General features: G+C 71.1%; 51 protein-coding genes and 5 pseudogenes (2 of these 56 only partly in view). 23 read left to right on the top strand and 33 right to left on the bottom strand.

The features are described from left to right. Nucleotides 1-392, bottom strand: the 5' portion of a protein-coding gene (locus ABR738_RS32890; RefSeq protein WP_350234846.1) for a beta-ketoacyl-ACP synthase III. It extends 547 nt beyond the left edge of the window; only the first 392 of its 939 coding nucleotides appear in the window; the start codon lies at nucleotides 390-392; the stop codon falls past the left edge of the window. Between the two features lie 482 nt (nucleotides 393-874). Between ABR738_RS32890 and fdhD the strand changes: the two genes are divergently transcribed. Next, the gene (gene fdhD / locus ABR738_RS32885) at nucleotides 875-1,714 is read left to right on the top strand and encodes a formate dehydrogenase accessory sulfurtransferase FdhD (RefSeq protein ID WP_350233572.1); all 840 of its coding nucleotides are present in this window, start codon (nucleotides 875-877) and stop codon (nucleotides 1,712-1,714) included. Nucleotides 1,715-1,856: 142 nt separating this feature from the next. Here the strand turns inward: fdhD and ABR738_RS32880 are convergent, their stop codons facing one another. The 3 genes from ABR738_RS32880 to ABR738_RS32870 form a co-directional block, all read right to left on the bottom strand. Then, on the bottom strand, nucleotides 1,857-2,261 hold the full coding sequence (locus ABR738_RS32880) for a (2Fe-2S) ferredoxin domain-containing protein (RefSeq protein ID WP_350233571.1): 405 nt from the start codon (nucleotides 2,259-2,261) through the stop codon (nucleotides 1,857-1,859). A gap of 4 nt (nucleotides 2,262-2,265) precedes the next feature. Then, entirely contained in the window at nucleotides 2,266-2,799 is a 534-nt protein-coding gene (locus tag ABR738_RS32875) for an isochorismatase family protein (RefSeq protein WP_350233570.1), read from the bottom strand. A 181-nt stretch (nucleotides 2,800-2,980) separates the two neighbouring features. Next, nucleotides 2,981-4,102 (bottom strand): bile acid:sodium symporter family protein, encoded by a 1,122-nt coding sequence (locus tag ABR738_RS32870; protein WP_350233569.1) that lies wholly within the window; start codon nucleotides 4,100-4,102, stop codon nucleotides 2,981-2,983. A gap of 190 nt (nucleotides 4,103-4,292) precedes the next feature. Here ABR738_RS32870 and ABR738_RS32865 point away from each other — a divergent pair, with 190 nt between their 5' ends. The 4 genes from ABR738_RS32865 to ABR738_RS32850 all read left to right on the top strand — a co-directional run bounded on the left by ABR738_RS32865 (nucleotide 4,293) and on the right by ABR738_RS32850 (nucleotide 10,064). Then, complete coding sequence (locus ABR738_RS32865; RefSeq protein ID WP_350233568.1) at nucleotides 4,293-5,177, top strand: LysR substrate-binding domain-containing protein; 885 nt, start codon at nucleotides 4,293-4,295, stop codon at nucleotides 5,175-5,177. A 376-nt stretch (nucleotides 5,178-5,553) separates the two neighbouring features. Beyond that, nucleotides 5,554-7,353: an AMP-dependent synthetase/ligase gene (locus ABR738_RS32860; RefSeq protein WP_350233567.1), complete on the top strand. Its 1,800-nt coding sequence runs from the start codon at nucleotides 5,554-5,556 to the stop codon at nucleotides 7,351-7,353. Between the two features lie 231 nt (nucleotides 7,354-7,584). Beyond that, nucleotides 7,585-8,421 (top strand): aldo/keto reductase, encoded by an 837-nt coding sequence (locus ABR738_RS32855; RefSeq protein ID WP_350233566.1) that lies wholly within the window; start codon nucleotides 7,585-7,587, stop codon nucleotides 8,419-8,421. Nucleotides 8,422-8,678: 257 nt separating this feature from the next. Next, the gene (locus tag ABR738_RS32850; protein WP_350233565.1) at nucleotides 8,679-10,064 is read left to right on the top strand and encodes a S53 family peptidase; all 1,386 of its coding nucleotides are present in this window, start codon (nucleotides 8,679-8,681) and stop codon (nucleotides 10,062-10,064) included. Nucleotides 10,065-10,257: 193 nt separating this feature from the next. On the opposite strand, the gene ABR738_RS32845 is transcribed toward ABR738_RS32850, so the two are convergent. Beyond that, a complete protein-coding gene (locus ABR738_RS32845) occupies nucleotides 10,258-10,569 on the bottom strand; it encodes a 4a-hydroxytetrahydrobiopterin dehydratase (RefSeq protein WP_350233564.1) in 312 nt (103 codons plus the stop codon). A gap of 80 nt (nucleotides 10,570-10,649) precedes the next feature. Here ABR738_RS32845 and ABR738_RS32840 point away from each other — a divergent pair, with 80 nt between their 5' ends. Next, entirely contained in the window at nucleotides 10,650-11,648 is a 999-nt protein-coding gene (locus tag ABR738_RS32840; protein WP_350233563.1) for an NAD-dependent epimerase/dehydratase family protein, read from the top strand. Between the two features lie 158 nt (nucleotides 11,649-11,806). Here ABR738_RS32840 and ABR738_RS32835 read toward each other — a convergent pair whose 3' ends face one another. Beyond that, complete coding sequence (locus ABR738_RS32835; protein WP_350233562.1) at nucleotides 11,807-12,919, bottom strand: sensor histidine kinase; 1,113 nt, start codon at nucleotides 12,917-12,919, stop codon at nucleotides 11,807-11,809. 745 nt (nucleotides 12,920-13,664) lie between these two features. Beyond that, a pseudogene (locus ABR738_RS32830) lies at nucleotides 13,665-14,381 on the bottom strand (response regulator transcription factor); the annotation flags it as partial. Nucleotides 14,382-14,526: 145 nt separating this feature from the next. Here ABR738_RS32830 and ABR738_RS32825 point away from each other — a divergent pair. From ABR738_RS32825 to ABR738_RS32815, 3 genes and pseudogenes are all read left to right on the top strand, one after another. Then, nucleotides 14,527-15,255, top strand: coding sequence for a glycosyltransferase family 2 protein (locus ABR738_RS32825; protein WP_350233561.1), 729 nt, complete (start codon nucleotides 14,527-14,529; stop codon nucleotides 15,253-15,255). Nucleotides 15,256-15,290: 35 nt separating this feature from the next. Next, nucleotides 15,291-15,878 (top strand): annotated as a pseudogene (locus ABR738_RS32820) (TIGR04282 family arsenosugar biosynthesis glycosyltransferase); the annotation flags it as partial. 509 nt (nucleotides 15,879-16,387) lie between these two features. Further along, on the top strand, nucleotides 16,388-17,050 hold the full coding sequence (locus ABR738_RS32815; RefSeq protein WP_350233560.1) for a methyltransferase domain-containing protein: 663 nt from the start codon (nucleotides 16,388-16,390) through the stop codon (nucleotides 17,048-17,050). An 82-nt stretch (nucleotides 17,051-17,132) separates the two neighbouring features. Here the strand turns inward: ABR738_RS32815 and ABR738_RS32810 are convergent, their stop codons facing one another. Further along, a complete protein-coding gene (locus ABR738_RS32810) occupies nucleotides 17,133-19,148 on the bottom strand; it encodes a putative Ig domain-containing protein (protein WP_502964179.1) in 2,016 nt (671 codons plus the stop codon). 732 nt (nucleotides 19,149-19,880) lie between these two features. Between ABR738_RS32810 and ABR738_RS32805 the strand changes: the two genes are divergently transcribed. Continuing rightward, on the top strand, nucleotides 19,881-20,705 hold the full coding sequence (locus ABR738_RS32805) for a TrmB family transcriptional regulator (protein WP_350233559.1): 825 nt from the start codon (nucleotides 19,881-19,883) through the stop codon (nucleotides 20,703-20,705). 138 nt (nucleotides 20,706-20,843) lie between these two features. On the opposite strand, the gene ABR738_RS32800 is transcribed toward ABR738_RS32805, so the two are convergent. Continuing rightward, nucleotides 20,844-21,254 (bottom strand): hypothetical protein, encoded by a 411-nt coding sequence (locus ABR738_RS32800; RefSeq protein WP_350233558.1) that lies wholly within the window; start codon nucleotides 21,252-21,254, stop codon nucleotides 20,844-20,846. Then, nucleotides 21,254-22,396, bottom strand: a complete 1,143-nt coding sequence (locus tag ABR738_RS32795) for a molybdopterin-dependent oxidoreductase (RefSeq protein WP_350233557.1) — start codon at nucleotides 22,394-22,396, stop codon at nucleotides 21,254-21,256. The genes ABR738_RS32800 and ABR738_RS32795 overlap by 1 nt, the downstream gene beginning before the upstream one ends. A gap of 214 nt (nucleotides 22,397-22,610) precedes the next feature. Between ABR738_RS32795 and ABR738_RS32790 the strand changes: the two genes are divergently transcribed. From ABR738_RS32790 to ABR738_RS32780, 3 genes are all read left to right on the top strand, one after another. Then, nucleotides 22,611-23,000, top strand: a complete 390-nt coding sequence (locus ABR738_RS32790) for a VOC family protein (protein WP_350233556.1) — start codon at nucleotides 22,611-22,613, stop codon at nucleotides 22,998-23,000. 110 nt (nucleotides 23,001-23,110) lie between these two features. Further along, complete coding sequence (locus ABR738_RS32785; protein ID WP_350233555.1) at nucleotides 23,111-24,571, top strand: glycosyltransferase family 87 protein; 1,461 nt, start codon at nucleotides 23,111-23,113, stop codon at nucleotides 24,569-24,571. A 3-nt stretch (nucleotides 24,572-24,574) separates the two neighbouring features. After that, nucleotides 24,575-25,381 carry a helix-turn-helix domain-containing protein gene (locus tag ABR738_RS32780; RefSeq protein ID WP_350233554.1) on the top strand — a complete coding sequence of 269 codons (807 nt, stop codon included), beginning with the start codon at nucleotides 24,575-24,577 and terminating at the stop codon, nucleotides 25,379-25,381. A 16-nt stretch (nucleotides 25,382-25,397) separates the two neighbouring features. Here ABR738_RS32780 and ABR738_RS32775 read toward each other — a convergent pair whose 3' ends face one another. Beyond that, nucleotides 25,398-25,775: a nuclear transport factor 2 family protein gene (locus ABR738_RS32775; protein ID WP_350233553.1), complete on the bottom strand. Its 378-nt coding sequence runs from the start codon at nucleotides 25,773-25,775 to the stop codon at nucleotides 25,398-25,400. 358 nt (nucleotides 25,776-26,133) lie between these two features. Between ABR738_RS32775 and ABR738_RS32770 the strand changes: the two genes are divergently transcribed. Both ABR738_RS32770 and ABR738_RS32765 read left to right on the top strand, forming a co-directional pair. Continuing rightward, the gene (locus tag ABR738_RS32770; RefSeq protein WP_350233552.1) at nucleotides 26,134-26,694 is read left to right on the top strand and encodes a GNAT family N-acetyltransferase; all 561 of its coding nucleotides are present in this window, start codon (nucleotides 26,134-26,136) and stop codon (nucleotides 26,692-26,694) included. Between the two features lie 416 nt (nucleotides 26,695-27,110). Next, nucleotides 27,111-28,160: a glycoside hydrolase family 6 protein gene (locus ABR738_RS32765; RefSeq protein WP_350233551.1), complete on the top strand. Its 1,050-nt coding sequence runs from the start codon at nucleotides 27,111-27,113 to the stop codon at nucleotides 28,158-28,160. A gap of 197 nt (nucleotides 28,161-28,357) precedes the next feature. On the opposite strand, the gene ABR738_RS32760 is transcribed toward ABR738_RS32765, so the two are convergent. From ABR738_RS32760 to ABR738_RS32730, 7 genes are all read right to left on the bottom strand, one after another. Continuing rightward, entirely contained in the window at nucleotides 28,358-28,513 is a 156-nt protein-coding gene (locus ABR738_RS32760) for a hypothetical protein (RefSeq protein WP_350233550.1), read from the bottom strand. Nucleotides 28,514-28,573: 60 nt separating this feature from the next. Next, a complete protein-coding gene (locus ABR738_RS32755) occupies nucleotides 28,574-28,918 on the bottom strand; it encodes a hypothetical protein (protein ID WP_350233549.1) in 345 nt (114 codons plus the stop codon). Between the two features lie 421 nt (nucleotides 28,919-29,339). Further along, a complete protein-coding gene (locus tag ABR738_RS32750) occupies nucleotides 29,340-29,534 on the bottom strand; it encodes an antitoxin (protein ID WP_350233548.1) in 195 nt (64 codons plus the stop codon). 128 nt (nucleotides 29,535-29,662) lie between these two features. After that, nucleotides 29,663-31,036, bottom strand: a complete 1,374-nt coding sequence (locus ABR738_RS32745) for an LmeA family phospholipid-binding protein (protein WP_350233547.1) — start codon at nucleotides 31,034-31,036, stop codon at nucleotides 29,663-29,665. A gap of 118 nt (nucleotides 31,037-31,154) precedes the next feature. Continuing rightward, nucleotides 31,155-32,501 (bottom strand): amino acid permease, encoded by a 1,347-nt coding sequence (locus ABR738_RS32740; RefSeq protein WP_350233546.1) that lies wholly within the window; start codon nucleotides 32,499-32,501, stop codon nucleotides 31,155-31,157. Nucleotides 32,502-32,570: 69 nt separating this feature from the next. Next, nucleotides 32,571-34,718 carry an alkaline phosphatase family protein gene (locus tag ABR738_RS32735; RefSeq protein WP_502964257.1) on the bottom strand — a complete coding sequence of 716 codons (2,148 nt, stop codon included), beginning with the start codon at nucleotides 34,716-34,718 and terminating at the stop codon, nucleotides 32,571-32,573. Between the two features lie 337 nt (nucleotides 34,719-35,055). Next, the gene (locus ABR738_RS32730) at nucleotides 35,056-35,460 is read right to left on the bottom strand and encodes a hypothetical protein (protein ID WP_350233544.1); all 405 of its coding nucleotides are present in this window, start codon (nucleotides 35,458-35,460) and stop codon (nucleotides 35,056-35,058) included. Nucleotides 35,461-35,709: 249 nt separating this feature from the next. Between ABR738_RS32730 and ABR738_RS32725 the strand changes: the two genes are divergently transcribed. After that, entirely contained in the window at nucleotides 35,710-36,489 is a 780-nt protein-coding gene (locus tag ABR738_RS32725) for an MBL fold metallo-hydrolase (protein WP_350233543.1), read from the top strand. Further along, nucleotides 36,486-37,130 carry a DedA family protein gene (locus ABR738_RS32720; RefSeq protein ID WP_350233542.1) on the top strand — a complete coding sequence of 215 codons (645 nt, stop codon included), beginning with the start codon at nucleotides 36,486-36,488 and terminating at the stop codon, nucleotides 37,128-37,130. The genes ABR738_RS32725 and ABR738_RS32720 overlap by 4 nt, the downstream gene beginning before the upstream one ends. 394 nt (nucleotides 37,131-37,524) lie before the next feature. Here the strand turns inward: ABR738_RS32720 and ABR738_RS32715 are convergent, their stop codons facing one another. Together ABR738_RS32715 and ABR738_RS32710 are read right to left on the bottom strand one after the other, a co-directional pair. Further along, complete coding sequence (locus tag ABR738_RS32715) at nucleotides 37,525-38,742, bottom strand: aminotransferase class I/II-fold pyridoxal phosphate-dependent enzyme (protein WP_350233541.1); 1,218 nt, start codon at nucleotides 38,740-38,742, stop codon at nucleotides 37,525-37,527. Between the two features lie 325 nt (nucleotides 38,743-39,067). After that, nucleotides 39,068-39,778, bottom strand: coding sequence for an ANTAR domain-containing response regulator (locus ABR738_RS32710; RefSeq protein ID WP_350233540.1), 711 nt, complete (start codon nucleotides 39,776-39,778; stop codon nucleotides 39,068-39,070). A gap of 91 nt (nucleotides 39,779-39,869) precedes the next feature. On the opposite strand from ABR738_RS32710, the pseudogene ABR738_RS32705 reads away from it, so the two are divergent. After that, nucleotides 39,870-40,394 (top strand): annotated as a pseudogene (locus tag ABR738_RS32705) (PAS domain-containing protein); the annotation flags it as partial. Nucleotides 40,395-41,358: 964 nt separating this feature from the next. Here ABR738_RS32705 and ABR738_RS32700 read toward each other — a convergent pair. Both ABR738_RS32700 and ABR738_RS32695 read right to left on the bottom strand, forming a co-directional pair. Beyond that, nucleotides 41,359-41,457: pseudogene (locus tag ABR738_RS32700) on the bottom strand (sigma factor-like helix-turn-helix DNA-binding protein); the annotation flags it as partial. Between the two features lie 350 nt (nucleotides 41,458-41,807). Further along, complete coding sequence (locus tag ABR738_RS32695; RefSeq protein WP_350233539.1) at nucleotides 41,808-45,092, bottom strand: GDSL-type esterase/lipase family protein; 3,285 nt, start codon at nucleotides 45,090-45,092, stop codon at nucleotides 41,808-41,810. 30 nt (nucleotides 45,093-45,122) lie between these two features. Between ABR738_RS32695 and ABR738_RS32690 the strand changes: the two genes are divergently transcribed. Next, nucleotides 45,123-45,356, top strand: coding sequence for a hypothetical protein (locus ABR738_RS32690; protein WP_350233538.1), 234 nt, complete (start codon nucleotides 45,123-45,125; stop codon nucleotides 45,354-45,356). 702 nt (nucleotides 45,357-46,058) lie between these two features. Beyond that, a pseudogene (locus tag ABR738_RS32680) lies at nucleotides 46,059-47,207 on the top strand (bifunctional phosphatase PAP2/diacylglycerol kinase family protein); the annotation flags it as partial. 158 nt (nucleotides 47,208-47,365) lie between these two features. Here ABR738_RS32680 and ABR738_RS32675 read toward each other — a convergent pair. The 9 genes from ABR738_RS32675 to ABR738_RS32635 form a co-directional block, all read right to left on the bottom strand. Continuing rightward, nucleotides 47,366-47,674, bottom strand: coding sequence for a gas vesicle protein K (locus ABR738_RS32675; RefSeq protein WP_350234843.1), 309 nt, complete (start codon nucleotides 47,672-47,674; stop codon nucleotides 47,366-47,368). 224 nt (nucleotides 47,675-47,898) lie between these two features. Next, on the bottom strand, nucleotides 47,899-48,111 hold the full coding sequence (locus ABR738_RS32670; protein ID WP_350233537.1) for a gas vesicle protein: 213 nt from the start codon (nucleotides 48,109-48,111) through the stop codon (nucleotides 47,899-47,901). Further along, nucleotides 48,108-48,887, bottom strand: a complete 780-nt coding sequence (locus ABR738_RS32665; RefSeq protein ID WP_350233536.1) for a GvpL/GvpF family gas vesicle protein — start codon at nucleotides 48,885-48,887, stop codon at nucleotides 48,108-48,110. The genes ABR738_RS32670 and ABR738_RS32665 overlap by 4 nt, the downstream gene beginning before the upstream one ends. Further along, on the bottom strand, nucleotides 48,880-49,245 hold the full coding sequence (locus ABR738_RS32660; protein WP_350233535.1) for a gas vesicle protein: 366 nt from the start codon (nucleotides 49,243-49,245) through the stop codon (nucleotides 48,880-48,882). Before ABR738_RS32660 ends, ABR738_RS32665 begins: the two co-directional genes overlap by 8 nt. Further along, nucleotides 49,245-49,499, bottom strand: a complete 255-nt coding sequence (locus ABR738_RS32655) for a gas vesicle protein GvpG (RefSeq protein WP_350233534.1) — start codon at nucleotides 49,497-49,499, stop codon at nucleotides 49,245-49,247. The genes ABR738_RS32660 and ABR738_RS32655 overlap by 1 nt, the downstream gene beginning before the upstream one ends. 4 nt (nucleotides 49,500-49,503) lie before the next feature. Further along, nucleotides 49,504-50,220 carry a GvpL/GvpF family gas vesicle protein gene (locus ABR738_RS32650; protein WP_350233533.1) on the bottom strand — a complete coding sequence of 239 codons (717 nt, stop codon included), beginning with the start codon at nucleotides 50,218-50,220 and terminating at the stop codon, nucleotides 49,504-49,506. After that, entirely contained in the window at nucleotides 50,217-50,636 is a 420-nt protein-coding gene (locus ABR738_RS32645) for a gas vesicle structural protein GvpA (RefSeq protein WP_350233532.1), read from the bottom strand. The genes ABR738_RS32650 and ABR738_RS32645 overlap by 4 nt, the downstream gene beginning before the upstream one ends. A gap of 369 nt (nucleotides 50,637-51,005) precedes the next feature. Beyond that, nucleotides 51,006-51,350, bottom strand: a complete 345-nt coding sequence (locus ABR738_RS32640) for a gas vesicle protein GvpO (protein WP_350233531.1) — start codon at nucleotides 51,348-51,350, stop codon at nucleotides 51,006-51,008. 45 nt (nucleotides 51,351-51,395) lie between these two features. Next, nucleotides 51,396-51,824, bottom strand: a complete 429-nt coding sequence (locus tag ABR738_RS32635; protein ID WP_350233530.1) for a phage holin family protein — start codon at nucleotides 51,822-51,824, stop codon at nucleotides 51,396-51,398. 185 nt (nucleotides 51,825-52,009) lie between these two features. Here ABR738_RS32635 and ABR738_RS32630 point away from each other — a divergent pair, with 185 nt between their 5' ends. Both ABR738_RS32630 and ABR738_RS32625 read left to right on the top strand, forming a co-directional pair. After that, entirely contained in the window at nucleotides 52,010-52,843 is an 834-nt protein-coding gene (locus ABR738_RS32630; protein ID WP_350233529.1) for a class I SAM-dependent methyltransferase, read from the top strand. Nucleotides 52,844-52,998: 155 nt separating this feature from the next. Beyond that, nucleotides 52,999-53,352 carry a VOC family protein gene (locus ABR738_RS32625; RefSeq protein WP_350233528.1) on the top strand — a complete coding sequence of 118 codons (354 nt, stop codon included), beginning with the start codon at nucleotides 52,999-53,001 and terminating at the stop codon, nucleotides 53,350-53,352. A gap of 257 nt (nucleotides 53,353-53,609) precedes the next feature. On the opposite strand, the gene ABR738_RS32620 is transcribed toward ABR738_RS32625, so the two are convergent. Continuing rightward, nucleotides 53,610-53,996, bottom strand: coding sequence for a nuclear transport factor 2 family protein (locus ABR738_RS32620; RefSeq protein WP_350233527.1), 387 nt, complete (start codon nucleotides 53,994-53,996; stop codon nucleotides 53,610-53,612). Nucleotides 53,997-54,103: 107 nt separating this feature from the next. Between ABR738_RS32620 and ABR738_RS32615 the strand changes: the two genes are divergently transcribed. Continuing rightward, nucleotides 54,104-54,682 (top strand): TetR/AcrR family transcriptional regulator, encoded by a 579-nt coding sequence (locus ABR738_RS32615; protein WP_350233526.1) that lies wholly within the window; start codon nucleotides 54,104-54,106, stop codon nucleotides 54,680-54,682. A 47-nt stretch (nucleotides 54,683-54,729) separates the two neighbouring features. On the opposite strand, the gene ABR738_RS32610 is transcribed toward ABR738_RS32615, so the two are convergent. Then, nucleotides 54,730-55,090 carry the 3' portion of a VOC family protein gene (locus ABR738_RS32610; RefSeq protein WP_350233525.1) on the bottom strand. 95 nt of this gene lie beyond the right edge of the window, so only the last 361 of its 456 coding nucleotides appear in the window; its start codon lies beyond the right edge, outside the window — the gene reads right to left on this strand; its stop codon occupies nucleotides 54,730-54,732.

Genomic DNA, 55,090 nt, shown 5'->3' with positions numbered 1-55,090 from the left:
GTACCGGTGCGCACCAGGCTGTCGGCGGTGGCGAGCGCGTGGGTGAAGCCGGCGCACACGACGTTGAGGTCCATCACGGCGGGTGAGCCCATGCCGAGCCGGGCGGCCACTCGGGCCGCCGTGTTCGGCGAGCGGTCGAGCGCCGTGGAGGTCGCGACCAGGACCAGGTCGATGTCGGCGGGGGTCAGGCCGGCGCCGGCCAGCGCCTTCGCGGCCGCGTGCGCGGCCAGCTCGTCCACGGGCTCGTCGGGACCCGCGACGTGGCGGGTACGGATGCCGACCCGGCTGCTGATCCATTCGTCGCTGGTGTCGACCAGTTCGGCGAGGTCGTCATTGGTGAGCACCTTGGCGGGCTGATAGTGCCCGACCGCGACAACGCGCGAGCCTCGCATGCCGGTCATGGCGGATCCCCTCGATACGAGCATTCAGTGCTGAACATCCGGAGCCATCCAGTCTTCGTGGCTACTGATCGGTACAGGGGCGCGAGATCCCACAGGATTCACTGCCGCACCTTTGGAGCCTTGTGTCAGCGTTTCGCCTCCATGGAGTACGCGCGGCCCGCCTCGGCTCGAGGAGTCGCACACTGTAGTCATCTCTGTAGTCACCGCTGCGGCGCGAGTCATCTCTGCGGCGTCATCTCTGCGGCGCGGCGAAGGATCCGGAGCGTGGCTGACGCCATGAGGCCTCGCGCCCTGGGGGGCCCGCGCACGACGGCTCGCGCCTCGGGAGCTCACACCATGGGGCCTGGTGCCCCCTGTGGCCTCGACGACGACCTCGTCCTCCATGTGCAGGACAATGAGCGCGTCACACAAGACCGACCGGGTGACGAGACCGGGCCGGGCCAGAGCGACTGAGCGACTGAGGGACTGAGGGCATGGGACGGGTCACCGAACGCCGCCGCGTCATCCGCATCCGGGACGGGGTGGTCTCAACCCGCGCGGACACCCTGGTAGCCGAGGAGCCCCTGGAGATCCGCCTCAACGGCAAGCCACTCGCGATCACCATGCGTACACCGGGCGACGACTTCGCGCTCGCGGCCGGTTTCCTGGTCAGCGAGGGGGTGCTCGGTGCCGCCTCCGAGCTCCAGTCGATCGTGTACTGCGCGGGCGCGACCGCCGACGGGCACAACACCTACAACGTGGTCGACGTGCGCCTCGCCCCGGGCGTCGCCGTGCCGGACATCACCCTCGAACGCAATGTGTACACCACCTCGTCGTGCGGTCTGTGCGGCAAGGCCAGCCTGGACGCCGTCCGCACGCAGGCCCGCTTCCCCATCGCCGACACTCCCCCCGTGCGGATCGAGCCCGAATTGCTCGCGAAGCTGCCCGACCGGCTGCGCGCGGAGCAGCGCGTCTTCGACCGCACCGGTGGTCTGCACGCGGCGGCGCTGTTCTCCCCGGAGGGGGAACTTCTCGACATACGCGAGGACGTCGGCCGCCACAACGCGGTCGACAAACTGATTGGACGCGCTCTCCAGGACGACCGGCTGCCGCTCTCCCGGTGCGTCCTGTTGGTCTCGGGACGGGCCTCCTTCGAACTCGCCCAGAAGGCGGTCATGGCGGGCATCCCGGTCCTGGCTGCGGTCTCGGCGCCGTCCTCGCTCGCCGTCGACCTGGCCTCTGAGTCCGGGCTGACCCTGGTGGGCTTCCTGCGGGGCAGCTCCATGAACGTGTACGCGGGGGACGAACGCATCGCCCTGCGGTCAGAGGTCTGACCCCGCCCCCGAGCGGACAGCGAACTGGCCGGCCGGTCGGCGGACTGGCCGGCCGGTCAGCGGACTGGTCGGCCGGACTGCGGGCCGGCCAGCCGGGCGGCGGTAGGCCGGTCGGCGGTCGACCGGCGGATTGAGAGCGCTCTCAGCGGGCTCGCCTGCGCGCGTCGGACGGCGCCGGAATCATCTGTAGGGCGAGCGTGGCCGGGGGCTCCGCGACGCCGGGGCCGCCCTGTTCGGCCCAGGCCAGGATGTCGTCGGTGGCGTCGTCGTCGAGTACCCAGCCGATCCACGTCGCACGGGCGCCCCGCTGGCGGGCCCGGCCCGAAGGCTGCACCACGATGACGTTGGCCTGGCCGCAGGGGCCGAGGCAGTCGGTGGTGCGCACGGCGATCCGGCCACCGGATGCAGCGGCCGCGGTACGCAGCCGGTCCAGCTGGCGGGCATGGTCGGTACCGGGGGTCTTACGAGCGTCCCCGCAACAGCAGCCACGGCAGACGACGAGAGTGCAGGGGCGCGAACCGGCCGCGGATATCGTGAACTTGGGCATGTCCTCAGCCGAATCCGAGAGCCGAGGCGGTGACGACCGTGCCCAGGCGGGGGAAGTTGAGAGCGATCGCGGCACGGTGCTCGTCCTCGGTCAGCGCCGCCATGGCGTCCTCGATGAACAGCAGCTTGTAACCGTGGTCGGCGGCCGCGCGGGCCGTCGACTCGACTCCGAGATTGGTGGCGATCCCCCCGAACACGAGGGTGCGGACTCCGCGTTCGGCCAGCATTTCATGCAGGCCGGTCTGGTGAAAGCCGCCGACGGTACGCTTCACGACGACCAGGTCGCCCTCCCCTACGAGGCCCGCGACCAGATCGCTGCCGGGCGGTTGCGTGACCGCGCCCGGGCGTTCGACCCGCACGAGTACGACGATGGCGCCCGCAGCGCGGAACTTTCGCGCCAACTCGCCTGCTGCGGCCACCACTTGGTCGCCCGAGCGGGGCGCAAGCGGCAGCGCCGCGATGCGGTCCATGAGATCGACGAGGACGAGCGCGGTGCGCGCGGGGTCGAGACTGGCGGGCTCGCCTTCGAGTGCGGTCATGGCGGCACCGTACCGGCCCCGATGATCTAGCCCGTCCGGCGGGGACCCGTTCCGGCCACCCAGGACCGAGCTGTCCCGTTCCCGTGACTACCGTCCAAGCCAGCGCCGAGCCTGACGTGCCGGGGGCGGCGGGGATCCGGCGGAGATCCGGCGGTAAAGGGTACGAGCCGGTCTTGAGGAGCTAGGCCAGCTTTGAGGGGCCGGGCCGACGTTGCGGAGCCGGCGGGCCCTGCTGCCGTGGCCGCGCAGGCCAAGGCTGGTCGGGCCGAGCGCGGCCGGGCCCGGGGCGGCCGGGCCCCTCCTGGTCCGGGTCCGTCCCCCGTGCGGGCAGCGGATCGCGGGCGCGGCGCTTGGCAAGCACGGCGCACACCATCAGCTGCATCTGGTGGAAGAGCATCAGTGGCAGCACGGCCAGAGAGGCCTGGGCACCGAACAGCACGCTGGCCATGGGAAGCCCGGCAGCCAGGCTCTTCTTCGACCCGGCGAACTGGATCGCGATGCGGTCGCCCCAGTCGAATCCCAGCCGCTTCGCCCCGTACCAGGTGGCCAGGAGCATCACCGACAGGAGTACGGCCTCGACCGCGAGCAGCGCGGCGAGACGGCCCACGCTGACCTGGTGCCAGATCCCTCGGACCATGCCCTCGCTGAACGCGCTGTACACCACGAGCAGGATCGAGCCACGATCGACGTATCCGAGAACGCGCTTGTGCCGGACGAGGAAATCCCCGACCCAGCGGCGCAGGATCTGCCCCGCCAGGAACGGCACCAGAAGCTGGAGGACGATCCCCAGGAACGAGTCCGTTGAGAGCGCTTCCCGACTGCCGCCGAGCAGTCCCGCCGCGAGGAGCGGGGTGATCACGATCCCGGCGACGCTGGAGAACGAGCCCGCGCAGATCGCCGCCGGCACATTGCCACGGGCGATGGAGGTGAACGCGATCGACGACTGGATCGTCGAGGGCACCAGACAAAGGAAGAGCAGACCGTTGGCGAGATCCGGCGTCAGGACGAGCGGAACGAGCCCCTTCGCCGCCAGACCGAGCAGCGGGAACAACACGAAGGTGCAGACGAGCACGGTGACGTGGAGACGCCAGTGGCGCAGCCCCGCCACCGCCTCACGGGTCGAGAGCCGGGCTCCGTACAGGAAGAACAGGAGCGCGACGGCTCCGGTCGAGGCCCCGTTCGCGACGGGCGCGGCGGATCCCGAGGCAGGCAGCAGCGCGGCGAGCCCCACGGTGCCGAGCAGCGCCAGTATGTAGGGGTCGATCGGCAGCCAGGACGGCAGTCTCGGGGTGCGGCGGCTCATGTGCTCCACTCACGTGCTCGGGCAGGACAGGACAGGGGAGGTACGGGGCCGGGCCTCGTACCGACGTGCGGGGGGCCGGCCGGGGGCGTGGACCTGCCTCATGGTCCCTCCCGGGCGGGTGATCGGGAATCCCGTACACCGCTCTCACTGTCATCACACATCGCGATGGAGCCCGGCTACGGTGGAGGGCATGTACGACGCGAACCAGTTGCGGACGTTCCTCGCCGTCGCCCAGACGTTGAACTTCACCCAGGCCGCGCGGCGCCTCGGGGTGCGGCAGTCGACGGTCAGCCAACATGTGCGGCGTCTGGAGGGCGCGGCGGGGCGGCCGCTGTTCAGCCGGGACACGCACAGCGTGCGTCTGACGGAGGACGGTGAGGCCATGCTCGGTTTCGCGCGGACGATCCTGACCGCGCACGAACGGGCCGCCCACTACTTCACGGGGACACGACTGCGTGGCCGGCTGCGGTTCGGCGCATCCGAGGACTTCGTCCTGACGCGGTTGCCGGAAATCCTCCAGGCCTTCCGCCGCGAGCACCCCGAGGTCGATCTGGAACTCACCGTCGAGCTGTCCGGGACCCTGCACCGGCGGCTCGAAGCGGGCCGGCTCGATCTGGTGCTCGCCAAGCGGCGGCCGGGCGACAGCCATGGCGAACTGGTGTGGACGGACGAGCTGTGCTGGATCGGGGCGCCGGGGCTGCGGCTCGACGCGGGGCGGCCCGTTCCGCTGATCCTCTTCCCGCCGCCCGGCATCACCCGGGCCCGCGCGCTCGAAGTCCTCGAGGATCACGGGCGTTCCTGGCGCATCGCCTGTACGAGCGGCAGCCTCAGCGGCCTGATGGCGGCGGCTCGCGCGGGGCTCGGCGTGATGGCACACACCCGGGGACTGATCCCGCCCGGCCTGGAAGCGCTCTCAGCCCGCTGCGGCCTGCCGGAACTCGGCGCGGTCGACTTCGTCCTGCTCCACAATCGGCGCGGCTCGGCAGCGCAGGACGCGGCGGGCGCTCTGGCTTCGGCGATCCTCGCGGGCGGCGACCGGCTGCACCGGGGGCACCCGGGCCACGCCACTGGCTGAAGATCGTCCTGCCCGCGTGCGGTCGCATGAGACGCCCTCGGCGTCGCTCGGCCGCTCGGGACGCCCGGGCCTGCGACGACGGAGTGCGGTCCGTACCAACAGGGGACGCAGCGTGGGGCGGGGGTGACCGGAGCGTACAGATTCCGTGGAGATTGCTTTCCGCAGAGCCTTCCTTTGAGTCAGCTGAGTGTCCGAGGGGTCCCCATGTGGGCCTGTTTCAGCCGCTGACCTGTGAAGACGTCGTATGTCTCGACGCGTAGAAGACCCCTGTCACCGAAACTGCGCGTGGGGTACGGTCACCGCGCTGTGCGGAGCGCCACCGGGAGTGGCCACCCCGGAGGGAGGCAGGTCATTGCGCGAGTTCACGGTCCCACCCATGGCGACACCGCCTCAGGTGGGCGGCCTTGCGGACGCCGTCTTCGACCACGCCCTCGACGATCCGCACCGCGTCGCACTGTGCCGCAAGGACGAATCCGGCCAGTGGCGGGATGTGACGGCTGCCGTGTTCAGGGACGAGGTGTTCGCGCTCGCCAAGGGACTGATCGCGGACGGCGTCCGGTTCGGGGACCGGGTCGCCATCATGGCGCGTACCCGGTACGAGTGGACGCTCTTCGACTTCGCGCTCTGGAGCATCGGCGCGCAGCCCGTGCCGATCTACCCCACGTCGTCGGCCGAGCAGGTCTTCTGGATGCTGCACGACTCCGAGGCGACCGCGTGCGTCGTGGAGCATGAGGACCACTCGATGACGATCGGCTCCGTCGTCGACCGCCTCCCACATCTCAAACGCCTGTGGCAGCTGGACACGGGAGCGCTCTCAGCCCTCCTCAGAGCGGGTGAGGCCATCGACGACGAGGTCGTCCACCGGCACCGGCGGGCCGTCACACCCGAGTCGGTGGCGACCGTGATCTATACGTCGGGGACCACGGGCCGGCCCAAAGGGTGCGTCATCACACACGCCAACTTCATGTTCGAGACGGACATGCTGATCTCCCGCTGGGAGCCGGTGTTCCACTCCCGGCCCGGCGACGAGGCGTCCACCCTGCTGTTCCTGCCGCTGGCCCACGTCTTCGGGCGGATGGTGGAGATCGCGGCGGTCCGGGGCCGCGTCAAACTCGGCCACCAGCCGGCCCTGTCGGCCTCCGCTCTGCTGCCCGATCTCCAGTCGTTCCGGCCGACCTTCATCCTGGCCGTCCCCTACATCTTCGAGAAGGTTTTCAACGCGGCCCGTCGCAGAGCCGAGGCCGACGGGAAGACGGGGCCCTTCGACAAATCCGTGGACATCGCCGTCAAGTACGCGGAGGCCGTCGAGCAGAAGGCGTTCGGCCTGGGCCCCGGGCCGTCGGCGGCACTGCGGATGCAGCACCAGTTCTTCGAGAAGACGGTGTACGCCAAGGTCCGCGAGGCGATGGGCGGACGGGTGCGGCACGCCATGTCCGGCGGCTCCAGCATGGGCCGCCGGCTCGGCCTGTTCTTCGAGGGCGCGGGCGTCACGGTGTATGAGGGGTACGGCCTGACCGAGTCGACCGCGGCCGCGACCGCCAATCCCCCCGAGCGGACGCGTTACGGCACGGTGGGGCAGCCCATTCCCGGCACGACGGTGCACATCGCCGACGACGGGGAGGTGTGGATCCACGGCGGCCAGGTGTTCTCCTGCTATCTCAACGAACCCAAGGCCACCGAGGCGGTTCTGAGGGAGGGCTGGCTGGCGACCGGTGACATCGGGGCCCTCGACGAGGACGGCTACCTCACCATCACCGGGCGCAAGAAGGAGATCCTGGTGACCTCCGGCGGCAAAAGCGTCTCTCCTGTCGCCCTGGAGGAACGCGTGCGGGCGCATCCCCTGGTCGCGCAGTGCATCGTGGTCGGCAACGACCGCCCCTACATCGCGGCGCTCGTCACCCTCGACCAGGAGGGCGTGGACCACTGGCTTGCCGTGCGGGGCAAGCCCTCACTCACCGCGTCCGAGCTGGTGCGCGACCCGGATCTGGAGACCGAGGTGCGCCGGGCCGTGGTCGCCGCCAACACCTTGGTCTCCCAGGCGGAGTCGATCCGGACCTTCCGCATCCTGGCCCATCAGTTCACGGAGGAACACGGCCTCCTCACCCCGTCCCTGAAGCTCAAACGCCGGGCGATCGAGGACGCGTACGGGGCCGAAGTGGACGCGTTGTACCGATGAGTGCGGGTTGACGGACTTGATCGCGCTCTCATCGGAGCCACCGGTCAGGGACAACCAGGGGCAGGAGTGGGCACGCCCCCCTGGAGGACGCGTCGGGAAAGCCCCAAGAACGCGTCACGAGCCATGGAGCCGCAGGTCAGATGCGATCCGGTGGGTGTACCGGGAATGCGCGGTTCCGCCCGTTCGTTGACGATGTGAGTACCAACCGACGACGCAAAGGATCGACCGCTCGTGAGCAAGGTCCCCTCCATCACCCTCAACAACGGCGTCGAAATGCCGCAGCTCGGTTTCGGCGTCTGGCAGGTGCCGGACGACGAGGCCGCCAAGGCGGTCGCGACGGCGATCGAGTCCGGGTACCGGAGCATCGACACCGCCGCGATCTACGAGAACGAACGGGGTACCGGCAAGGCCGTCGCCGCGTCGGGGGTCGCCCGCGAAGACCTCTTCGTCACGACGAAGCTGTGGAACAGCGAGCAGGGTTACGACTCGACCCTGCGCGCCTTCGACGCCTCGCTCGACAAGCTGGGCCTGGACTACGTCGACCTGTACCTCATCCACTGGCCGGTGCCGGCCAAGGACGCGTACGTCGACACGTACAAGGCGTTCGAGAAGATCCTGGCGGACGGCCGCGCCAAGGCGATCGGTGTCTCCAACTTCCAGCCCGCGCACCTGGAGCGGCTGCTCGGCGAGACCTCCGTGGTCCCGGCCGTCAACCAGATCGAGCTGCACCCGCAGCTCGCCCAGGCCGAGTCGCGTGCCCTGCACGCCAAGCACTCCATCGCGACCGAGGCGTGGTCGCCGCTCGGCCAGGGCCGCGGGCTGCTCGAAGTGCCGACCGTGGTCGCGATCGCGCGGAAGCACGGCCGTACCGCGGCGCAGGTGGTGCTCCGCTGGCACCTTCAGATCGGCAATGTCGTCATCCCGAAGTCCGTGACGCCCTCGCGGATCAAGGAGAACATCGACGTCTTCGGCTTCGAGCTGGACGCCGACGACCTCGCCGCGCTGGCCGCCCTCGACGAGGGCAAGCGGCTGGGTCCGAACCCGTCCGAGTTCAACCTGGGCGCCTGATCGGACACGTATTGATCGTGGCGATCTCCTGATCGCCACGTGACAGAAGGGGTGCCGCCGACCTCCGTCGAGCGTCACCCCTTTTGTCGTTTTTCCCACTTGGTTGGTCAGCTACCAACCAAGAATGTTCATTTAAGTGCCCCAGCCAGGCAAAGCGTTCGACATCAAGCGACAAACACTCTTGTCCTGCGCATGACCTTCCCGATGGGATCGCGAAGACCGCCCCGCGCGGCTCGACCCCCACTCAGGGAGTATTCATGCGCATAGCCCGCCCCCGGACTCGTACCGCAGCAGCGACAGTTGGGGCCACCGCCCTCGCCGCGGCCGCGATGATAGCGACCCCGCTGTCCGGGTCCGCCACCGCCGCACCTGCCGCCCCGCAGGTGAAGCCCGTCCCGGCGATCGCCGGGCACCAGCTCGCCCACTCGACCAGCGGCCCGCTCAGCAGCGAAGAGTGCCAGGCGAAGTGGAAGATCGCGTGCTACGGCCCGTTGCAGTACCGCCAGGCGTACAACCTGAACCCGCTCTACAAGGCCGGCATCACGGGCAAGGGCCGCACGATCGTGATCGTGGACTCGTTCGGCTCGCCGACCATCCAGCACGACCTGGACGTGTACAGCAAGCAGTACGGCATTCCCAGCAGCAAGGTCGACGTCGTCAAGTGGGGCAACGTTCCCAAGTGGGACCCGAAGAACAAGGACATGACCGGCTGGGCCGGTGAGTCCACGCTCGACGTCGAGATGGCGCACGCGGTCGCCCCCGACGCGAAGATCGTCCTGGTGGAGACCGCGGTCGCGGAGACCGAGGGTGTCACCGGCCTGCCCGAGATGATGGACGCCGAGAAGCACCTCATCGACCACGGCATCGGTGACGTCATCACGCAGAGCTTCGGCGCCACGGAGAACACGTTCCCGGGCTTCGACAAGGGCGACTTCTCCAGCATCCAGAAGCTGCGGTACGCGTTCAAGGACGCGCAGGCGCACGGCGTGACCGTACTGGCCTCCTCCGGTGACGGCGGCGCGACCGACAACACCGCGGACGGCTCCGGGTACTACAAGGAGCGCGTCAACTCCTGGCCCTCCTCGGACCCGCTGGTCACCTCGATCGGTGGCACCCAGCTGCACCTCGACGACAAGGGCAACCGCACCAGCCCTGAGAGCGTTTACAACGACAACGGCGCGGGCGGCGGCGGGCAGTCGCACGTCTTCCAGCGCCCGTCCTTCCAGAACGGTGTGCGCGGCGCCGTCGGCAACCGCCGCGGTACCCCCGACATCTCGATGTCGGCCGCGGTCAACGGCGGTGCCTGGGTGTACTCCAGCTACGACCCGACCTCCGTCGGCTGGGACGTCTCCGGTGGTACGAGCGAGGCGAGCCCCCTGTTCTCGGGCATCGTCGCCCTCGCCGACCAGGCCGCCGGGCACCGCCTCGGCAACATCAACGACGCCCTGTACTCCCTCTACAAGCACGAGGGGTACAAGCCGGGCTCCGGCCTCGTGGACGTCAAGGACGGCACGAACAACAGCTACGCCGGTGTCACCGGGTACACCGCGGTCAAGGGTTACGACATGGCGACCGGCGTCGGCACCATCGACGCCGCCCACTTCGTGACCGCGCTGGCCCGCGAGAGCCGCCACAACCACTGACGGCACCGCATCACAGCATGAGACGCCGCCGCCCGCGCTGTACGGGTGGCGGCGTCCGCGCGGGGGCGGGGTATGCGGGCCGGGTGGGTACGGGTGTGCGGGCCAGGTGCGTCGGCCGCGCGCGCGAACCGTGTGCGTCGACCTCAGGCCTTGACCTCACGCGTTGACCTCATCCCGGCGAGCAACGCGGTCGTTACTCCGCTCCGTGGTTGAGAGCGATTTCCTCGACGCGGTGGGCGAGCCGGAAGTCCAGCTCGGTGAGGGCGCCCCCGGCGTCGTGGGTGTTCACCGACAGGGCGACCGTGTTGTAGCCGAGGGTCAGGTCGCTGTGGTGGTTCAGCTCTTCCTGGATCTGGGCGATGTGGACGACCATGGCGGTCGCGGCGAAGTGTCCGGCGAGGCGGTAGCTTCGGGAGATCCGGTCGTGGTCCTGCGACAGCGACCAGCCGGGCAGCTCCCGCAGCCGGTCCTCGACATCCTTCTGCGACAGCGGCTCAAGGGACATGACCGGATACTCCTTACGGGGTGGTGACATGGCGGAGTGGAGCAGTGACGCGGAGGCTCCCTGTCCGTAGCGTCTCCCCTATGCGTGTACTTGTCACGGGAGGCGCGGGCTTCATCGGCTCGCACATTGTCACAGCGCTCGCCGCGCACGGCCATGAGCCGTTCGTCCTGGACCGGGCGGTCCGACCACAGGACGACGTTCGCGACCCGGAGATCGTCGCGGCGGCCCTGCGCGGAATGGACGCGGTGTGCCATCAGGCCGCGATGGTCGGGCTCGGCACCGGTTTCGGTGACGCCCCTGAATACGTCAGCTGCAACGATCTCGGCACCGCCGTGCTGCTCACCGCGATGGCCGCGGCCGGGGTGCGTGAACTGGTACTCGCCGGCTCCATGGTCGTCTACGGCGAAGGGCGCTACGAGTGCGCCGAGCACGGTGTCGTGCGTCCCGGGCCGCGCCCGGTCGAATGGCTCGACGCCGGACGCTTCGAGCCCCAATGCCCGTACTGCGAAGCCGAGTTGAGCCCTGGTCTGGTCGCGGAGGACGCGCCGGTCGATCCGCGCAACGTGTACGCCACGACCAAGCTGGCGCAGGAGCACCTGGCCGCCGCGTGGGCGCGGGCGACCGGCGGCAGGGCGCTGTCCCTGCGCTACCACAATGTGTACGGCCCCGGCATGCCGCGTGACACGCCCTATGCCGGAGTCGCCTCGTTCTTCCGCTCGGCGCTGGCCCGCGGTGAGGCGCCGCGCGTCTTCGAGGACGGCCGCCAGCGCCGTGACTTCGTGCACGTACGCGACGTGGCGGGCGCCAACGTGGTGGCGCTGGAAGCGCTCTCAGGCCGGGAGCCGGGCGCGCTCACCGCATACAACACGGGCAGCGGGACCCCGCACACCGTGGGCGAGATGGCGAACGCGCTCGCCTCGGCTCATGGCGGCCCCGAGCCGGTGGTGACGGGTGAGTACCGCCTCGGCGACGTACGGCACATCACCGCGGACTCGGCGCGACTGCGCGGTGAGCTGGGCTGGAAGCCGGCTGTGGGCTTCGAGGAGGGGATGGCGGAGTTCGCCGCGGCGCAGCGGTAGCGAGGTGGTTGGCACGTCGCGGTGGGGACGTCGCGGTGGGGGCGGGTCTGCGGGCGCGGCGTGCGAGATGCGGTGTGCGGTGTGCGGTGTGCGGGAGATGCCCATGTATGCGAGGGGGGGTCGGGGACGTGCCGTGCGGGTGTCCGTGCGGGCTCGGGTCAGGCCGTCGCCGTCGGCAGCGTCAGTTCGAAACGGCAGCCGCCCGCCACGTTGCGGACTTCGGCACGCCCCGAGTGGGCTTCGACTATGCCGCGCACGATCGCGAGGCCGAGGCCCGCGCCGCCCGGTGGGGTGCGCGCCTCGGTACCGCGCCAGCCGGTGTCGAAGACGCGATGCAGGTCGTCGTCGGGAATGCCGCCGCAGCCGTCGGTGACCGAGAGCGTGACCACGCCGTCCCGGTCCTCCGCGCCGACCGCGACGGTGCCGTCCGCCGGGGTGTGCCGGATGGCGTTGACCAGGAGGTTGGCGAGTACGCGGGTCATCTCCTTGCCGTCGACCTCGACCGGTACCGCGTCGACGCGCGCTCCGACCAGGCGGACGCCGTGTTCGCGGGCCAGCGGATCCACGCCGGCCAGCGCGTCACCGATCAGGTCGTGGACGGACATGCGGGCGGGGTGCAAAGAGAGCGCTCCCGCGTGGATCCGGGAGAGTTCGAAGAGGTCGCCGACCATGCTGTTGAGGCGTTCGACCTCGGTTCTGATCTGCCGGAAGTAGCGGTCCGGGTCCTTGGCCATCCCGTCTTCCAGCGCCTCGGCCATCGCGCGCAGTCCTGCGAGCGGCGTGCGCAGATCGTGGGAGATCCAGGCGACCAGTTCGCGCCGCGAGGTTTCCAACGCCCGCTCCCGCTCGCGCGACTCGGTCAACTTGGCGCTGGTGGCCGCCAACTCCCGGCTGAGCGCAGCCAGTTCGGATGTCGTCGGACCCACGGGCGCGTCGAAGCTGCCGCCGTCACCGAAGGAGCGGGTGGCCAGGGCGAGGCGGCGGCTGCTCGCGACGACCCTGCGGCCGAGCAGGAGAGCGGTCGCAAGGGAGGCGACGGCCGCCATGGCGACGACCACGGTCACCACCGTCAGGTCGTGGGTGTTCAAGAGCATCGCCCAGGCGACGGCGAGCGTGCCTGCCAGCATCGCGAGGACGGCGACGGCAGCTACGACGGTCACAGACGCGGTGAGCGAACGGTGTCGCAGCAGACGCAGCGCCAACGCCCCGCCGAGGCCTGCGGCTGCCGCGCCGAGGAACGCGTACAGGGCGATGAGCAGCACGTCACCCACGGTCTGCGCCTTCCTTGAGAGCGCTCTCCAGCGCGATGACAGCCGCCTTCGGGTCGCTGGCGGCGCCTTTGCCGAGAGCGGTGGCACTGGCAAGCCCTGTGGCACCGGGCAGACTGGCGGCACAACCCCGGCCCGCGGGCCCAGCCGCCTCTGCGCCAGCTTCCCTGCCGGGGCCGACCGAGCGGATGCCGACCTCAGCGCTGTCCCTCTCGAGAGCGCTCTCACGCGGGCCGGGGCCGGGCACCCCAGAACCGCCCTCGCCCCCGGCCTCGTCCTGCCACCGCCCGGTCTGCGGTACGTCCGCCTCCGCCCGCTGCCGGCCCCCCGACCACGGGCCCGCCCGCCGCGGGCCAGACGTTTGCGGGCCGGACGCTTCCGGGCCGGACGCTTCCGGGCCGGACGTTTGCGGGCCGGACGTTTGCGGGCCGGACGCCTGCGTACCCGCCGACTGGGGACCAGTCTCCTGCGGACCGGACGCCTGCGGACCGGTCGCCTGCGGGCCGGCGTGCCGCACGGGGAGACCGACGGACTGGAGCGCGCCTGTGCACTGCGAGCCAACCTCTCGCACGGCACTCGGCCGCCCGGCCGTCCCCCGTACGACGGCGGCCTGCACGTCGACCACCTGCACGTCGATCACCTTCGCGGCAGCCGACTCCGCTTCGACCACCTTCGCGGCAGCGACCTGCCTCTCAGCCTGGGCGGAGGTGGCGAGCGCGTCGTTGACGGCGGGCGGGTCCGCGACGGCGGAGGGCGCCTGCGGCCGGGTTTCGGGGAGGGGGGCGTCCGGTTCGGCCTCGAAGCGATAGCCGACGCCCCACACCGTGCGGATCAGGGCGGGCTTCGCCGGGTCGGACTCGATCTTTCCGCGCAGGCGGCGCACATGGACGGTGACCGTGGACAGGTCACCGAACTCCCAGCCCCACACCTCATGCATCAGCCGCTCGCGCGAGATCGCCTCGCCGGGGCGGGCGAGAAGGTAGGCGAGGAGGTCGAACTCCCGCAAGGTTAGGGGGAGTTCGGTGCCGGCTTTGGATGCGGTCCGGGCGGCGGGGTCGAGGGTGATGCCGGAGCGGGACATACGCGGCCCCGGACGGGCGGAGGCGGTGTGGGCTCTGCGGAGCACCGATTCGACGCGGAGCACCAGTTCGCGCGGGCTGAAGGGCTTGGTCACGTAGTCGTCGGCGCCTATCTCCAGGCCGAGGATGCGGTCGTCCTCGTCGCCACGCGCGGTCAGCATGATCACGGGGACGGGAACGGCGGCGTCGGCGCGCAGCCGCCGGCACACTTCCAGGCCGTCCATGCCGGGCAGCATCAGGTCGAGTACGACCAGGTCGGGACGGCAACGGGCGGCCGCGCCCAGGGCGGCGGGGCCGTCCATCGCGAGGTCGACGGTGTGGCCCGCCCGTTCCAGATAGCCGGTGACGACCTCGGCGACGGTCGGATCGTCGTCCACGACCAAGATGCGGCTCTCGATGCTGTGCATGGCACCCAGCGTGGCACCGCTCGGGGGCGTCCGTCTGCGCCAGGTGGGCCCCGGGTGGGGGATGTCCGCGTTTCGTAAGAACCCGAAGTCCGTTTTACCCGGTTTGAATTCGTACGGTGAGCACGTGACTGAAACCACTTCCGCATCCCCCGCCGCGCCCTGTGCGGTGACCGTGGACGTCGTACTGCCCTGTCTCGACGAAGCCGAGGCGCTGCCCTGGGTGCTGGGCCGGATCCCGGACGGCTGGCGGGCCGTCGTGGTCGACAACGGCTCGTCGGACGGTTCACCCGACGTCGCACGCGCTCTCGGCGCGACGGTGGTGCATGAGCCCCGGCGCGGCTTCGGCGCCGCCTGTCACGCCGGGCTGCTCGCCTCCGAGGCCGAATTCGTCTGCTTCTGCGACTGTGACGCCTCCCTGGATCCAGCCGAGCTCGTCCGCTACGTAGGGGAGGTGGCGTCCGGCGCGGCGGACCTGGTGCTCGGCCGGCGCAGGCCGCAGGGGCTGGGCGCCTGGCCATTGCACGCGCGCGCGGGGAACCTGGCACTGGCACGGATGCTGCGCCAACGCACCGGGCTGCGCCTGCGCGATCTCGGACCGCTGCGCGCCGCGCGCCGCGAAGCCCTGCTCGGACTCGCTCTCACCGACCGGCGCAGCGGCTACCCGCTCCAAATGGTGGTGCGCGCGGCGGACGCGGGCTGGCGGGTGGCCGAACACGATGTGGCCTACCGGCCGCGCACCGGCAAGTCCAAGGTCACCGGCACCTGGCGGGGCACCTGGCACGCGGTGCACGACATGCGCCAGGTGCTGGCCGAGCCGCCGGTGGCGGCGCGTGCGACGGCGGTGGTCCGGTGACGCGTTCAGAGCGCTCTCAGACCTCGGGCACCACGCTGCTCGTCCTCGCCAAGGCGCCCGTTCCCGGCCGGGTCAAAACGCGGCTCACTCCCCCGTACACCCCCCAGGAAGCGGCCCGGATCGCCGAGGCGTCACTCGCCGACACCCTCGACGCGGTGCTCGCCGCTCCCGTACGCAGGAGGGTGCTCGTCCTCGACGGCGAGCCGGGGCCGTGGCTGCCGCCCGGCATCGAAGTGATGCCTCAGTGCGCGGGGGGCCTCGACGAGCGGATCGCGGCTGCGTTCGCCGCGTGCTCAGGTCCCACGCTGCTGATCGGCATGGACACCCCGCAGGTCGGCCCCGCGCTGCTCGCGCCCGCGCTGGAGGGGCCCCGGCCGGATGAGGCGTGGTTCGGACCGGCCGAAGACGGCGGGTTCTGGGCGCTCGGCCTGACCGATCCCGACCCCGCCTTGCTGCTCGGGGTGCCGATGTCGGTGGCCGAGACGGGGCGCGTCCAACGCCAACGGCTGCTCGACGCGGGGCTCGTCGTACGTGAGCTGGCCCGCCTGCGCGATGTGGACACCGCGCGCGACGCCCAGCTCGTCGCCGCGGAGGCTCCGCACGGTCGCTTCGCCCGGGCCCTGCGGACGCGAACGCAGGAGCGGATGCGAACGCCGACGCCGACGCCGACGCCGACGCCGGTGATCGCGGCGCACGTGACGAATATGGCCAGCGTGATGGGCGTGACTGGCGTGGCGGCGGCCAGCGTGACGGGTGTGGCGAACATGACGGGTGTCACGAGTGTGGCCAGCGCGGCCGGCGTCAACAACGTGTCTGGCGCGGCTGGCGTGACGGATGTGGCTGGCATGACTGGCGTGGCAAGCATGACCGGTGTGGCGAACGCGCTGCCCTCGGCCGCCACACCCGCGTCCCTGGCGACCGCGCTCGCGACCGCCACCGCCACCGCCACCGCCACCGCCACCGCGTCCAGGATCGTTGGCTCCCCCGCCACCAAGCCAGTGCCCACCAGGCACAGGCCGACCGAGCCCTCGCCCCCAACGCCTCCCAAACCCCCCACCTCCCCCGCACCCCCCACAACCCCGCCCCCTGGGGCCCCAGCGTCGGCCGTGACCGTGACGGCCAGGGACCGCGCATGGTGAGAGCGCTCTCAGCAACCATCCCGGCGGCCTGGCACGCCGATCCCTATACGGACGCGCTGCGCTCCGGGCGCGGTCCGCTGTTCCTGCGCCGGCCTGACGGATGGCTGTTGCCGCTCGAAGTCGAACGCTGGTGCGCGGAGCCGGACATGGCGGACCGTACGGTGCTGCGTCGCTGCCGGGGCGCCGTCCTCGACATCGGGTGCGGGCCGGGCCGGCTGGTGGCCGCGCTCGCCGCCGACGGGGTCGCCGCGCTCGGGGTCGATGTGAGCGCCGAGGCGGTCCGCCGGACCCGGGACTGGGGTGGCAGCGCACTGTGCCGCTCGGTCTTCGACCACCTGCCCGGTGAGGGGCGCTGGGACACCGCGCTGCTCGTCGACGGGAATGTGGGCATCGGCGGCGACCCGACGGCCCTGCTCGCGCGCGTTTCCCAACTACTCGCCCCCGGCGGCCTGTTGCTGGCCGAGACGGCCCCGTACGAGATCGACGAGCGCATCCGGGTCACGGTCACCGACGCGCGCGGCGCGGTCGGCGGTGACTTCCCCTGGGCCCGGCTCGGCACCAACGCGCTCCTGTCCTGTGCCCGCCCCCTCGGCTGGCGCCTGGCGGGCCGCTGGACCTCGGCGGGCCGCGCCTTCGTGGCACTGCGACAGGACTGAGGCCTGCGGAACCGAGTGGAACGGACGCGCGGAAGGGCGGGACAGGGGGCGTCAACTCCTGTCCCGCCCGGCGCAGTTCAGGTCAGCTCACGTTGACCGCGGTGTCGTCGATGACGAACGACGTGGCGAGGCTGCTGTCCTCCACACCGTTGAACTTGAGGGTCACCGTCTGCCCCGCGAACGAGGAGAGGTCGAAGGACTTCTGAACGAACCCGGTGTTCTTGTTGAGGTTGGAGTAGCTGGCCAGGGTGGTCGAACCGGCCGTCACCGTCAGCTTGTCGAAGGCGGTGGTGGTGGTCGTCTCCTTGGTGTCGATGTGCAGGTAGTAGCTGAGGGTGGCGTGGCAGCCGGCCGGGATGGTCACCGCCTGGGAGAGGGTGTCGGTGTGGGTGGTGCCGTAGCCGTTGAGCCAGGCCTTCCAGGAGCCGGAGTGCGCGGGCTCACCGGCGGAGTTGTCGACGACACCCGCGGTCGCTGACCAGGGCGCGGCGCTGCCGGTCTCGAAGCCGGGGTTGCCGAGCAGCTGGGCCGCGGTGCAGCCGCCGCCACCCCCGGTGGTCACGGTCCAGGTGAAGGACGTGGAACCGGTGGCGTTGGTGGAGTCCTTGGCGCTGACCGTCACGTTGTAGGTGCCCGCGGTGGTCGGTGTGCCGGAGATGAGACCGGTCGAGGCGTTGATGGACAGGCCCGCCGGGAGACCGGTGGCGCTGTAGGTGAGCGTCTGGCCACTGCCGGAGTCGGTGGCGTGGATCTGGAGCGAGGCCGCGGTGTTGACCTGGGTGGACTGGTTGCCCGGGTTGGTCACCGTGACGGTGTTGCCGGTGCTGGTGCCGCCGGTGAAGGCCGCGGTGCCGTTCGGGGTGCCGAGCCCGGTCGGGCCGTCGTAGCCGGAGCCCGCCGTGCACAGGTAGGAGGGGCTGCAACTGCCGTTGGCGCCGGAGGTCACGTCGTTGAGCGCGGACGTGTGGGCGTAGGGGTAGGACGCCGGGGTGGTGTTGGCCGCGGGGGTGCCGGCGAGTGCGTACACGCCGGCGATGATGGGTGAGGAGGCGCTGGTGCCGCCGTACACGTTCCAGCCGCTGGCCTGGTAACTGTCGTACACAGCAAGGCCGGTGGCGGGGTCGGCGACCGCCGAGACATCGGCGACGGTGCGCTTGGCGCAGCCGGTGTCCTTCTGCCAGGACGGCTTCGGGTCGTATGCGGAGCAGCCCGAGCCCGCGCCCTGGCCGCCGGAGCTCGTGCCCCAGACCGACTCCGACCAGCCACGCGAGTTGCTGGCGCGGCTGAGCGAGGTGCCACCGACGGAGGTCACGTACTGGGAGGCCGCGGGGTATTCGACGCCGTAGCCACTGTCGCCGGATGAGACGGTGATGGCGACGCCGGGGTGGTTGAAGTAGGAGGAGTCGGAGCTCGGGTCGGTGGAGTCCTCGCTGCCGCCGTAGCTGTTGGAGACGTACTTGGCGCCCATGGCGACCGCGCGGTTCACCGCGGTGCCGAGGTCGTCCATGTTGGCGGAGTTTGCCTCGACGAGCAGGATGTGACACTGCGGGCAGACGGCGCTGACCATGTCGACGTCGAGGGAGATCTCACCGGCCCAACCCGAGTCTGCGGTCGGGTAGTTGGTGCCGCCGTTCTGGTCCGCTTTCTGGAAGCAGCCGTTGGCGGTGGTGCAGGCGGGCAGACCGTACTGGGAACGGTAGGTCGCCAGGTCCGACTCCGCGCTGGGGTCGTCCTGCGCGTCGACGATCGCCACGGTCGTACCGGCGCCCGCGTTCGACGGCAGGGCGTAGGCGCTCTGCAGGTCGGAGGGGCCGTAGCCGGAGGGCAGGGCGTTCGGGGATATCCCGAAGTGGTGCTGTACGTCGGTGCGGGCGAGCGCGAGGCAGGACATCATGCCGGCCTTGGCGGGCTGGGCGCACAGCCGTTGGGTGTGGGCGGCCTGGCCGCCGGAGCTCTGGGTGGCGGCGGCGACGGTCGGGGCCGCGGCGATGAGTCCGCCGGTGACCAGGGCCGCCGCGCCGAGCACGGCGGTGGCCACACGCCCGCTGAGCGCGGGGAGGCCGAAGGGTCTCTTCGAGTACAAGGAACTGCCCTCCATGGGGGGTCGGTTCGCCGGATCGGGGCGAGCGGAGGAGCTGGGTCTACAGGTGCGGCGGGGCGGATCCGGCGCGTTCGGTGGTACGGGTGCCGGGCGGTCGGCGGTGCCGTGAGCGGTGACCGACGGCGCGTCCTGCGGTGCGGCTGGGTGGTGCGGCTGGTGCCGGCCGGTGCGGCGCTGGTGCTGTGCTGGTGCTGTGCTGGTGCGATGCGCTTGGGTGAGGCGCGAGGTGGTCCGAGTCCGCGTGCGCGGCGGTGCGGGGGCACATGCTGGTGCCCTCGCTGGTGCGGATGTTGAGCTCGGTACAGATGTGTGTGCGTGTGCGTGTGCGTGCACGCGTACGTGCACATGTGCACGTACATGTACTTGTACGGGTGCCTGTGCGTGTGCTGATACGGGTGCTGTGCCGTGTGCGCTGTGCGGCCGGCGGTACGTGTCATCGCGCATGACCGGTGGAAGCGGCATTACCTGATCAGAGCATGACAGTTGCGCCTCGAGAAAACTGCCACCCGCTCACGTGGTGGCACGGATGAAGGTAGCGACGCCCGCCTGGGGCGACAACAGCCTTAGGCAAGCCCCAGGCAAAGCCTTGCCCTCGAAAGGGGATGGATCACCGCGCGGCCCGGCCTGCGGATTCCCCATGGATCAAGGGGCTGCTCACAGCGGGGATAGATGTATACGGTGGCGGGCATCGAGCCGGGAGAACACCCACACCGTCGGACGGGGATGCGCATGGAGCCTGATGAGGGGTCGGTCAGCGACCTCGTCGAACTGGGCCTTTCCCGTTACGAGGCACGGGTCTACCTCGCTCTGGTCAGGCGCGACTCCTACACCGCGGCCCAGGTGGCGCGGGAGGCGGAGGTACCGCGCCAGCGCATCTACGACGTTCTCGACGGTCTGGTCCGCTCCCAGCTCGCCGTCGCCCATCGGGGACGCGTCGCCACGTTCACCGCGATCGCGCCCGAACTCGCCCTCACGCGCCTGATGAACCGTCAAAGAGAGTCCCTGGAACGCCTGGAGAAGGTGTCCACGGGTCTGACGTCACTGCTGTTGCCCCTGTGGGCGGACGGCCGGGCCCACACCGATCCGCTCGACTACATCGAGGTCCTGCGCGACCAGCGTCAGATCGCGGAGCGCTTCGCGGACATCCAGGAGCAGGCGGACTCCGAACTCCTCACGTTCTGTATGCCGCCGTTCGTGGCCCCGGCCGCCAACACCTCCGGAATCAAGGCGACACGGCGTCTTCGACGCGCCAAGGGGACGGTACGGGCGGTGTACACGCGTGACGCGCTGGCCGACGAGGAGGTGCTGGAGAACGTGCGGCGCTTCGCCGAGGCCGGCGAAGAAGCCCGCTTCACCCAGCACCTCCCCCTCAAACTGGTCATCGCGGACGCGTCGTTGGTGCTGTGCGACATGCCGGACCCGGTCGCGGGTACCGGCTCCACCACCGCCCTGTACATCGAACACCCGGCGCTCGCGACCTGTCTGCGGCTGGCGTTCCACAGCGTGTGGGAGGTGGCGGAACCAATGGCGCCGGCCGTACGGGACAAAGGGTAGGAGGACGATCAGGCCCCCCGCGCCTCAGCAGGGGCACTTTCCGGCCACCCGCCACCCGGCGCCCACCCCGCCACCCGGCCTCGCCACCCGACGCCGTCACCCGGCCCCGGCCCCGGTCCCGCGACGCTTGGCGCCCCGTCACCCACCACCCGTCGCCCCGGCGCGCCTCCCCCGCCTCTCCCGGGCCCACCGCAGCGCGCCCAGCAGGAGTGAGAGCGCGATCAGCACCCCCAGGGAGACCAGCAGACCTCGTACGTAATCCAGGGGCACCACCGAGGGGTTGGCGGCGGGCAGGGGACGCAGCAGTACGGGAAGCGCGATCAGAGTGAGGCAGCCGGCGGTCAGCAGGGTGCCGCGCAGCAGACCTCGGCTCTTCACGCCGCCGGTCAGCAGTCCCGCCGCGAGGACCAGCGGAGCGATGATCGCGTCGTGCAGCACGGCGGCCCCCGCCAGCCAGAACAGTACGTCCCAGTGGGTGGCCTGATCCCATACGAGCAGCCCGCCGACGGCCATCAGCGCGAGCCCGGCCGCTCCCACCACGACCCGCATCACAGCACCTCCAGACGGCTGACCCATTTGGTTTGCAGCACGCCCGGGCGGTTGGGGGCGATGACGCGCGCGGGATAGCCGTGGTCGGCGGTCAGGGTCTGCCCGTTGAGTTTCAGGGCGAGCAGGGTCAGTGGGTCGTGGGCGTAGTCGCGGCCCATTTCCATCACGCGGTAGGCGCCGTACTGCTCCAGCGACACCACCCGCACCCGGGCGTCCGGCGGCGCGCCCGCCCGGCGCAGCAGGTCGGTCATGCGCACGCCCGTCCAGTGGGCGGACTTGCTCCAGCCCTCGACACAGGCGATGGGCAGGACGGACTCGTGCTGGGTGAGCGCGGACAGCTCGTCGTAGGTCAGGGTGTAGGGGCGCGGGCCCACGACGGTCAACCGGTAGGCACCGATGTCGACTTGGGTGGTACCGGCCGCCCGCGCGCTCCGGTTGACCGGCAGTTGCTCGGCCCCGTAGTCGGGGTGGCGTGGCGCGAGGACGTCGAAGAACTTCAGCGGGGTGAAGGCCTGTCCGACGGTGGTCAGGGTGACGGCGCCCGCGGCGGCCGCGACTCCCTTCAGCAGGGAGCGCCGGTCGGGCCCGTCGGCGGGCGCAAGCATCAGCGTCCCTGGCGACCTGGCGCCCCAATGCGACTTGATCTGGGGGTACTTGACGGCGATGTGCAGCATGAGGGCGCCGGCGAGCAGCCAGGCCACGGCGAAGTGCACCGGCACGAACGAGAACGGCCAGAGGTACCACTGCACGGTATTGAGGAGACCGGTGAACAGTTCGAAGACCGCGCCCGCGACGAGGAAGGCCACCGAGAGGCGTTCCAGGGCATGGCGTACGGAACGCAGCGGCGGCCAGGCGAACAGCCTCGGGTAGACCGTCCACAACTTGGCGAGCAGCAGCGGGATCGCGGCGATGCCGGCTGCCACGTGCAGGCCCTGAGTGAGGCGGTACCCCCAGACGGGCCTGCTGGGCAGCACGTCCAGGAGCCAGCCGGGCTGGTGCTGGAGGTAGTGGCTGATCAGTCCGGTGCCGAAGCAGACCGTCATCGCGACACCCAGCCAGCGGCCGATGGCGGTCGCCGTACGCGCGTCGTGAAGGCTGCCCCTGAAGACGGGCGGGCGCACCGCGGGAAGTCGTGGCTTCATGCCTCCATCCCACCCCGAGCGGCCCCCTTCACGAGCTCTGCGACACCTTACGGTTCACGAACGCCGCCCGTTCGAGGCAGAACGCGATGGCGTGAATATTGCCGTGACAGGGGCGCCGGAACGCGGTTAGGATCTTCGGGCGACATCGCGTGCCGGTCACCGGTCGGGTGAGGCATGGAGGTGTCTGCGATATGCCCGATGGAGGCATTCCACCATGGCAGTACAGTTGAATCACACCATTGTCGCATCCCATGACAACCGCGCCTCAGCGGAATTCCTGGCCCGCATGCTCGGACTCGAGGCCGGTAAGGAATGGGGACCGTTCGTCCCCGTCGTGACCAGCAACGGAGTCACTCTCGACTTCGCGACCGTGCCCGCAGGTACCGAGATCGCGCCACAGCACTACGCGTTTCTCGTGTCCGAGGAGGAGTTCGACGCGGCGTTCCAGCAGATCGAAGAATTGGGGCTTCCATTCTTCGCCGATCCGCACCGCAAGCGCCCGAACGAGATCAATCACAATGACGGCGGCCGCGGCGTGTATTTCCCCGATCCCTCGGGGCACTGGCTGGAACTTCTGACGGTGCCTTACGGCGGCTGGCGGTAACAGCGTTCCGGACGCGGGCCGCTCCCGGTTCCTCCGAATGAACCTTACGGTTCTCGGACGGCGGGGGCGGCCTACGCCTGATCGGGGCCCGGAGCTGCCAGGCTCGCGGGGTGACCCATCGACGTACCGTACGAATCCTACGCAGCGTATGCACCGTACGCACCGCATGCACCACCGTTCTGCTGGTCGCGCTCACCTTCGTGCTCGGCGTGACCGTCCGCAAGGACGGCTTCCGCGCCGACCCGGCCGGCCTGTCGTGGTGGTACGCGGCGGCCTGGCTCCTTTGCGCCCTCGCGGCGTGGTCGGTCTTCAAGGTGCCGGCCCGCCACCGCGCCGCGCTGATCGTCGTGGGCGGGATCGCCGTCGCCGCCACCGGGCTGCTCGCTCCCCCACGTACCAGTACCGACGCCTTCCGGTACGCCTGGGACGGGCGGGTGCAGGCGGCCGGGATCTCCCCCTACGACTACGCGCCGGCCGACCGGGAGGTGGCCCGCCTGCGTGATCCCTGGCTCTTCCCGACGGACCCGGCGCAGTGCCGCAAACCGGAGCGAGCCCGGGTCGACGGCGGCTGCACTCGCCTCAACAGGCCCTCCGTACACACCATTTACCCGCCTGTCGCCGAGGCGTACTACCTGCTCGTGGACGAGATCTCCCCCGGCGGCGCCCGCCTCAAGCCCCTTCAGATCGGGGGCGCCCTGTTCGCGGTGGGCACCACCCTGGTGCTGTTGCGCGTTCTGCGGCGGCGCGGCCCGGACGGCGCGCCGGGCCAGGTGTCGCGCGCCGCGCTGTGGGCGTGGTGTCCGGCCGTGCCCGTGGAGGCGGTCAACAACGCCCACATCGACGTCCTCGCCGTCCTGCTGACCCTCGCCGGGCTCGGTGCGCTGACAGGAGGCGTGGGCCCCGCGATGAGCCGGCTGCGTGCGGCGACGGCCGGTGCGCTGATCGGCGCGGGCGTCGCGGTCAAGATGCTGCCCGCCGCGGTGCTGCCGGCGGTCCTGCGACGGCGGCCGGTCACCGTACTCACGTCGACGGCCGCTCTGATCGCGCTCTCCTACCTCCCGTACGTGCTCGCTTCCCACTCCTCCGTGTTCGGTTACCTCGGCGGCTACACCGAGGAGGAGGGATACGACGACCCCTCAGGGCAGGGACGGTTCGCGCTGCTGCGGATGGTGCTGCCCGACGACTGGGCCCTGCCGGCCGCCCTCGTGGGACTGTTGGCGGTGACGGCCTACGTCCTGCGGCGCGGCCGCCCCGAACGCCCTTGGTCGGGCGCCCTGTTGCTGCTTGGCTGGGCCTTTCTGCTCCTGACGCCCGGGTACTCCTGGTACGCCCTGCTCCTGATCGGGCTCGTGGCACTGGACGGGAGGTGGGAGTGGCTGGCCGTCGCCGGCGCGGGCACCTGTGTCTATGTGGTGGCCAAGGCGACGGGCGACTTCCCCATGGCGAAGACGGCGTACACCGTCGCCGCGTGCGCGGTCCTGGCCGGCTGGGCGGTACGCCACCGGTGGCGCCCGCGGCGACAGAAAGCGGGCAGCCAAGAGGCCTTGCCGCAGGCGCGAGTTAACGTCTGACGTATGACAACTACCGCCCTGGCAACGGGAGTGGGGCCCCTGCTGCGCGGCTGGCGCGAACAGCGCCGGCTCAGCCAGCTGGAACTCGCGCTGCGCGCCGACTCCTCGGCCCGCCACATCAGCTTCATCGAGACCGGCAGGTCCCGCCCGAGCGAGGAGATGGTGCTGCGTCTCGCGGAACACCTGGACGTGCCGGTCCGCGAACGCAACGCCCTTCTCCTGGCGGCCGGTTACGCCCCGCACTACGCGCAGACCCCGCTGGACGACCCCGCCATGAGTTCCCTGCGCGAAGGAATGCAGCGCCTGCTGGGGGCGTACGAGCCCTACCCCGCGCTGGTGGTGGACGCGACGTACACGGTGCTCGCCGCGAACCGCGGCATCGAGATGCTTCTCGAAGGCGTGGCCGGGCACCTGCTCGCCCCGCCGGTGAACGCGATGCGGCTGACCCTGCACCCCGAAGGCCTCGCCCCCCGCATCCGCAACCTGGCGCAGTGGCGCGGACACCTCCTGGAACAGATGGAGCGTCAGATCGCCCTGCTGCGCAACGATTCCCTGCGGGCCCTGTACGAGGAGGTCGCCGCCCACCCCGTACCGGAGAGCGGCGAGACCCCGGCCGACGCGGGACACCAGCAGGTGTTTCCCTTCGCACTGCCACTGCGCATCGAACACGCGGGCACGGTGCTTTCCTTCATCTCGACCATCGCCACGTTCAACACGCCGATGGACGTCACCGTCTCCGAGCTGGCCATCGAGACATTTCTGCCGGCCGACCCGGAGACGGCGACGTACCTTCAGTCCTTCACGCCGTAGAGGCACCTTCGATCGCTCATGCCGTGGGCGGTACGCGGTCGAGGAACCCCGCGACGGACTCGATGCGGCCGTCCTCGGCCAGGGTGATCACATCGAACCCGGCGACCGGAGCAGAGCCGTCGGCGACCGACACGAGTTCCCATCCGAAGCGGGCGATGTGATGATTCCCGTCCACCGGCCCGCTCGGCCGGAACTCGAACCCGGGGAACTGCTCGTGTGCCCCGGCGATCACGGCGGCCACCGCGTCGTGGCCCCGGACGTCGACGAGGGGGTCGGTGTAGGACCCGTCCTCGGTCCACGCGTCGGCCACCGCCTTGGCGACGTCCTCGGCCGAAGGGGCGTTCCAGGCCGCGAAGTAGCGGGCGACGGCGGTCTCGTAGCGGTTCTCGGACATGGGATCAGCCTCCTGGGCGTGGGTGGGGGTGGGGTGTGTCGGTGTGTCGGTGTGTCGGTGTCGCTTGCGTCGCGGGGTGCGCGCGGGCATGTGTGGCTTGCGTCGTGTCCGGCCGGAGTGCGTCGGTCGACGCGTTCCGCCTGCTCCGGGCCCGGGACCCGGCCGGAGTGCGCCGCCCGGGTCCCGATGTCCTCAACTGTGCCGGGGCGGGGGCAGGGGGTCGATTACCAGGGAGGTAATGGGGAGGACCGGGCCGCCTCGATGAACAGCTCCCCTCGCACCCCTGCGTACTGTTGGGCCAAGTGAGTGACCAGCCAAGGGAATACCGTGAATGGCGGCGGTTTCGAGGAGGACGTGGATGACGGGGACCCTGCGGGTGGAGGCGGCTTCGACGGCGGGCGCGCTCGTGTTGCGGCCCTGGCGCCACGAGGACGCCGAGCGAGTGATCGAGGCGTACGGCGACGTTGCCATAGCCCGGTGGACGGCCCACCCCATCAAGACCCCGGAGGACGCGGAGCGCTGGCTTGAGTTCCAACGCCAGGGCAGACGGACCGGAACGCGGCTCGCCTTTGCGATCTGCGAAGACCAACCCGGCGATGAGGGAGGGCAGTTGCTGGGCAACATCGTGCTCAAGTGGCCGGAGCACCCCAGCCGGGAGGTCGGCGAAATCGGTTACTGGACGATGCCGTACGCCCGTGGACGCGGAGTTGCCCCGCGCGCCGTGGAAGCGCTCTCGGCGTGGGCCTTCGACTGCTACGCCACCGAGGGGCTGCACCGGCTCGAACTGATCCACCAGGAGGACAACCCGGCCTCCTGCCGCGTCGCGGAAAAGGCCGGCTACCACTTCGACCGCATCCTCCCCGCCACGCCTCCCTACCCGAGGGACGGCCACCTCCACGTACGCCACGTGGGCCACTGAGAGCCACCCGGCACGGGGGCGCTGGGGGCGCCGGGAGCGCTCTCAGGGCTCCGGGGGGGGCGTGGCGTGCCTGGGGGCGGTGAGGTCGGGAGCGCTCTCACGATGAACTGGCCGGGCTGGCGGGTCGGCGATTGCGCGCCTCGGAAGCGCTCTCACGGTGAGAGGTTCGCGCTCCTGCCGCCGAGGCAGGCGGATTCACCGGCCACGGGCCGCGCCCGATGGGTCGGGAACGCCGGTGCGAGCGCGAAGCCCCGAGTGCAGCGGCCGGCCTCCCGGCCCGCCGTCACCGGCCACCGATCGCTGGCATCGCTCGGGCCGCGTATTACCCCGTACGGCTGCGGCTTCGGGCGCCGGGCCGACAGGAGATGCCAAGATCTGGGCGAGGGGCGGGTTCGGTTCGGCGATCTTGGAGTCCCATGCCCGGCAGATCACGCTCTCCCATCCGTTACGGGCTCACGGCACTCGCCGTTACGCTCTCTCTCGCGTGCGCGCTTCCGCAGTCCACGCCAACTCCCCAGCCCGCTGACCCGCCCCCGCCCCTTGCCGCGCCCGCGCCCGCGCCCGCGTCCGCGCCCGGCGGGACGTACCCCGGGCCTTTCTGGGTGAACCCGGTGGGGCCCGCTGCCACCCAGGTCACCGAGTGGCACCGGGCAGGGCGGTCGGCGGACGCCGCGCTGGTGGAGCGGATCTCGCTGCGGCCCCAGGCGGACTGGCCCCGGGCGGACGGGGTCGAGGAGTCGGTACGCGATCTCACGAGCGCCGCGGCAGCGGCCGGCCGGGTCCCCGTTCTCGTCGCGTACAACATTCCGCACCGTGACTGCGGGGGCCTGTCGCAGGGCGGCGCGAAGGACGCGGACGCGTACCGGCTGTGGGTCGACGCCTTCGCGCGCGGCATCGGCGAGCGGCCCGCCGTCGTGATCGTGGAGCCGGATGCCATCGCCCACTTGGTGAGTGGATGCGACGCAGCGCCTTCGGCCGAGCGGTTGTCGCTCCTCGCCTACGCCGTCGGACAGTTGAAGCGCGGAACGGCCACGAAGGTGTACTTGGACGCCGGGCACTCCGGCTGGATCAAGGACGAGAAGCAGTTGGTGGGACCGCTGCGGCAGGCGGGCGTGGAGGAGGCGGACGGGTTCTCCCTCAATGTGTCCGCGTTTCAGACGAACGCGTCCAGCGCCGAGTACGGGCACCGTCTCTCCGCCGCCCTCGGCGACAAGCACTTCGTCGTCGACACGAGCCGCAATGGCAACGGCCCGTACACCGGCGCCGATTCCTGGTGCAACCCGCCCGGCCGTGCACTGGGCACTCCGCCCACGGCGAGCACCGGCGACCCGCTCATCGACGCCTACCTCTGGATCAAGCGCCCCGGCGAGTCGGACGGAACTTGCCGGGGCGGCCCTCGGGCGGGGCGCTGGTGGCCGGAGTACGCCCTGGAACTGGCCCGGGGAGCGCGCGCATCGGACACGTGAGACGGCCGTTGTGGTGGTAGCGGTCATGGTCGGCGGTGCTGAAAGACGGTGCTGAACCCTGGCCGGCGACGTTCCCGTCCCGCCCGGTCGGTCGGCCCGGTCGGCCCGGTCGGCCCGGTCGGCCCGGTTGGCCCCGCCGGCCCGACCGCCACCCGCCGGCCCGACCGCCACCCGCCGGCCCGACCGCCACCCGGTCTCTAGTGAGCCTGCCTTCCGTCCTGGTGCCGCTCGGGCCGGTGTTCCTCCTCGCGCTCGGCCGGCTCCTCCTCGGGAGCGCCGGTCCCGTCGGGCCGGATACGGACGGCCTCGGCTCGAATCAGGGCGTTGAGCGCCGTGAAGGGGTCGATGGGCATGGCTGAACCACCTTGCTGTGTGAGGGAGTTGACTGTCCGACCTGGTTCCGTGAGGAACGGTCAGCAGCGCAGCACCACACAGCGGACGCCCGTAGCCGTAGCCGTAGCGGACGGACGGGCGTAGTCGTACGAGGCGGGAAGCGGAGTTCGAGGAGACGTTTCCTGGACGGCCGGGTCGCGGAAGGGGCGGATCTGCCGCACGGCCCGGATCGACTGCGGGGGCAGCACCGCTTCGGCCGCGTCGGGAGCGCTCTCGTTCGACGGGTCGGGTGTCACCAACACCGTGGACGCAGCCACCGTCCGCCCCTCGGCCGCCTCGGCCCCGGGCGCACCCCCGAACAGCGCGCCGAGCACCAACAGCACCGCGAGGACACGGCGCAGGGCGGCGAGGGAGGCGGACGGCACGGGGACAGCTCTGCCCAGCTACGCCGCCGAAGTGCGCGTATTCCGCCGAGATCCCCCCTACTGGGTGATTTCCGTTGCCGCTCTTGACGCATCGGCCGTGAGCCTGAGCCGGGGGTAGGACGCGATGCCGGTGGCGCCACACGGTCCCGCTCGTCCGCCGCCGCCTCAGCGCCCGCACGCCGTCGCCCCATACGCCGTATGTGTGTCGGCGCGCGGGGCACCGGCATGCGGGCGGCAGGGCCCACTCCGACGCTCCCACCGCGCCCGTCAGGCCTCCCCCATTGCGGTATCTCGCGTGGAGGAGGCCGAACAACACGTAGCCGGGACAACACGTGACCGGACAGCACGTGGCCGGGACAGCACGTGGCCGGGACAGCACCCCGAGAGGCGGAGAGCGCTCTCAGCGGGGCCGCCGGGCCCGTCAGCCCTGCGGCGGGCCGTCCTGCGGCTTGTCCGAGCCCAGCTGCTCGTTGAGCCTCTTCTGGGCCACGTCGACCTGGCTCTCGTACTTGTTCCCGGTCTTCGCGTCGAAGGCGTCGCCGCCCTTCTCGACTCCCTGGCGCGCGGTGTCCTCGTGACCCTTGAGCAGGCCCTTGAGCTTGTCGAGCATCGACATAACTGCCTCCTTGCGGATGCTGGCACATTCCAGCATCCGCGCATTCGCCGTGATGCGCACCCGCAGGGGCGCACCGGGCCGAATGCGCCGGTTCAGCGGGTCAACGGGACAGCGGGGCCGGCGGCGGGTCAGTTGTCCTTGCCGACTGCCAGCCGGCTGCCCGAGACGGTCGCTACGACGCCACCCCTGTCGACGCGTACGCCACGCAGGTGCAGATCCCGCGCCTCCTTGGGCAGCGTGAAAGAGAAGGTCAGGCGGTCGGAGAGTTCCGGCGGCCGCATCTGGAGGAGCCCGGTGATCAGTTTCGGGTCGATGCCGATCTTCGAAAGCAGCCAGGGGTGGTCCACCACCACGTCCACGAGGTTGACGCGCATCATCTGCTCCAAGAACATCGGCGTACCCACCAGCTCGTGCAGCTTCGCCTCGTCGCGCAGGGCGGCGTCTACGGCCGGCTGCGGTACTCCGAGACGCCGCACTACCGCGGGCACCGACAGGAGCTCCTTCACGCGCGCGGTATCCCGGGCGATGAGTTCGGCGCTCTCCCGGTGCAGGGTCAGGCCCCGGTCGCGGCCCGGCCGGTAAGTGGCGATGCTCGGCAGGTCGAGGCTCATGCCGTCGATGTCGGTGGACAGGCCGCGATCGCCGTCGAGCCTGAGTTGCGCGTCGGCCCGTACGCGCAACTGCTGGCCCGCGATGGTCAGCTGCCCGTCCGCACCGATGGAGTTCGCGTCCCGGCGGCTGAACTTGATCTGAGAGGCGGCGAGTTCGCGGTTCATGTCGTCGAAAGAAAGCGTGATCTCGCCGTCCAGACTGCCGATGACGGCGCCACGTATGTCCTTGGGCAGATCGCCCGTCAGGTCGATGTCGCGTGCGCCGGCCCGCACTTTGGCGAGCGATATCCGGTCGGCCGGCACGTGCGGCACCGTGACGTCCACGCGCTCCAGGCGCTTGTCCAGCACCTGTGTGAGGAAGGGGAAGCCGTGGATGTCCACCTGGGGCGCGGCTTCCAGGTGAAGTTCCTTCTGGAGGGCCTGTTGTGCCTTCTTCTCCGCGTACATAGCGGCGCATCGGTCCGCCAGGATCAGGAATCCCGCGAGCACGACCAGGGCGGACAGCAGTTTGGCGGCGCGGGGCAGCGCGGCGAACGCGCTTCGGGGACGTCGTCGGCCCCGTCGGGCGCGCCGGCCCCTTCTGGCCTGCCGGAGCTCGGGCGGCAGGGACCAGAAGTCGTCGTCCGGGTCGATGTCCGGGAGGCCTCGTGAGAGCGCTCTCGGCGACGTGTCCAGCACTGTCTCCGCAGGCCGCGGTATCGCCGCCGGTATCTCCTGGGGGGCGGGATCCGGCGCGTACCAGGTCTTGTCGGCGGGGTGTCGCTCCGGCTCAGGGTGCGGCTCGTGCTCGGGGTGGGGCTCGGGGTGGGGCTCCGGCTCGGGGTCGGCGAGCGCCGCGAGTTCGTCATAGGGGTTGCGGTAAGGGGGCTGCATGCGCGTGGGGGTTCGCATCACCTCATCCCACCACACATGATCCACTCGTACGCAACCGACTCTGCCGGCGCGGCCTTGGGGGGCTCTGAACACGCTCTCACGGGCCGCGCGGTGCGCCGGCGTGGCGAACAACACGTCAGGCGGCGGGCGCCTCCTGGGTTCGCTGCTTGCGGGCCGCCATCCACGCGTACAGGAGAACGCCGGCGAACAGGAACAACACGCCCTGGTAGACCGCTTCGTAGCCGGAGCCCGCCACGAGCCACATGGAGAAGCCGAAGGCGAGTACGGCCAGGACCGCGTCGCGGATCAGGCGGGAGCGGTGCACGCGTTCGGACTGGCCGGAGGCGAGGAAGTAGATCTGCGCCGCGGTCGAAAGGAGGTAGGGGACGGTGGCCGTGAAGGTGGTGACCAGGACCAGGATCTCGAAGACGCCCTTGGAGCCCGCGGTGTAGTTGTAGACCGTGAGCAGCGAGGCGAGGACGGCGGTGACCAGGACGCCCGCGGTCGGCACACCACGCCGCTTGACGGCGAACATTTTCGGGAAGAGACCGTCCTTGGCGGCGGCGTACGGGGTCTGGGCGCTCAGCAGGGTCCAGCCGTTGAGCGCGCCGACCATCGAGACCAGGGCGGCGAGGGCGACGGCCGTGCCGCCCCAGGAGCCGCCGAACATGGAGTTCACGGCGTCCGTGAAGGGGGCGGTGGAGCCGACGAGCTTGTCGTGCGGCACCGTGCCGAACACGGAGAGCGTTCCCAACAGGTAGATCACGGCGGCGCCGATGGTGCCGAGGATCGTGGCGCGTCCGACGTTGCGGCGCGGGTCGCGGACCTCGCCGGCGCTGACGGCGGCGGACTCGACGCCGAGGTAGCTGAAGAGCAGGATCGCGGCGGAGGCGGATATCGCGCCGAGTCCGGAGTGGCCGTCACTCTGGAAGGGGCCGAGGTTGGCGGGGTCGAAGAAGAACAGGCCACCCACCGCGACCAGGAGCAGCGGGGCGAACTTCAAGACGGTGGCGATGAGTTGGACCGCGCCCACGTACCGGGTGCCCGCGAGATTGGCGAGTGCCGGGAGCCACTGGAGGAGCAGCGCCGCCGTGATGGTCGCCGCCTTGGAGCCGTGTACGGGTATGAGCACGTCGAGGTAGCCGACCGCGGCGACCGCGAGGGCGGCGTTGGAGACCCAGGTGGTGATCCAGTAGGACCAGGCCGCCAGGAATCCCGCGAAGTCGCCGAACGCCTCACGGGCGTAGACGTAAGGGCCGCCGGTCTGGGGGTGGCGTTCGGCGAGGCGGCCGAAGACCAGGGCGAGTGCGATCGCGCCGGCGGTCAGGACGACGAACGCGACGAGGCTGATCGTGCCGAACGGGGCGACGGAGGCGGGCAGCAGGAAGATCCCGCCGCCGATGATGTTGCCCATGACCAGCGCGATGGCGATCGGCAGACCGAATTGCCGGGCATGCTTGCTCTGGGCTTCTTGCGTGGTCATGGTGGGGTGGCGTGCCTCTCGTACGGAACAAACCTGACCATGGTCGGGCACGCGGTTCGGCGTACCAAATCACTCGGTTTTGTCCTGTACGGCGCCTCCGCCAACCGGAAAAGATCCTTCCGGTTGGCCCATCGGCGGCGAATCCTCCATGCGTGCCGCGCGCTCACCCTTCGCCGCGCGCTCACTCACCGCCGCGATCTCGCTCCCCACCAGGATCTCGGCCGGTGCCGCGGCCTCGACCCGCGTCGGGGCTCCAGCGACCAGCGGAATCTGAGGTCCTTGGCCTTCGCGCAGCCAGCGGCGCAGCACTCGGTGCACCTGCTCGGCGCCGACCAGCTCACCCTCGTCCGCCACCGGCGCCGACAGGGCGAGGGGCGAGAGCAGGAAGGGGCGGGACTGTTCGCCGCCGAGTCCGCCGTGTGAACCGATCTGCTCCTCGAAGGCGTGCACCCGGCCGGTGTCCGGGTCGTACATCGAGTTGACCATGATGTCGGCGGTGTGCGGGAAGGTGTCGGTGCGCCGGATCGCGTCGGCGGCCCCCGCCGGGAACCCTTTCAACGGGCCCTGGCCGTCGGTTAGTTCGGCCAGCGGAACCTCGACGCCTCCGGCTCCCAGTACCACCGCGCCGTGCGCCTGACTGCGGACGAGAAGGAAGCCGATGCCGGGGTGGGCGGCCAGGGTGGCGAGCAGCGCCGGGTGACGGCGGTCGATGTGCTCGCGGGTCATGCGGCCCTCGACGTCGGGGAACGAGACCAGGCCGAGGTTTCCGGAGGCGAGCACCACCGGGTCGGGCCGACTACCCGGCGGGCACGGCTCCGCGACGGGGTCTTCCTCGACCGGCCGGTGCAGCGCGACCCGGACCGCGTATCTGGCCTCGGCCCCGCTCCTGGTCCGTCGGGCCCTGCGGGACACGGGCAGACCGCAGCCGGCCCGTACAAGATCCTTCAGGGTGAGTCCGAAAGCGCTCTCAAAAGTCTCGCCGGGGCTCTGTCCGTGGTCCGAGAGCAGCACGACGCGGTAGTCGCGCGGCGCGTGTTCCGCCGCGTCGGCGATCAGCGAGAGGGAGCGGTCGAGGCGGCTGAGAACCTTTTCGGCGTCCGCGCTGTGCGGCCCCGAGTGGTGGGCCACCTCGTCGTAGGCGACGAGGTCGGCGTAGACGGCGGTACGTCCCGCGAGCATGTCGCCCATGACGGCTGCGACGACCACGTCGCGCTCGACGACCGTCGCGAAGGCGCGGATGAGGGGGTAGAGCCCGCCGCGTCCGATGCGCGGGGTCTGCCTGCGGAGCCTGGCCCGCGTCGACTGGCCGATCTCGCGGGCGACCTCCGCGAGGAACGAGCCCGCGGTGCGTACCGCGTTGGCCGGGTCGGAGAAGTAGGCGAAGTAGCCGGCGCGAGAGCGGTTTCGGCGCCCCCTGCGGGCGGCGGCCGTCAGGACCAGTGCCACTTGGTCCGCGCCGCCGGAGAACAAGTTGCCGCGGCTTGCTCCGTCGACCGTCAGCAGCCCGCCGTCGCCGGTGCGCTCCACCGCGCGGCGTTGCAGTTCGACGGCCGAGGAGGGCCGGTTGGAGACCATCACCTCGCCGCTCTCCTTCTCGTACCAACGAAAGGCGGGCACGTCGAACGTGGTGCCGTGCAGAATGCCGAGCTGGCTCGCGCCGGTCTGGCTCGACCAGTCCGTACGCCACGGGGTGAGGCGGTGGGTCTCCCCCAGCCAGGCCGCGACGGTGGGCATCAGGCCCCGCTTGACGGCGTCGCGCAGAAAGCGCTCTCCGACGCCGTCGAGCTGGATGAAGACGATGCCCGGCGGCTGTGGCGCGTCCCCCTCGCCGCGTCTGTGCCTGCGCCGCTGGGCGAGCCGGGACAGGCGGCGCCGGTAGGCGTCGTCGTCCCGTACGGCAAGCGCGGTCGAGGTCGCCGAAGCGACCGCCGACATCACGGCGGCGACGATCACCGCGGTCTCGGGTTCGGCAGCGCCACTCCCGGTCGGGATGAGCCGGAGCGCGATCAGGAGCAGTGAGCCGTTCAGGAAGAACACCAGGAGACCGAGCACCAGCGCGGGCACCAGCAGGAACGCGCGCACGACCAGGGGCCACACCAGCGCGCTGAGCAACCCGAAGGCGGCCGCTCCCCAGCCCGCCGTGAGCGCGACCCGGGTGATGCTGTCGCCGCTGTCGGAGGTCAGTTTGAAGTCGGGCAGGATGCCGGCCAACAGCATCAGGGTCAGCGTCGAGACGACCCACACCACGATCACCCGGAGCAGGGCGCTGCCCGTAGTCCGCCATCGCCCCACGTCCGCCTGCCCTTCGCTGTGCCCGTTCCTCGCCCACCCTGTCACAGGGGCGGACGCGGCCCGTCGGGAGCGGTGCGTGCTGGGAGCGGTGGGTGGGCCTGGGAGTAGCTGGCCCACCCGCTGTGGGCGCGGGGGACGTCACCGCCAGGGAGGGGGCGGGCGTGCCGGGTGGGCGTCGCACGGGGCGTGCGGCGGAAGGTGCGTGGGACGGGGGAGGTGCGGGGGACCAGGGTGCGTGGGACCGGTCGTGGGATGGGGGACGTCAGCAGCCGTCGTATCCGGCGGTGGGCATCGAGAGGCGGCGGTGTATGTGGGCCTTGCGTGCGGCGTCGTACGCGGGCTCGACGAGCCCGGCCGTCGACAGGCGCACACCGCGCCGCTCACACTCCGCGGAGAACTCCGGCACCGACCTCAACGCCCTTGCCAGAACACGCTCGTTGGGCGCGACGAACACATCGACCAGACCCGCGTCGACATCCGTCCACAGACCCGCGTGGTCCGGGCGCAATCCGTAGAAGAGCAACTGCCGGGTGACGGTGTACCCCTTGCTCTCGGCCCAGCGCACGCACATCTCGTGCTGGCTGCGGGTGTCCACGAGGAAGGGGTCGAGATCGAGTTCTTCCAGCGGGGTCAGGCTGGCGATGGCCGCCACCCGTATCTGCTCCATGCCGCGCCCCAGTCCCCCGGTCTCCGGGTCCCCCGTATGCCGTCGGGGCGACCCTACTCCCCCCTCTTGGCGCGCCGGAGCCGCCCCGGGGACGGCCGGTCCGCCGATCCGGTGGGCCACCGCAGCCGGGTGGCGACCGCATGCTCGCGACCCCGGCTGCCCCACGGCGCACGCGGGGAGATTTAGGCTCGTCGGCGAAGGTCGGTGCGGCACCCGTCGAATCGACCGGCGAGCAGAGAAGAGGGTTTCGTGCCGGTGGAAGTCACTTGGTGGGGTCATGCCACCTGCACGATCGAGGATTCCGGCGTCCGGCTGCTGACCGATCCCCTGTTCGCGCGCCGCTTGGCGCATCTGCGACGGCGCCGGGGAGCGCTTCCAACGCCCGAGGCCGGGGTGGCTGACGCCGTGCTGGTCTCGCATCTGCACGCCGACCATCTGCATCTGCCCTCGCTCGCGCGGCTCGCTCGGCTCGCGCCCGGAACGCGCGTGATCGGGCCGGCCGGCGCGGTGCGTGCGGTGCCGGGACTCGGGCGCCTGGACTTGCGTGTCACCGAGGTACGGCCCGGGGACGGCGTCGACGTCGGGGGGCTCCGGGTGCGTGCAGTGCCGGCCCGGCACGATGGGCGCAGGCTGCCGGTGGGTCCGCGCCGCTGCCCCGCGCTCGGTTACGTCGTGGAGGGCGCGGCCCGCACGTATTTCGCCGGGGACACCGGCCTTTTCGACGACATGGCGTCGGCGGTCGGGCCGGTGGACGTGGCGCTCCTGCCGGTCGGCGGCTGGGGCCCGGGCCTGGGGCTGGACCATCTCGACGCGGGTCGCGCCGCGCGGGCCCTGGCCGAGCTGGGAGCGCTCTCAGCGGTACCGGTGCACTACGGAACGTACTGGCCGGTCGGCATGGAGGGTGTGCGGCCGCACGAGTTCTACGCGCCGGGCGAGGAGTTCGTACGGCAGGCGGCCAGGCTCGCGCCGAAGGCGACGGTGCATCGGCTCGAGCACGGCCAGAGCGTCCGCGTGAAGGCCACGCGGTGATCACCGGTCGTGCCCTTGAGCTGGCGTCGGCGGTGACGCCCGAGACGACTCAGCAGGCCGTCGGCTATCCGACGCTGTTCACCCTGGTGGCGCTGGGATCGCTGGTGCCGGTGGTGCCCACGGGGGCGCTGGTGTCGTCGGCGGCGGTCGTGGCCTTCCATCAGACCGCCTGGTTCTCGCTGCTGCTGGCGTTCGGGGTGAGTGCGCTGGCCGCGTTCCTGGGCGATGTCGCGCTGTACTGGCTCGGGCAGCGCGGAGTGCGGTCCAAGAACGGCTCACGTCTGCTGGCGACCCTGCGCGGCCGGGCCACGCCGGACCACCTGGACCAGGCGCGGCGCAAGCTCGACCAGCACGGCGTCATCGTGCTGGTGCTGTCCCGTCTGGTGCCGGCCGGGCGCATTCCGGTGATGCTCACCTGTCTGCTGGGCGGGATGCCGCTGCGGACGTTCGTACGGGGCGACATCCCGGCCTGCCTCGCCTGGGCCGGCGCGTACGGCCTGATCGGCATACTCGGGGGCTCCCTTTTCGACGAGCCCTGGAAGGGCGTGGCGGCGGCCGTCGCGCTGACCCTCCTGATCAGTGGGGCACCTGCGGTCTGGCGCAGGGTGCGGCGGGAGCGGGTAGCGGCGGGTGGGGGCTGAGAGCGCTCTCGGGGTGGGTGTGAACGTGCGGGCGCGTGGGCCTGTCTGGGGGCTGAGAGCGCTCTCGCGCGGGGTGCGGGGGCGTGGGCGTGCGGGCTCGCCTTCGTGCTGGGAGCGCTCTCGCGTGGAGCGGGTGGGTGTGGGCGTACGGCCCGCCTGCGACTGAGAGCGATCTCGGGCCGAGTGCTGGACACATGGAACGTGCGGACCCCGCCGAACTCTGAGAGCGCTCCCAGGTCGGGTCAAGGGCAGATGGGCGTCTGGGCCCTGCCGGGGCTGGGAGCGCTCTCACCCCCGAAGTGGCCTCAGCCGTGCCGGGGCGTGATCGCAGCCGGCCGGAGGCGTGGGCGCAGCCGTGCCGCAGGCGTGGGCGCAGCCGTCCCGGGGAATGGTCTCAGCCCAGAACGGCGAGCACTGCGGCAAAGTGCTCCAACGCCGCCTGTACGTGCGGGAGTTGGAGGGGGTCGGGGGCCGCCAGGGCGTTCAGTCGTTGTTCCGGGGTTGAGCCGAGGAGTGGGCCGGTGGCGAGGCGGACGCGGAGGGCACCGAGGTCGTCGCCGAAGCGGTGGCCGCCGGGGGTGGGGGTGGCGAGGCGGGCTGTCAGGTAGTCCTCGAGTTCCATGGAGTCGGTGACCCCGTGGGTGGCAAGGCGGGCGCGGAGCGGGCCGAGGTCGGCGTAGAGATGGCGGCCGGCCTGAGGGGGCCGGGCGAGTGCACCCGCGTCGAGTACGGCCTGGTGGGCGGCGGCAGCGACCCGGGCGTGCAGCGCGGCCGCCCGCCGGGTGCGCTCTACGACGTACGCCGGCTCGGTGAGCGCGAGGGCCGCGGCCGCGGCGACCGGGGCCGCGAGCACCGCGCCCAGCGCGGCGAGGTGGTCCAGCGTGCGGGCCCGGTGCGGGGCGTCCGCCGGGCCGGCCGGGAAGCGGGCGACGGCGGCGGGCCAGCCGGGCGGGGTGAACGCGCCGCCCAGGTCGGTGAGGACCGTCACGTCGTCGGGGCACATCTCGGCCGGGCTGAGCGGCACCGTCTCGTGGGGGCGATGCACGGTGTCGCGCCAGGTCTCATCACTGATGATGTGCAGTCCTTCGCCGACGGCCGCCTCACAGGCCTCCCGCAAGATCTCCGGCGGCGCCACCGTAGCGGTCGGATCGTCGGCGACGCACAGCAGCAGCAGCCGGGGCGCTCCGCCCTCGGCGCGTACCCGGCGGATCGTTTCGAGCAGGGCGTACGGGTCGGGTACGCCGCCGCATTCGGCCGGGGTCGGCACATGGTAGCCGGGCCTGCCGAGCAGCCTGGCCTGCGGCGTCCACCAGGCCGGGCACGGGCGGGGCATCAGAACGTCTCCGCCGTACGCGCCGAGGAGGGCGACGAGCAGTGCCTGTCCGCCGGGGGCGGCGACGACGCGTTCGGGCGGGGTGGGCAGACCGCGTCGCAGCCAGTAGCCGCAGGCTGCCGCACGCAGTTCCGGCCCCGCGCCGGGTGGCTCGGGTTCGGGGCGCCACGCGGCCGCGTTGAGCGCGGAGACGAGTTCGGGGAGTACGGGCAGGCCGGGGCCCGGAGCGGGTGGCCCGTAGCGCACGGGCCCCCGGCCCTCGGCGACCGTCCCTGCCATTGGCGTTGCCTCCTGGAGCGCCTATTGACCGCGTTCGGCCCTGTTTGACTACGTCAGCACCCGGTCCGTATGCGTTCGTGAGCGTTGATTGCGCATTGGTGAGCGCCAATGTGCGTACGCCTGGGTTCATCGCGTACGCCGCCTCCGTACGCCTCCGTACGCACGCACCCCGCGCGATGCCCTTCCTGAACGCGAGTCCGCGAGTCCGCGAGTCCGTGAGCCCGTGAGTCCGTGAGTCCGTGAGTCCGTGAGTCGAACCCTCCCACGCCCTTTATACGGAGGTTTGCCCTCCTCCGCCGCTTGTACGGGTAGCGGGGCGGGCGGGTCAGTGGGCCGGGCGCGCCATGGCGGACAGTTCGGATTCCAGGCCCCGGCCCTTGGCGCGCACCAGCGCGTCGGCGACCTCCGCGAGTTTGCGGTTGGTGCGCTGGGAGATGGTGCGCAGGACGGCGAAGGCGGCGTCCGCCTCGCAGCCGAGTACGTGCATCACGATGCCGCTGGCCTGGTCGATGACCGGGCGTGAGCGCAGGGCCGCCTCCAGTTGTTCGACCTCGGCGAGGGCCGCATGGTAGCGGCGGTCGCGGACCAGGCCGGTCGTGGTCTCCTCGGCGAGGATGCCGACCGGGCCGCGCACGATGCCCTTGAGGGATCCGGGCCGGTAGCTGAAGAGGCTGACCGTGACCTCGATCCCGGACCGGCGGAAGGGGAGCGTGACGCCGGAGCGTACGCCGGAGTCGAGCGCCAGGGCGCGGTAGCCGGGCCAGCGGTCCTCGGTCAGCAGGTCCTCGGTGTCCACGGCTTCGCCCGCGTCGAGGGCGCTCGGGATGGGCCCGTCGCCGCAGGCGAGCTGGACGGCGGCGAGGGGGGCCAGGTCGGGGTGGGTGGCGGTGATGCGGCGTTCGGGCCCGCTGTCGGAGATGGTGGCGACCGCGCCACAGCAGGCAGGCGCACAGCGCATGGACTGTTCGGCGAGCCGGGAGAGCCGCCGGGCGGTCGTCGTGGTTTCCGGCTTCTGGCGTTCGGGCTCGGGCAGCATGGCGAAAGCCTCCTCGTGCTGCGGCTTCCCGGGCCCGGTCGCCCGAAACGGTACGCTCCCGCGCCCTGGGCCGACGGGCTAGCTTTCTCCCATGACGCAGGCGGAGGACGACTTCGGCGAGGAACTGGCGGACTTCGTCAGACGGGTGGGCGAGCTGCGCGCCGCACGCGCTCGCCCGGCCGGTGAACAATCGGTCATTCTGGACGCGGCACTGTTCGAACTCGAGCACGTGGCCGGGCTGTTGTGGCCGCGCTACGAACAAATGGCGGCCGGGTCGGCGGTTCCGTCGCCGGCGGAGCGGCAGGAGCGGCAGCTGCTCAAGGCGTTGTTCCAGCGGATGCCGTTGCCGGTGGCGCTGGTCGACCGGGAGACGGTCGTACGGCGTCTGAACTTCGCGGCGACCGGGCTCACCGGGGTCCGCGCCGGATACGCGACCGGCAGGCCGCTCGCGGCGCTGCTGACGCCGGGCGACCGGGCGGCGTTCAGGTCGCAGGCCGCAGCGGTGGCCAGGGGCGAGGGCGACCGGGGGCTCACCGTGCGCCTTCAACAGCGCCCCGACGAGCCGCTGTTGGCGACGCTCACCGTGCTACGGCCGCCGGACGAGCCGCGGCCCGCGGTGCTCGTGGTGTTCCAGGCGGGCAGCGCGCGGGGTTCGGGGGCCACTCCCCGGCCGCCCAGGGTCCCCGATCTCGCGGAGTCGACCCGGCACGCCGAACTCATGGACATGGTCGACACCATGGCGTCCACGCTGCTCCAACTCCCGCCCGGGGTAAGGACGTCGGTGCTCGCCGAAGCCGCCGGGGTGCTGTGCGGGCGCTTCGCCGACTGGATCGTGGCCGACCTGGTCGACGGCGGGCTGCGGCGTGTGACCTGCCTCGGCCCCTCGGATCCGGCCAGCGGCGCGCTGCTTCGGTCTATGGCCGAGCAGGACCCGGCCGACTGTCCGGTGGTGCTCGAGGCGGCGCGGGCCGGGAACGGTGCGCTCCAGGTCCAGCCCGAGGACGTCGAGGGCTTCGGGCACGACCCGTCGGGCACACCGATACTGGCCCGCGCCGAGGTGTCGTCCCTGATGTGTGTGCCACTGGGGGCGCCGGGACCGGTGACGGGGGTGTTGACGCTGTTCCGCACCGGCTCGGCGCGGCCGTTCTCCATGGCGGAAGGCCGGGCGATGGACGTGATGGCCCGTCATGTGGCGCTGGCTATGCGGCGTCCCGTGCCTGACGGGCCAACAACTCACTTGTCGCGACGCCCAGTTGACGGTACGGACGAGCGTCCCTGCGCGTCGGTGTCGCCTGCGGCGGCCTCGGGGACGGTTCCTGAGTCCTCGGTGCCGCCCCCTGCGGGCCCTCGGACACCGCCGGGGGCCTCGGAGCCGCGGCCGCCGTCAGCTTCGCCTTCGGCGTCGTCCTCGGGTTCCCGTCCGTCCACGCCTTCGGAGAGCGGCCGGTCGCCCTTACGGCCGGGCCCGCCCCAGCCACGTTCCGCGCCGGCCGACAAGGATCCTCACACGGACCCCGCGGGTGGTCCCGCTGGTCCTGGTCCCGCACGGGGTCCTGGTCCCGCAGGGCCTGGTCCCGCAGGGCCTGGTCCCGCAGGGCCTGGTCCCGCAGACGGCTGCAACAGTGTGTGATCAGCCGGGACACGTGCATCTGGGAGATGCCGAGGTCTTCGGCGATCCGGCGACCTGACGCAGGTCCTCCAGGGCCTCCCCGCGGTTGCGGAAGCGTCCGGCCGGCCGACGGGCGTGCCTCCCGACCCTGCTGGAGAACAGCAGGTTCCTGGCCGCCTGTCGTCGCCCCGGTGTTGTCCCCGCCGATGAAATCGAACGGGCCTGGCAGGAGGACGTCGACGGCGAGGAGCTGGCGCACCCCGAGTGGCGGCCGGCCGGCCGGGGACCGGGAGCCCGAGGAAGCCCGTCCGCCACTGATGGCCCTGTTGTGGGCGGGGCGACTGACCACGGACCTCGCGGCCAGTGGGGAGGCGGCGAGACGTTCACCCTCCGCCCCCCTCACCGGAGTGCCGGCCCCTCCTACCCGGCCAACCCGGCCGGTGCCCGCGGAGCCCGGATCAGGGCGGAGAGCGGTGCGCCCTTCGTCCCGTCCTCCGGGACCGGCGGACGGGATGTGCCCTTCGTCCCGTCCTCCGGGGCCGACGGCTTTGGTGCGATCACGCAGTTGGATTTGCCGGATTCCGCTTCACCGTTGATGGCGGTGACGCAGAATTCGTAATTCCAGGCGCCGGGGAAGAGGAAGGCGATCCCCCGGCTGGTCTCGCTGGTGATGTACTCGTCGGCCTTGAACCCGCTGCCGTCGTGCTTGGACCCGGTGCTGTCGTCGACGTTACGGACCCAGACGCGGTAACCGGCGGCCCACACGGACCCGTTCCACGACAACTGGACGGTAGTGGCGTCGGTGGAGGTGACCTTCAGATCGGTGGGCGCCGGAGGTGTGCCGGCCCCGTCGGTGACGGGCCGGGCGACGCCCGGCATACCGCCACCGGCGGCGTTCCAGGTGGCGACCGCGACGAGGTAATGGTGGCCTGGCTTCAGTCCGTCGATATGCACCGACTTTCCTCTGACCGCGGTGCTGTTGAGGAACGCGCCGGGGGTGTCCTTGTCCCAGGTGATGATCTCGTACCGGTCGACCGTGTCGGTGTACGGGCCGGTCGCCGCGTCCCAGGACACGTCGACGCCGGTGGCGGTGGCCCGGGTGACGATTCCCTCGGGAGCCGCGGCGGTTGTCGGGTGCGCGACACCACCGACCGTGTGGGACCACTCGGACTTCCCGTCCTCACCGTTGTCGGTACGGACCTGGTATTCCCACTCCCAGCCGTCAAGGGTCCAGGTGGTGTCGAAGCGGGCCGCTTTGACCGGTGTCTCGTCCCAGGTGCCGGAGCCCCTGATCCGGTGCCGGACGATGTATCCGTGGGCGCCGAAGACCGGCTCCCAGTACAGGGTGATGCCGCTCGGACCGGAGTTGATCTCCATCGCGCCCGGCGCGAGCGTCGGCCGGTCCGGGATGTGGGCGGGGATGTCGATCAGCTGGCTGCCGAGACCGTAGCTGTCGTGCAAGGTGCGCACGAATGCCTGGGCGATCTGGTACTCGCCCAGGGCGTTGGGGTGCAGCCCGTCGTAGCCGGCAGGGCAGTCATGCGTGTCGCAGCTGTAGTTGCCGGCCCAGTCGACCAGGGCCACGCGGGACTTGCCGTTGTTCCACGACGGGATCGCGGCCGCGAGCATGCTGTTGTACTTGGTGGTGTTGACGGGCAGGTCGTCCCGGCCGCCGATGAACGTCCGCTGGGGAACGTTGGCCACGGCGAAGTCGAGGTCCGGTTTGACGGCGCGGGCCTGGTCCACCAGCGTCCGCATACTGTCCAGCGTGCCTTCCGGGCCGCTGACGAACCAGCCCATGTCGTTGAAGCCGAGCCCGACCAGGAGCAGGTCGGGCTGGTACTTCGCCACCTGCTCGGCGATCAGCTTTTTGTCCTGCGCCGCCTGCCGGCCCCAGACCGAGAAGTGGTCGGGGTCGAAGTCCTTCGCGACCCCGGCGGCATACGCGCCCGAGGTGACGGGAGCGCTCTGTGCCGGTGGCGGGGCTTCCCCCTGCAACGGCGGCACGGGCGGGGGCTTGGGGGATTCCTGAGGACGGGTTCCCTGGTACGGACCGACGAAATCGACGTCGATGTGCTCCTTCTTGAACCATTCCCACAGGCGGTAACGCCAGGTCCAGTCACCTTCATAACCCTGGCTCATCGAATCGCCCACCACCATCACCTTCAGTGGCGCCTTCCCGTCGCCGGCGCGTGGTTCCGCGACCCAGTCCAAGACGATGGCCCAGCGGATGGCGTCCTCGAACGCCTCGGCGATCTTCTGGTTGCCGGAGTCGTTCGGAGTCAGGCCGTCACCGGACAGGTCCTCGGTGGTCATGGCGCCGGTGTCGGCCAGGACGACGTGCCGTCCCGCGCTCGCCCAGGCGCCGACCATCGTGCGGATCTCGGCGTTGTAGGCGGTGATCCGGGCTTGGACGGCGGGGTCGGTCGCGGGACCCAGGGTGGCGAGTGCCACGACCGTGCTCGGGTTGTCCTCCTCGATCTGGTCGACCAGGTCCTTCAGCCGCTGCGCGGCGCCGTCCTGCTTGCCGTCCCGCATGTCGTACGTGCCGGCCTGCAGCGTCACGATGTTGGGCCGGTACTTCGGCAGGGCGGTTGTGGACCGCTTGGCGATGGCGCTGATCTGCTCGCCGGGAGCGCCCTCGTAGGCGGGGTCCCCCTTCTGCCCCGTGGAGCCGGAGCCGACGAAGTCCACCGGAACGTCCCGCTTTTTGGAGACGAGCGAGATCAGGGCATAGAGCGAGCCGGCCAGCACGCCGCCGTAGCCGATCTTCTCAGCGGTGCCGAAGGTCGAGTCGCCCAGCGGCATCACCTTCAGTTCCGGCGGTTCCGCCGCCGCGCGCATGCCGTTCCACCACACGGGGTAGTGGTCGCTGCTGCCTCCGTTCATACGGCTCGCGGTGGCGCCGTCGGCGTTCCCGTCGGAACTGACGAAGTAGTCCAGTTCGTTGCCGCTCTGGTGGGTGGGAAGTCCGGAGTTGTAGACGCGGGCGCCGATCGGGAAGGTGCCGCGGCGTTGCAGCGTTCGCGGGTCGATGTTGAAATCGCCCCCGGCCGTCCAGCGGTACTGCGCGCCCCAGGAGCGGACGGAGTCGCGGATCGCCGTCAGCAGGGTGTTGGAGTCACCGCCGCCGCCCGACAGGCCGTGCACGTTGAAGTACCAGTCGTCTCCGAACCGGACGCCCAGCGCGGCCCGGCCCCGCTGGATCGGGTTGGTGACGACGCGTACCTCGTCGGGCTGGTCATGGGTGATGGTCGCCAGGTTCACCCGGCCGCCTTGGCCTCGGCCGCCGTTGTCGTCGGTCTGGATGAAGAAGACGTGGTACGGGCTGGGCTGCAGTCGGCTGCTGAACGGTTGCCAGGTCGAGTGCCGCACGGTGTCACCGTCCGCAGTGGTGACGTCCGGCTGTTGGGTGGCGTGGCTCGGGCCCTGGGGCCCGGCTTCCTGGATCAGGACGATCTCGGCGGACCTGGCGTATCCCTGGACCTGTGAGGACCACTTGCTGGCCGTCGCGTCGTCCTCGCCCTGGATGTTGTTGGTGATGATCGACGTCTGCCGTAACGGCGCCGCGGCGGCGGGGGAAGCTCCTGGTGCGACGACGAGTGCCGTCCCCAGAATCGACAGCGTTACCAGTGCCGCCCTGGGTCTGGTCACCAGGCCCAGCCGGGTCAGTGCACCGATGAGGTGTTTCTTCGATAAGTTCACCACAGCGAGTTTAATGGGCTCTGCATCTATGTGATCTGTGCGATAGAGCGGCCTACGGCATCTGCGGCATACGGCATCCACGGCGCACGGTCCACGCGCCCCGAAGCCACCGGCCGGAAGGCCCGGACCAGCACCCTCGAACAGCACGTCGTCGACCTGGAGGTCGTGCCCCAGGACCACGGCGACGATCTCAACGCCGCCCGGGCCACCAACCACGAGCTCATGGCCCAGCCCAACCGCCGCCCCGACCACTCCCCCAACTGAACAGGGCAACGGTCCGGCCGGCCGCTCGACGGCACCGGGCCCGCGGCCGCTGCGTCCTGTGTGCGGCAGCGCGAGCCCCCTCCGTGTGACTGCCCATCAGACCGCCTCATGCGGCGCCGACTTGATCTCGGGAGGCCGGGCCGCCCGCAGAGTCTGTGAAGGCCGAAAACGGACCACCCACCCATACCTCGATCGAGGGAACCAGGAGAGCGGAACCGGTCCCACCGCCGATCCCGACGCCGGTACCCGGCACCCGGCTCCGTGCCGAGGGCCACGACATCAAGGATGAGGACGTCGGTTTGGTCGTTCGCAGCGCGGAAGGCGACCTTGGGGAGGCGCAGGAAGTCGGTGGCCACCCGCGCGGCCACCTGCTCATCCCCGGCCAGATCGGGTGCGGCGGCTTCCGGTGGTGGCGCGGGAGCGTCCGTTCGGCAGGGTGAGCCTCGGCGATGTGGCCGACCCCCGGGCGGCGGGCTCCGCGCTGGTCGACATCAGCCGCGCCGCGCCGCACGACCGGCTGCCGGCGCCCACGCGTTTCCCGTACATCGCCCGCATCCTGACGAAGCATCAACGCGGGCGCGCGGGAGCATTCGGGCGTGCATTCGGAGTGCGGTGGACTTGCCCCAGGTGGGGCCGGTTGGGCGCCCGGTCGAATGCGGGCAGGTGCGGATGGAACGGAAGGGGGTCGGGTACCCGCGTGCCATGACGTACTCCACCTGGCACAAACGACTCGCCGCCCGGGACCGGGCGCTCTTCGACTTCGCCGCCGCCAGACACTGGCCGGCCGCCGAAGCCGTACTGCCACGGCTGAGCCGGGCCGCGAACCATGGGGTGCTCTGGTTCGCGGCTGCGTCCGCCCTGGGCGCGACCGGCTCGCCGCGCGCCCGGCGCGCCGCGGTGCGGGGCGTCGCCTCACTGGCGCTGGCCTCGCTGACCGTGAACACCGTGGCGAAGCATTCGGTGCGCCGGGAGCGTCCGCTGCTCGACGGGGTGCCGCTGGTACGCCAGTTGAAGCGCCGCCCGATCACGACGTCGTTTCCGTCCGGCCATTCCGCGTCCGCCGCCGCGTTCGTGACGGGTGTCGCCCTGGAGTCACCGTCCTTGGGCGCGCTCTTGGCGCCGGTCGGCTTCTCGGTGGCGGCGTCCCGCGTCTACACCGGAGTGCACTATCCGGGCGATGTGCTGGCGGGCGCGGCCCTGGGGGTGGGCGCGGCGTTCGCGATGCGCGGGCTCGTGCCGACCCGTGCGCAGCTTCCGCCACCCGGCCGTCCGCACGCCGATGCACCGGCGCTGCCCGAGGGCAAGGACGTGATGGTCGTCGTCAACCGCGAGTCTGGAAGCGCTCTCACGCGGGCCGCGCTGATCCGCGAGGGGCTGCCGCTCGCCGAGGTCGTCGAGTGCGACGCTGACGATCTGCCGTCGGCTCTGGAGAAGGCGGCCGGACGGGGTGCGGTGCTCGGTGTGTGTGGCGGTGAGCGCACGGTCAATCGGGCGGCGGTGGTCGCGGCCCGGGCCGGCGTACCGCTCGCCGTGTTCCCGGACGGCACCCTGAACCACTTCGCGCGTGACCTCGGCATCGAGGGGGTCCGGGACACCTGCCGGGCGCTGGCCTCTGGCGACGCGGTGCGGGTGGACCTCGGCCGGTTCGGGCCGGGCCCGGACGGCGCGGAGGCGGGTCGCTTCCCCAACACGTTCAACCTGGGCGTCCGCCCCGGGCTTGTGCGGCGGCGCGAACGCCGGTCGCCACGGATCGGCGGCTGGGCGGCAGGAGTTCGCGGAGCGCTCCAAGTGCTGCGCGGCGAGCGGCCGTTGAGGGAGGACACGCAGGGCAGCCGAGGCGAGCTGACGCTGGACAAGCTACCCGAGGCGCTGACCGTGTACCGTCCGTCGGCTCGCGCTTGAGGGAGTCGGGGGTCGCGCAAGGGCGCGCGTGGGAGCCGGAGCGGTGTTTCGCTCCGGCCCCCTTGCCGCCTTACCCCATTGCCGTCTTGCCGTCTTGCCGTCTCCGGTCAGGCTCCATCCCTGGGGAGGAGCGGGCCGAGCGGGCCGAGGTCGATGTTGAGGTCTTCCGGGCGCAGCCCGAACTTGGACCTCAGTTCGGCCATCCTGTCCTCCAGGAGCATGAGCGTGAGCCCGATGCGCTCCTCCTGGTCCTCGGTGAGCGCGCCGGTCTCGACTCGGCGCAGGGCCTGGCGTTCCATGAGCTGGCGCAGCAGCTCGACGACCGTCAGGACGAGCCGGGCGAGATCGCGCTCCACGGTCTCGGGCTCGAGCTCCACCCGCCGCCGCGCCTTCCCCTCGCCGCCGCCGTCCCGCACGTCCGCGCCGCGTGCGTCGTCCCCGGTACCTGCGTCATCCGCCACGCGTGCGCCGTCCGTGCTCTTCGCTCCGCGCGCATCATCCGTACCGCGTACGTCATCCGTGGCCCGCGTACCGCGCCGCGTGTCGCCCAGCGCACCGTCCGCGCCGTCCGCGCCGTCCGCGCCGGTCAGGATGTCCAGCGCTTCCAAGGCGCCCGTGGGCGTGAGGTCCGTCGTGTCCATTACGTCGTCGCCTCCTCGAAGTCGTCGAAAGGTGAGGGGACGTCGGCGCTGACGGAGCTGATCAGCGCGTTGAGGTCGATGCGGACGAGGTCGACGTCCGCGATGCGCAGCGTGAGGTCGCCGGTGATGACCACGCCGCCGGCGAGCAGCCGGTCGAGCAGGTCGACGAGGGCGACCTCGCGCTGCGCGAGGGCTCCTTCGCCGTCCCTCACAGCTGCGCCTCCTGGCCGTCGTCCGGGCCGCCCGCGAAGGAGTACGGCGCCCAGGGGCCGGTCAGCTCCACGCGTACGCCCTCGTCGCCCGGGGTGCGTTCGCGCACCGCCGCGACGAACTCCTCGCTGCGTTCGCGCGGCACCAGGTAGGCGGCGTTGAGAACGTTCTCACCGGACTTGCCCGAGAGCTGGCCGCTCTGGGGGCGGTGCAGGCGTCCGGCTTCGGCGCGCTCGCACAGGTCGGCGTGCAGGGCCCGTGAGAGCGCTCCCGCGCGCCGCCAGGTGTCGTCGCGGGACTGCCGCTGGCCGAGCCGGCGGCGCAGATAGTCGCGCCCGCTGGCCGCCTTCGCCTCGGGCTCCGGCGCCGGTGGCTGGGCCTGCGCGTACACCTTGACGCCCCATTCGACCCGGCCGTCGAGGCGTTCGATGGTCGGTACGAAGCGGGCGCGGCCGGAGTCGATCAGGCGCCGGACACCGCTCTCGTCGCGGCATACGGTCGCGAGCCTCAGCGGCACCGGGCAGGTGACCGCGGCGAGCGCGGCGATCACCGCCTCGTGGGCGCGGGCGGTCGCGGCGAGCCAGTCGAGGTCTTCCAGGCGCGCGCGGAGCGGGGCCGCGTCGAACTCCTCGGCGGGCACCCGGCTCACCGCCGCGCACAGCCCGTCGTGTTCGATCACCCGGGGCGGCCGGCCGTCGAGTCCGCGCACCCCCTCGGGAAGCTCCCCGGAGAAGGGGCGGGTGACGGCGTACACATACAGCAGCTCGTTGTCATTCATCGGTCACCGCCCTTGGCTCCTTCTCCGCGCCCGCCTCGGCCTGTGGGGAGCGGGCCGCCTCCAGCGCGGCGAGCCGTGCCTTCAACTCCTCGTTCTCACGGGCGAGTTCGCGTCGCCGGGCACCGGTGGACAGGGAGGGGTCGTCCTCCCACCAGTCGATGCCCATCTCCTTCGCCTTGTCGATCGAGGCGACGACGAGACGCAGTTTGATGGTGAGGAGTTCTATGTCGAGGAGGTTGATGCGGATGTCCCCGGCTATGACGATTCCCTTGTCGAGGACGCGTTCGAGAATGTCTGCGAGGTTGGCGCCGCCGCCGTCGGACGGGTAGGCGTCGGGGAATCGTGCCGGGGTCGCCATCAGTTCCTCCCGAAATCGGATGCGGCGCGCGCGGGGTGCTCAAGCCGGTCGAGGAGTTCGTCCTCGCGGCGGTCGAACTCTGCCTCGTCGATCTCGCCCTCCATCAATTGCTTTTCCAGCTGGGCGAGTTCACGTCGCACGGTCGCCGGGTCGTAGTACTGCCGCTCCGCTTCCGCGGCGACCTGTCCGAGCACCCAGAAGGTGCCTCGGACGGGCGCCGCGGGAAGCAGCAGCAGCTCCTTCAGGAGGCCCACTGGTTCACCCCGTGAAGCTGTAGGGGGGCAGCGGGCCGTGCACCTGGACCACCAGGTGGGGCGCCTGGGCGCGCACGCGGTCCACGGTCGCGATGAATTCGTCGGCGCTTTCGCGCGGCACGAGGAAGGAGATGTTGGCCAGCCAGCCGGTGGACTGCGGTCCCGGGCACTGCTCCTCGGCGGCGTCCCGCAGGGCCTGCTCCACGAGGGCGGCGTCGGTCCTCTCGCGCTGCTGCACGGCGGCGGCGATGCGTTCGCCGAGCCGGAGCTTGTCCTCGTAGGTGCCGCCGCCAGACTTCCGGTTGGCTTCGCTCAGCGCCCTCAACTCGGCGTTGTCCGCGAGGACTTGATGCAGAACGGCTTCCTCGTCGTGGGTCGCCTTGACGTTGTACTCGACCTTGCCGTCGAGCGCCTGGAGCCGTTCGAGGTAGCGTTCCTCGTGTTCGGCGAGCACGGCCCGTACGGCTTCGTCGTCGGTGGACACCCCGCCGAACCGCATGGGCAGCACGGGACCGCCCGCGCCCGCCTCGGCGAGCACGTTCTGGTGGGCGAGCAGGTCGCGCCGCTTGGGCTTGAGCTCTTCGGGGGCGTCGCTGACGAGCGCCACGAGTTCACCCTGCTCGACGGTGCGCACGGGGCGCGGCGGGTCGCCGATGCCGCCCATCTGCTCGGGGAGCCGTCCGTGGCCCCGGCGCGCGATTCCGTAGACGTACGTGGTCATTCCTGCTCCTCCTTACGGCGCGAGGTGGTACGCCGGGCCCGGGGCTTGGTTTCGCGCTCACCGTCGTCGCGTGCCTCCTTGAAGGCATCGGAGATGGTCTGCGCGGCGCCTGAGAGCGCTCCCTTGGTCTTGCCGCGGGCGCCGGACTCGGTGACGTCGCCGACGAGGTCGGGAAGGCCGGGGTTGCGGTGCGGGCCGGCCTCCAGGTCGAGGCGGTTGCACGCTTCGGCGAAGCGCAGGTAGGTGTCGACGCTGGCGACCACGACCCGTATGTCGATCTTCAGGATTTCGATGCCGACCAGGGAGACACGTACGAACGCGTCGATCACGAGTCCTCGGTCGAGCACCAGCTCCAGGACGTCATAGAGACCACTGGTGCCGCCGCTGCCGCCTTGCTGTGCCGGGACAACCGTCATGGTGTCCGGGCCTCCTTACGTGTAGTCCGACTGTCTTCTGTCAGGTGGTGCCTGTCGTCCGTCTTCTGTCGGGTGGTGCCGCTCGTCCGGATGCCGGTGCGGGTGCGTGAGCCGGCGCGGGTGCCGGTGTCGGTGCGGATGCCGGTGCCGGTACCGATGCCGGTGCGGATGCTGTCCGGCGTCCTGGGGCCGACTGCGCCGCGTGAGCGCCGGGGGCCCTTGACCATCTGCCCCGCCCGCCGGGCGGTGGCCCCTGTGAGCCTCGCCACCCTCCGGGACGGGCGGACGGTTCGTGCATGGCGGACGGTTCGTGTATGGGGGACGAATCGTGCGTCGCGGATATTTCGCGCGTCCTGCGCATGTTCGCGGTCATGTGTTCTTGTCGGCCCGGCCGCGTTCGTATCGGCGCAGCCGTTGGTAGCCGGTGAGGTCGCCGTGCGAGTCGAGCTCGACTTCGTAGGAGGCCAGAAGGCTCATCGTGTCCGGGACCCGCGAGAGTTCCAGGACCTCGATCTTCAGCAGCCAGCCGTCGTCGGTGCGCTCGAAGGACGAGACGGATTCGGCGGGCATGCCGATGAGCTCGGCCAGCTGGGCGCGAGCGCCCCGCAGAACCTCCACCGCGCTCGGAAGGCCGTCGTCCTCACGGGATTTCGGGGCGGTCTTGGCCGCCGTTCTGGATGTCGTCTTCTCCGGGTTCTCGGATTTCTCAGTCATGTCACCTCGCGTTCTAGGCCTTTCGGGTAGCCGCGACGGGCCAGCTCAAACCCCCTGTGGGTGGTCCGGCCGCCGCTTGGGGGTGTCGGGCGGGAAGTTGGGGGGCGCCACGACGGGGGCGCCCGGCGGCACGCCCGGCTCAAGGGGCGGCGTCACGTGGGCGCCGGCGTCGGGGACCTCGCGGCCTGAGAGCGCTCTCCGGCTGTCACGGGCCGCCTTGTTCAGGAGGACGGCGGCCCCGAGCAGCAGCGTGGCGACGATCAGCGCGGCCGCCCAGTAGGGCAGTGCCAGGGCGAGCGCCAGGAGCAGGAACGCGGTGAGCGCGGCGCCTCCGTAGAGCGCGGCCGCACCCGCGCCCGCGTACATCCGCGCGGTGCGGCGGTGTTCGCGGGTCTGCTCGCGCAGCTCGTCCCTGATGGCGTCCCGGACAGCCTGGGAAAGCTGCTGCGGCACGTGGGGCGGGTTCGTTTCCATGGGCGACCGAGTACCCGTGGGGGTCGGAGCCAGTCCCCTGCGGGCGGGCGACGGGCACCACCCGCCCGTTCACATCTCAAGACGGGTATCTCATAATCTGGCCAGCCCTCTTAAAGTGGGCTCACCAGCAGGGCAGTTCAGGCAGTTCAGGCAGTTCAGGCAGTTCACCGAAAGGGAGTCCGTCCATGTCACAGGAGACGTCTCGGGTCACGCCGGGCGAGAGCGCGGTCTACACCCACGGCCACCACGAGTCCGTGCTGCGGTCCCACACCTGGCGTACCGCCGCCAACTCGGCCGCGTACCTCATCGGTGAACTGAAGCCGCACATGCGGATCCTGGACATCGGCTGCGGTCCCGGCACCATCTCCGCCGACCTGGCCGCGCTGGTCCCGGACGGGCACGTGACGGCGGTCGACCACGCGCCGGGCATCGTTGAGCAGGCGCGCGCCTACGCGGCGGAACGCGGTCAGGAGAACATGTCGTTCGCCGTCGCCGACGTCCACGCGCTGGACTTCCCCGACGACACGTTCTGCGTCGTCCACGCCCACCAGGTGCTCCAGCACGTCGGTGACCCGGTGCGGGCGCTGCGCGAGATGCGCCGCGTCACCAAGCCGGGAGGGATCATCGCGGTGCGCGACAGTGACTACAAGGCGTTCGCCTGGTATCCCGAACTGCCCGCTCTGGACAGCTGGTTGGATCTGTATCACCGCGTGGCACGCGCCAATGGGGGCGAGCCGGACGCGGGGCGGCGCCTGAAGTCCTGGGCGCTGGCCGCGGGTTGCGTGGACGTCCGGGCGTCGGCGAGCACCTGGTGCTTCGCCACCGCCGAGGAGCGCGCCTGGTGGGGCGGTCTGTGGGCGGACCGTACGGTCGCGTCCTCGTACGCGGACCTGGCGGTCGAGGGCGGCCACGCCACGGTCGAGGAACTGGCCACGATCGCCGAGGCCTGGCGGGCGTGGGGGGCCCAGGACGACGCGTGGTTCATGACCCCGCACGGGGAGATCACCTGCCGGGTGTGAGTGGGGGCGGGCGCCGGCCCCGCCGGGTTCCGGCGCCCGAAGCGTTCGCCCGGGCCGCCGTCCACCCCGGGCCGCCGTCCGGCCCGGGCCGTCGTCCCGTTCGCGTCGGCGGGATCGGCTGTCGTGGGCGATCTCCGCCAACTAGGCTGCGGCGCATGGAAATTCTGGGGACCACGCTGCGTGTCTGCGTCGACGACCTGGAGAGCGCGATCGTCTTCTACGAGCGCGTCACCGGCAGTCAGGCGCACCGTTTCGACCGGGGCGGGGTATCGGTCGCCGCCGTCGGCGCCTTCCTGCTGATGAGCGGGCCCGAGGCGGAACTCGATGTGCTGCGCAAGGTGGCCGCGACGGTCGCCGTCGACGACATCGACGAGGCGCACGCCACGCTCACCGCTGCGGGCGCCCACATCGTCGCCGGCCCGGTCGCGACTCCGGCGGGCCGCAATCTGATCGCCCTGCACCCCGATGGTTCGGTCTACGAGTACGTCGACCGCAAACCGGCGCGCTGAGACTGAGCTTGCTTCTTGTGGTTCGTGCGCTTTGAGCGGACTGGAGCACGGGCCGACGTCATCCGGGCCCTGGCCGGTCTGCCGCCCGCCAATGAGCCGAGCACCATGTCAGAAGGGGAATCCCCCATCCGACCTGCCCCCTCGGCGCGCAGCGCGTCGGCAGCGAAACGGTTTCGCCTCGGCCTGGTTTCGAACTTCGCCCAGTTCGCGGCACGGCGGCCCATGGCCGTACGGGCCGTGGCGGGGCGGGGCGGTTGTCAGACGAAGAAGGCGTTCATCCCCGGCACATCGGAGAGATAGGTCTCGATACTCGCGATCTTTCCGTCGCGCAGTCGGCAGGCCGTCGTCAGGTGTTCGTCCAGCACGGCGTCCTTCCGGTGCGCGGTGTTGTGCAGCGAGAGCGCCATGTTCTCCCTGCTGACCAGAACGTGCAGCAGCTCGAAGTTGAGGCCGTACGAAGCGATCCGCTGAGCGCGCTCCACCACTGCGTCGGCGCCTTTCGCTGTGCCGGAGATGGTGTTGTCGCCGGGCAGGGTCCAGGTGGCGTCGTCATGCAGCACGGCCCGGATGCCCTCCCAGTCGCCTGAGACGAGGGCCTGGTGGAAGGTGCGCCCGAGGGCGAGGGCGGCTTCGTGGGTGGTCATGGCATTCCCTTCGAAGAACACTAAAGCGATGATCTCCGCTTTAGTCTTTGGTGTCGACTGTAGGCACAGGCCCACTAAGGCGCAAGCCTTTGCTTTAGAGTGGAGGGGTGAACGCTGACGCATCGACGAAGCGGCCCGGCGGCCGCAGTAGCCGCGTCCGTGCCGACGTACACAGCGCCGTGGTCGCGCTGGTGGGCGAGCGCGGCGCCGACCAGGTGACCCTCCCCGCTGTGGCCAAGCGCGCCGGGGTCAACTCCAGTACTCTCTACCGGCGTTGGGGTACGCTCGCCGCGCTCATGGCCGACGTCGCCGAGCACCGCGATGATGCCGGCGCGCCCCCGCTCGTCGGCGACCTGCGCACCGACCTGGAGCGTCAGGCGGCCTGGACGCTGACAGAGCTCGCCCGGCCCGGCGGCATCGCGTTCTTCCGTGCCGAAGTCGCGCCCGACATCGATGAGCGGCACGCAGGACTGCGGGAGTGTCTGCGCCGGGTCAGCGCGCGCTTCAGTCCCGTTCTCGACGCGGCCCGGGAGCGCGGCGACGCGCCCCCGCCCCCGTCTCTGGAGCAGATTCTGGATCGGATCGTCGCGCCGCTCTACTTCCGGGTGGTCTTCTCGATCCCCGGTACGGATGAGGCATATGTCCGCGGGCTCGTAGCGGCACTTCTCGCCGAGCCCCGCGGGTGAGTGAGCTTGGCGACGCGTTGTTCGAGGCCGGGTTGTGTGGAGCGAGCTCAGTCTCCGCAGCTTTCGTCTATGGCGGGCATCGGACTTCCGCCCGGATGCCATCTGCTGCGGAACCCGCTCTGCCGACTGACGTCGACGACTTCGATGCGTGCCCCAATGCTGTCCATGCGGTGATAGGCGAACGGACGGCCGTAGGGGCAACCCGAGAAGTCCGTGGGCATGCCTTGCTCCACCAGACGTCGGGAGCCTTGCCGGACGTCGCTGGACCAGAAACCGATGTGATCGAACCTGGCTCCCCCCGACGCGTCCCAGGGACTGCCCGCAGGCCCCTCGATGAGCTCGATGAACGGCGGCCCGCCCGCGCTGAAGACGATGCGGTAGTCCCATTCGCCGAGCCGGTCGGTCACA

This window comes from Streptomyces sp. Edi4 (assembly GCF_040253615.1).
Classification (GTDB): Bacteria; Actinomycetota; Actinomycetes; order Streptomycetales; family Streptomycetaceae; genus Streptomyces.
The sequence above is the reverse complement of the archived record's forward strand: the minus strand, read 5'-3'. Positions and strand labels throughout refer to the sequence as shown.

What these genes read in the sequence shown, in the direction of transcription:
- ABR738_RS32795 (WP_350233557.1), bottom strand. Translation starts at nt 22,396, where the DNA reads ATGAAGCCACGACTTCCCGCGGTGCGCCCGCCCGTCTTCAGGGGCAGC.
- ABR738_RS32790 (WP_350233556.1), top strand. Translation starts at nt 22,611, where the DNA reads ATGGCAGTACAGTTGAATCACACCATTGTCGCATCCCATGACAACCGC.
- ABR738_RS32860 (WP_350233567.1), top strand. Translation starts at nt 5,554, where the DNA reads ATGGCGACACCGCCTCAGGTGGGCGGCCTTGCGGACGCCGTCTTCGAC.
- ABR738_RS32710 (WP_350233540.1), bottom strand. Translation starts at nt 39,778, where the DNA reads ATGCTGCCCGAGCCCGAACGCCAGAAGCCGGAAACCACGACGACCGCC.
- ABR738_RS32645 (WP_350233532.1), bottom strand. Translation starts at nt 50,636, where the DNA reads ATGACGGTTGTCCCGGCACAGCAAGGCGGCAGCGGCGGCACCAGTGGT.
- fdhD (WP_350233572.1), top strand. Translation starts at nt 875, where the DNA reads ATGGGACGGGTCACCGAACGCCGCCGCGTCATCCGCATCCGGGACGGG.
- ABR738_RS32815 (WP_350233560.1), top strand. Translation starts at nt 16,388, where the DNA reads ATGGTGAGAGCGCTCTCAGCAACCATCCCGGCGGCCTGGCACGCCGAT.
- ABR738_RS32775 (WP_350233553.1), bottom strand. Translation starts at nt 25,775, where the DNA reads ATGTCCGAGAACCGCTACGAGACCGCCGTCGCCCGCTACTTCGCGGCC.
- ABR738_RS32765 (WP_350233551.1), top strand. Translation starts at nt 27,111, where the DNA reads ATGCCCGGCAGATCACGCTCTCCCATCCGTTACGGGCTCACGGCACTC.
- ABR738_RS32630 (WP_350233529.1), top strand. Translation starts at nt 52,010, where the DNA reads ATGTCACAGGAGACGTCTCGGGTCACGCCGGGCGAGAGCGCGGTCTAC.
- ABR738_RS32635 (WP_350233530.1), bottom strand. Translation starts at nt 51,824, where the DNA reads ATGGAAACGAACCCGCCCCACGTGCCGCAGCAGCTTTCCCAGGCTGTC.
- ABR738_RS32715 (WP_350233541.1), bottom strand. Translation starts at nt 38,742, where the DNA reads ATGGCAGGGACGGTCGCCGAGGGCCGGGGGCCCGTGCGCTACGGGCCA.
- ABR738_RS32760 (WP_350233550.1), bottom strand. Translation starts at nt 28,513, where the DNA reads ATGCCCATCGACCCCTTCACGGCGCTCAACGCCCTGATTCGAGCCGAG.
- ABR738_RS32750 (WP_350233548.1), bottom strand. Translation starts at nt 29,534, where the DNA reads ATGTCGATGCTCGACAAGCTCAAGGGCCTGCTCAAGGGTCACGAGGAC.
- ABR738_RS32650 (WP_350233533.1), bottom strand. Translation starts at nt 50,220, where the DNA reads ATGACCACGTACGTCTACGGAATCGCGCGCCGGGGCCACGGACGGCTC.
- ABR738_RS32810 (WP_502964179.1), bottom strand. Translation starts at nt 19,148, where the DNA reads ATGGAGGGCAGTTCCTTGTACTCGAAGAGACCCTTCGGCCTCCCCGCG.
- ABR738_RS32870 (WP_350233569.1), bottom strand. Translation starts at nt 4,102, where the DNA reads ATGAGCCGCCGCACCCCGAGACTGCCGTCCTGGCTGCCGATCGACCCC.
- ABR738_RS32880 (WP_350233571.1), bottom strand. Translation starts at nt 2,261, where the DNA reads ATGCCCAAGTTCACGATATCCGCGGCCGGTTCGCGCCCCTGCACTCTC.
- ABR738_RS32780 (WP_350233554.1), top strand. Translation starts at nt 24,575, where the DNA reads ATGACAACTACCGCCCTGGCAACGGGAGTGGGGCCCCTGCTGCGCGGC.
- ABR738_RS32660 (WP_350233535.1), bottom strand. Translation starts at nt 49,245, where the DNA reads ATGGCGACCCCGGCACGATTCCCCGACGCCTACCCGTCCGACGGCGGC.
- ABR738_RS32745 (WP_350233547.1), bottom strand. Translation starts at nt 31,036, where the DNA reads ATGCGAACCCCCACGCGCATGCAGCCCCCTTACCGCAACCCCTATGAC.
- ABR738_RS32805 (WP_350233559.1), top strand. Translation starts at nt 19,881, where the DNA reads ATGGAGCCTGATGAGGGGTCGGTCAGCGACCTCGTCGAACTGGGCCTT.
- ABR738_RS32730 (WP_350233544.1), bottom strand. Translation starts at nt 35,460, where the DNA reads ATGGAGCAGATACGGGTGGCGGCCATCGCCAGCCTGACCCCGCTGGAA.
- ABR738_RS32620 (WP_350233527.1), bottom strand. Translation starts at nt 53,996, where the DNA reads ATGACCACCCACGAAGCCGCCCTCGCCCTCGGGCGCACCTTCCACCAG.
- ABR738_RS32800 (WP_350233558.1), bottom strand. Translation starts at nt 21,254, where the DNA reads ATGCGGGTCGTGGTGGGAGCGGCCGGGCTCGCGCTGATGGCCGTCGGC.
- ABR738_RS32840 (WP_350233563.1), top strand. Translation starts at nt 10,650, where the DNA reads ATGCGTGTACTTGTCACGGGAGGCGCGGGCTTCATCGGCTCGCACATT.
- ABR738_RS32865 (WP_350233568.1), top strand. Translation starts at nt 4,293, where the DNA reads ATGTACGACGCGAACCAGTTGCGGACGTTCCTCGCCGTCGCCCAGACG.
- ABR738_RS32640 (WP_350233531.1), bottom strand. Translation starts at nt 51,350, where the DNA reads ATGACTGAGAAATCCGAGAACCCGGAGAAGACGACATCCAGAACGGCG.
- ABR738_RS32850 (WP_350233565.1), top strand. Translation starts at nt 8,679, where the DNA reads ATGCGCATAGCCCGCCCCCGGACTCGTACCGCAGCAGCGACAGTTGGG.
- ABR738_RS32770 (WP_350233552.1), top strand. Translation starts at nt 26,134, where the DNA reads ATGACGGGGACCCTGCGGGTGGAGGCGGCTTCGACGGCGGGCGCGCTC.
- ABR738_RS32740 (WP_350233546.1), bottom strand. Translation starts at nt 32,501, where the DNA reads ATGACCACGCAAGAAGCCCAGAGCAAGCATGCCCGGCAATTCGGTCTG.
- ABR738_RS32735 (WP_502964257.1), bottom strand. Translation starts at nt 34,718, where the DNA reads ATGCTGTTGGCCGGCATCCTGCCCGACTTCAAACTGACCTCCGACAGC.
- ABR738_RS32875 (WP_350233570.1), bottom strand. Translation starts at nt 2,799, where the DNA reads ATGACCGCACTCGAAGGCGAGCCCGCCAGTCTCGACCCCGCGCGCACC.
- ABR738_RS32665 (WP_350233536.1), bottom strand. Translation starts at nt 48,887, where the DNA reads ATGAATGACAACGAGCTGCTGTATGTGTACGCCGTCACCCGCCCCTTC.
- ABR738_RS32845 (WP_350233564.1), bottom strand. Translation starts at nt 10,569, where the DNA reads ATGTCCCTTGAGCCGCTGTCGCAGAAGGATGTCGAGGACCGGCTGCGG.
- ABR738_RS32625 (WP_350233528.1), top strand. Translation starts at nt 52,999, where the DNA reads ATGGAAATTCTGGGGACCACGCTGCGTGTCTGCGTCGACGACCTGGAG.